The organism is Waddliaceae bacterium, from assembly GCA_018694295.1.
Taxonomy (GTDB): domain Bacteria; phylum Chlamydiota; class Chlamydiia; order Chlamydiales; family JABHNK01; genus JABHNK01.
Window position 1 is genome coordinate 1 of the sequence record JABHNK010000010.1, and the last position, 57671, is coordinate 57671.

General features: G+C 44.3%; 53 protein-coding genes and 1 tRNA gene. 28 read left to right on the forward strand and 26 right to left on the reverse strand.

Annotated elements, in window-relative coordinates:
* Positions 1–312, forward strand: a 312-nt coding sequence (locus HN980_01095) for a hypothetical protein (GenBank protein MBT6928081.1), incomplete at its 5' end; no start/stop codon positions are given.
* A gap of 73 nt (positions 313–385) precedes the next feature.
* On the opposite strand, the gene HN980_01100 is transcribed toward HN980_01095, so the two are convergent.
* The 5 genes from HN980_01100 to HN980_01120 form a co-directional block, all read right to left on the reverse strand.
* Positions 386–2110, reverse strand: a complete 1725-nt coding sequence (locus HN980_01100; protein ID MBT6928082.1) for a hypothetical protein — start codon at positions 2108–2110, stop codon at positions 386–388.
* A gap of 173 nt (positions 2111–2283) precedes the next feature.
* The gene (locus HN980_01105; protein MBT6928083.1) at positions 2284–3003 is read right to left on the reverse strand and encodes a YebC/PmpR family DNA-binding transcriptional regulator; all 720 of its coding nucleotides are present in this window, start codon (positions 3001–3003) and stop codon (positions 2284–2286) included.
* Positions 3004–3012: 9 nt separating this feature from the next.
* Positions 3013–3531: a GNAT family N-acetyltransferase gene (locus tag HN980_01110; protein MBT6928084.1), complete on the reverse strand. Its 519-nt coding sequence runs from the start codon at positions 3529–3531 to the stop codon at positions 3013–3015.
* Positions 3532–3533: 2 nt separating this feature from the next.
* Positions 3534–4592, reverse strand: coding sequence for a peptide chain release factor 2 (locus HN980_01115; protein MBT6928085.1), 1059 nt, complete (start codon positions 4590–4592; stop codon positions 3534–3536).
* A gap of 147 nt (positions 4593–4739) precedes the next feature.
* Positions 4740–5990, reverse strand: a complete 1251-nt coding sequence (locus tag HN980_01120) for a hypothetical protein (protein MBT6928086.1) — start codon at positions 5988–5990, stop codon at positions 4740–4742.
* Positions 5991–6142: 152 nt separating this feature from the next.
* On the opposite strand from HN980_01120, the gene HN980_01125 reads away from it, so the two are divergent.
* Positions 6143–7534: a DUF2851 family protein gene (locus tag HN980_01125; protein ID MBT6928087.1), complete on the forward strand. Its 1392-nt coding sequence runs from the start codon at positions 6143–6145 to the stop codon at positions 7532–7534.
* A gap of 123 nt (positions 7535–7657) precedes the next feature.
* Positions 7658–8095: a hypothetical protein gene (locus HN980_01130; GenBank protein ID MBT6928088.1), complete on the forward strand. Its 438-nt coding sequence runs from the start codon at positions 7658–7660 to the stop codon at positions 8093–8095.
* 36 nt (positions 8096–8131) lie between these two features.
* Here the strand turns inward: HN980_01130 and HN980_01135 are convergent, their stop codons facing one another.
* On the reverse strand, positions 8132–10276 hold the full coding sequence (locus HN980_01135; protein ID MBT6928089.1) for a hypothetical protein: 2145 nt from the start codon (positions 10274–10276) through the stop codon (positions 8132–8134).
* Positions 10277–10585: 309 nt separating this feature from the next.
* Between HN980_01135 and HN980_01140 the strand changes: the two genes are divergently transcribed.
* From HN980_01140 to truA, 4 genes are all read left to right on the forward strand, one after another.
* Positions 10586–10843 (forward strand): hypothetical protein, encoded by a 258-nt coding sequence (locus HN980_01140; protein ID MBT6928090.1) that lies wholly within the window; start codon positions 10586–10588, stop codon positions 10841–10843.
* 484 nt (positions 10844–11327) lie between these two features.
* Complete coding sequence (gene lpxG, locus HN980_01145) at positions 11328–12326, forward strand: UDP-2,3-diacylglucosamine diphosphatase LpxG (protein MBT6928091.1); 999 nt, start codon at positions 11328–11330, stop codon at positions 12324–12326.
* Positions 12319–12996, forward strand: coding sequence for a 2-C-methyl-D-erythritol 4-phosphate cytidylyltransferase (ispD, locus tag HN980_01150; protein MBT6928092.1), 678 nt, complete (start codon positions 12319–12321; stop codon positions 12994–12996). The genes lpxG and ispD overlap by 8 nt, the downstream gene beginning before the upstream one ends.
* A 3-nt stretch (positions 12997–12999) precedes the next feature.
* A complete protein-coding gene (gene truA, locus HN980_01155) occupies positions 13000–13746 on the forward strand; it encodes a tRNA pseudouridine(38-40) synthase TruA (GenBank protein MBT6928093.1) in 747 nt (248 codons plus the stop codon).
* A gap of 43 nt (positions 13747–13789) precedes the next feature.
* On the opposite strand, the gene HN980_01160 is transcribed toward truA, so the two are convergent.
* Positions 13790–14458 carry an HAD family phosphatase gene (locus HN980_01160; GenBank protein MBT6928094.1) on the reverse strand — a complete coding sequence of 223 codons (669 nt, stop codon included), beginning with the start codon at positions 14456–14458 and terminating at the stop codon, positions 13790–13792.
* A gap of 55 nt (positions 14459–14513) precedes the next feature.
* Here HN980_01160 and HN980_01165 point away from each other — a divergent pair, with 55 nt between their 5' ends.
* The 3 genes from HN980_01165 (at position 14514) to HN980_01175 (ending at position 16094) form a co-directional block, all read left to right on the forward strand.
* Positions 14514–15368, forward strand: a complete 855-nt coding sequence (locus tag HN980_01165) for a hypothetical protein (GenBank protein MBT6928095.1) — start codon at positions 14514–14516, stop codon at positions 15366–15368.
* A 206-nt stretch (positions 15369–15574) separates the two neighbouring features.
* Positions 15575–15659, forward strand: a tRNA-Leu gene (locus tag HN980_01170).
* 15 nt (positions 15660–15674) lie between these two features.
* Positions 15675–16094: a hypothetical protein gene (locus HN980_01175; GenBank protein MBT6928096.1), complete on the forward strand. Its 420-nt coding sequence runs from the start codon at positions 15675–15677 to the stop codon at positions 16092–16094.
* A 12-nt stretch (positions 16095–16106) separates the two neighbouring features.
* On the opposite strand, the gene HN980_01180 is transcribed toward HN980_01175, so the two are convergent.
* The 4 genes from HN980_01180 to HN980_01195 form a co-directional block, all read right to left on the reverse strand.
* Entirely contained in the window at positions 16107–16730 is a 624-nt protein-coding gene (locus HN980_01180; protein ID MBT6928097.1) for a hypothetical protein, read from the reverse strand.
* On the reverse strand, positions 16718–17623 hold the full coding sequence (locus tag HN980_01185; protein MBT6928098.1) for a hypothetical protein: 906 nt from the start codon (positions 17621–17623) through the stop codon (positions 16718–16720). Before HN980_01185 ends, HN980_01180 begins: the two co-directional genes overlap by 13 nt.
* Positions 17624–17784: 161 nt before the next feature.
* Positions 17785–18270, reverse strand: a complete 486-nt coding sequence (locus HN980_01190; GenBank protein ID MBT6928099.1) for an NUDIX domain-containing protein — start codon at positions 18268–18270, stop codon at positions 17785–17787.
* 210 nt (positions 18271–18480) lie between these two features.
* Positions 18481–19098: an AAA family ATPase gene (locus tag HN980_01195; protein MBT6928100.1), complete on the reverse strand. Its 618-nt coding sequence runs from the start codon at positions 19096–19098 to the stop codon at positions 18481–18483.
* Between the two features lie 141 nt (positions 19099–19239).
* Here HN980_01195 and HN980_01200 point away from each other — a divergent pair, with 141 nt between their 5' ends.
* On the forward strand, positions 19240–20043 hold the full coding sequence (locus HN980_01200) for an SDR family NAD(P)-dependent oxidoreductase (protein MBT6928101.1): 804 nt from the start codon (positions 19240–19242) through the stop codon (positions 20041–20043).
* 24 nt (positions 20044–20067) lie between these two features.
* Here the strand turns inward: HN980_01200 and HN980_01205 are convergent, their stop codons facing one another.
* Positions 20068–20424, reverse strand: coding sequence for a hypothetical protein (locus HN980_01205; protein ID MBT6928102.1), 357 nt, complete (start codon positions 20422–20424; stop codon positions 20068–20070).
* 234 nt (positions 20425–20658) lie between these two features.
* On the opposite strand from HN980_01205, the gene HN980_01210 reads away from it, so the two are divergent.
* The 4 genes from HN980_01210 to rpsJ all read left to right on the forward strand — a co-directional run bounded on the left by HN980_01210 (position 20659) and on the right by rpsJ (position 24123).
* Complete coding sequence (locus tag HN980_01210; protein ID MBT6928103.1) at positions 20659–21030, forward strand: 30S ribosomal protein S12; 372 nt, start codon at positions 20659–20661, stop codon at positions 21028–21030.
* A gap of 164 nt (positions 21031–21194) precedes the next feature.
* A complete protein-coding gene (rpsG, locus tag HN980_01215; protein ID MBT6928104.1) occupies positions 21195–21668 on the forward strand; it encodes a 30S ribosomal protein S7 in 474 nt (157 codons plus the stop codon).
* 17 nt (positions 21669–21685) lie between these two features.
* Positions 21686–23773 (forward strand): elongation factor G, encoded by a 2088-nt coding sequence (fusA, locus tag HN980_01220; GenBank protein ID MBT6928105.1) that lies wholly within the window; start codon positions 21686–21688, stop codon positions 23771–23773.
* Positions 23774–23790: 17 nt separating this feature from the next.
* A complete protein-coding gene (gene rpsJ / locus HN980_01225; GenBank protein MBT6928106.1) occupies positions 23791–24123 on the forward strand; it encodes a 30S ribosomal protein S10 in 333 nt (110 codons plus the stop codon).
* 94 nt (positions 24124–24217) lie between these two features.
* Here the strand turns inward: rpsJ and HN980_01230 are convergent, their stop codons facing one another.
* The 3 genes from HN980_01230 to HN980_01240 are packed head-to-tail and all read right to left on the reverse strand — an operon-like array spanning position 24218 to position 26123.
* Complete coding sequence (locus tag HN980_01230; protein MBT6928107.1) at positions 24218–24541, reverse strand: hypothetical protein; 324 nt, start codon at positions 24539–24541, stop codon at positions 24218–24220.
* A 2-nt stretch (positions 24542–24543) separates the two neighbouring features.
* Positions 24544–24996 carry a hypothetical protein gene (locus HN980_01235; protein MBT6928108.1) on the reverse strand — a complete coding sequence of 151 codons (453 nt, stop codon included), beginning with the start codon at positions 24994–24996 and terminating at the stop codon, positions 24544–24546.
* On the reverse strand, positions 24993–26123 hold the full coding sequence (locus HN980_01240; protein MBT6928109.1) for an FtsW/RodA/SpoVE family cell cycle protein: 1131 nt from the start codon (positions 26121–26123) through the stop codon (positions 24993–24995). Before HN980_01240 ends, HN980_01235 begins: the two co-directional genes overlap by 4 nt.
* Before the next feature lie 488 nt (positions 26124–26611).
* Between HN980_01240 and pgeF the strand changes: the two genes are divergently transcribed.
* On the forward strand, positions 26612–27358 hold the full coding sequence (gene pgeF / locus HN980_01245; GenBank protein MBT6928110.1) for a peptidoglycan editing factor PgeF: 747 nt from the start codon (positions 26612–26614) through the stop codon (positions 27356–27358).
* Here the strand turns inward: pgeF and HN980_01250 are convergent.
* Positions 27355–29511 (reverse strand): UvrD-helicase domain-containing protein, encoded by a 2157-nt coding sequence (locus HN980_01250; protein ID MBT6928111.1) that lies wholly within the window; start codon positions 29509–29511, stop codon positions 27355–27357. The genes pgeF and HN980_01250 overlap by 4 nt on opposite strands.
* A gap of 237 nt (positions 29512–29748) precedes the next feature.
* Between HN980_01250 and HN980_01255 the strand changes: the two genes are divergently transcribed.
* A complete protein-coding gene (locus tag HN980_01255) occupies positions 29749–30990 on the forward strand; it encodes a DUF1343 domain-containing protein (protein ID MBT6928112.1) in 1242 nt (413 codons plus the stop codon).
* Here the strand turns inward: HN980_01255 and nagZ are convergent.
* Positions 30987–32108 (reverse strand): beta-N-acetylhexosaminidase, encoded by a 1122-nt coding sequence (nagZ, locus tag HN980_01260; GenBank protein ID MBT6928113.1) that lies wholly within the window; start codon positions 32106–32108, stop codon positions 30987–30989. The genes HN980_01255 and nagZ overlap by 4 nt on opposite strands.
* Before the next feature lie 150 nt (positions 32109–32258).
* Here nagZ and trkA point away from each other — a divergent pair, with 150 nt between their 5' ends.
* A complete protein-coding gene (trkA, locus tag HN980_01265; GenBank protein ID MBT6928114.1) occupies positions 32259–33632 on the forward strand; it encodes a Trk system potassium transporter TrkA in 1374 nt (457 codons plus the stop codon).
* A 3-nt stretch (positions 33633–33635) separates the two neighbouring features.
* Positions 33636–35276, forward strand: coding sequence for a TrkH family potassium uptake protein (locus tag HN980_01270; GenBank protein ID MBT6928115.1), 1641 nt, complete (start codon positions 33636–33638; stop codon positions 35274–35276).
* On the opposite strand, the gene HN980_01275 is transcribed toward HN980_01270, so the two are convergent.
* Positions 35253–36341 (reverse strand): hypothetical protein, encoded by a 1089-nt coding sequence (locus HN980_01275; protein MBT6928116.1) that lies wholly within the window; start codon positions 36339–36341, stop codon positions 35253–35255. The genes HN980_01270 and HN980_01275 overlap by 24 nt on opposite strands.
* 102 nt (positions 36342–36443) lie before the next feature.
* Between HN980_01275 and secA the strand changes: the two genes are divergently transcribed.
* A complete protein-coding gene (gene secA, locus HN980_01280; protein MBT6928117.1) occupies positions 36444–39482 on the forward strand; it encodes a preprotein translocase subunit SecA in 3039 nt (1012 codons plus the stop codon).
* Here the strand turns inward: secA and HN980_01285 are convergent.
* Entirely contained in the window at positions 39473–39964 is a 492-nt protein-coding gene (locus tag HN980_01285) for a hypothetical protein (GenBank protein ID MBT6928118.1), read from the reverse strand. The genes secA and HN980_01285 overlap by 10 nt on opposite strands.
* Before the next feature lie 163 nt (positions 39965–40127).
* On the opposite strand from HN980_01285, the gene lipA reads away from it, so the two are divergent.
* Both lipA and HN980_01295 read left to right on the forward strand, forming a co-directional pair.
* A complete protein-coding gene (gene lipA, locus HN980_01290; GenBank protein ID MBT6928119.1) occupies positions 40128–41012 on the forward strand; it encodes a lipoyl synthase in 885 nt (294 codons plus the stop codon).
* Positions 41013–41022: 10 nt separating this feature from the next.
* Positions 41023–42006, forward strand: a complete 984-nt coding sequence (locus HN980_01295) for a HEAT repeat domain-containing protein (GenBank protein ID MBT6928120.1) — start codon at positions 41023–41025, stop codon at positions 42004–42006.
* 49 nt (positions 42007–42055) lie between these two features.
* Here HN980_01295 and HN980_01300 read toward each other — a convergent pair whose 3' ends face one another.
* The 3 genes from HN980_01300 to HN980_01310 are packed head-to-tail and all read right to left on the reverse strand — an operon-like array spanning position 42056 to position 45416.
* Complete coding sequence (locus HN980_01300) at positions 42056–43456, reverse strand: UDP-glucose/GDP-mannose dehydrogenase family protein (protein ID MBT6928121.1); 1401 nt, start codon at positions 43454–43456, stop codon at positions 42056–42058.
* Between the two features lie 14 nt (positions 43457–43470).
* Positions 43471–44514: a mannose-1-phosphate guanylyltransferase/mannose-6-phosphate isomerase gene (locus HN980_01305; GenBank protein ID MBT6928122.1), complete on the reverse strand. Its 1044-nt coding sequence runs from the start codon at positions 44512–44514 to the stop codon at positions 43471–43473.
* Between the two features lie 59 nt (positions 44515–44573).
* Positions 44574–45416: a ParB/RepB/Spo0J family partition protein gene (locus HN980_01310; protein MBT6928123.1), complete on the reverse strand. Its 843-nt coding sequence runs from the start codon at positions 45414–45416 to the stop codon at positions 44574–44576.
* A 92-nt stretch (positions 45417–45508) separates the two neighbouring features.
* On the opposite strand from HN980_01310, the gene HN980_01315 reads away from it, so the two are divergent.
* From HN980_01315 to topA, 3 genes are all read left to right on the forward strand, one after another.
* A complete protein-coding gene (locus tag HN980_01315; protein MBT6928124.1) occupies positions 45509–46300 on the forward strand; it encodes a hypothetical protein in 792 nt (263 codons plus the stop codon).
* Positions 46301–47047: 747 nt separating this feature from the next.
* Positions 47048–47887, forward strand: a complete 840-nt coding sequence (dprA, locus tag HN980_01320; GenBank protein MBT6928125.1) for a DNA-protecting protein DprA — start codon at positions 47048–47050, stop codon at positions 47885–47887.
* 50 nt (positions 47888–47937) lie between these two features.
* Entirely contained in the window at positions 47938–50523 is a 2586-nt protein-coding gene (topA, locus tag HN980_01325; protein MBT6928126.1) for a type I DNA topoisomerase, read from the forward strand.
* Positions 50524–50527: 4 nt separating this feature from the next.
* Here the strand turns inward: topA and HN980_01330 are convergent, their stop codons facing one another.
* Both HN980_01330 and HN980_01335 read right to left on the reverse strand, forming a co-directional pair.
* Entirely contained in the window at positions 50528–51142 is a 615-nt protein-coding gene (locus tag HN980_01330) for an XTP/dITP diphosphatase (protein ID MBT6928127.1), read from the reverse strand.
* Positions 51143–51147: 5 nt separating this feature from the next.
* On the reverse strand, positions 51148–53304 hold the full coding sequence (locus HN980_01335) for a transcript cleavage factor (GenBank protein ID MBT6928128.1): 2157 nt from the start codon (positions 53302–53304) through the stop codon (positions 51148–51150).
* Between the two features lie 168 nt (positions 53305–53472).
* Here HN980_01335 and HN980_01340 point away from each other — a divergent pair, with 168 nt between their 5' ends.
* The 3 genes from HN980_01340 (at position 53473) to HN980_01350 (ending at position 55458) form a co-directional block, all read left to right on the forward strand.
* Positions 53473–53919 (forward strand): hypothetical protein, encoded by a 447-nt coding sequence (locus HN980_01340; protein ID MBT6928129.1) that lies wholly within the window; start codon positions 53473–53475, stop codon positions 53917–53919.
* A gap of 61 nt (positions 53920–53980) precedes the next feature.
* On the forward strand, positions 53981–54721 hold the full coding sequence (locus tag HN980_01345) for a glycosyltransferase family 2 protein (protein MBT6928130.1): 741 nt from the start codon (positions 53981–53983) through the stop codon (positions 54719–54721).
* 2 nt (positions 54722–54723) lie between these two features.
* Complete coding sequence (locus HN980_01350) at positions 54724–55458, forward strand: polysaccharide deacetylase family protein (GenBank protein MBT6928131.1); 735 nt, start codon at positions 54724–54726, stop codon at positions 55456–55458.
* 4 nt (positions 55459–55462) lie between these two features.
* Here the strand turns inward: HN980_01350 and HN980_01355 are convergent, their stop codons facing one another.
* A complete protein-coding gene (locus HN980_01355) occupies positions 55463–56548 on the reverse strand; it encodes a glycosyltransferase family 4 protein (GenBank protein MBT6928132.1) in 1086 nt (361 codons plus the stop codon).
* 621 nt (positions 56549–57169) lie between these two features.
* A complete protein-coding gene (locus HN980_01360) occupies positions 57170–57607 on the reverse strand; it encodes a hypothetical protein (GenBank protein ID MBT6928133.1) in 438 nt (145 codons plus the stop codon).
* Positions 57608–57671: the final 64 nt, after the last annotated feature.

Genomic DNA, 57671 nt, shown 5'->3' on the forward strand with positions numbered 1-57671 from the left:
AAGATGTTATACAATAAAACTTTGGAGCAAAAGATACAGAGCAACGACCGCACATTGAAAAGGCTGTCTCTAGAACTCGAGAGGATGCAGAAAGAGTCTGACGCATGTCTTGATACCATAGGCCTTACCGCCGAAGAGATCAACAAACTCCTCGACAACAAGGACTCCTTCTCTGAAGAGCAACGCGCCGAATGCAAAAAGCTTCTTGACGGTTTTGAAGAACGTCTCGAGCGTGACAAGGGCAGCGACCCCCGCGCCAAAGCCAAAACATACGCGCTCCTGCGCAGGTCGCGCAACTGGATACAAGTTTAGCGTATAGCGGATAAGTAAATGCAGAACATAGAATGTAGCCATGCAATCAGATGATAGATGTTTTCACACGTCATTAATATTGCAAACGAGTAACTCCACCACCTCTATCCCGGGTAAAAGAAAAAAGCTCGTTACCTTTTACTAATTCTTGGACAATGACGTCAAAAATTTGCTGAGCAACAATATAATCATCACAAGAAATACCTTTGTCGGCAAATTTCACCCTTTTATCTTTATTTATAATCGCCTTAACTTCCTCATGTTGAGAGAGTGTGAGATCTGTAAAAAACGATCTATATATTACTTGTTCAAGTTCAGAAAGATCTGCCTTTTCTTTTTTAATTTTATCTAAGCTGCGCCCCATACAATGTTTTATGTTATCAATTATAACAGGAGTAATGCTTTCAGAAAGCTCTTTGGCTGTTTTTTGAGGGTCGTCTACAAAAAAATCCTTGGGTTCCTCGAACCCAAGTTCAAATGCCGCCAGGTCAATTTTCCTTCTCTTAAAAAAGTCACTTTTTCTTTGATTGAGTTTTAGCAGCTCTTCTTCAACAACTTTTTTTAATTTTTTTATTCTTTTTTCCCCAATTTCGAACGGTCGTGAAGTAGAAACGCCATGTTTTTTAACCCAATCAAAATGATCAGCGAATTTAAGTTGAAAATATCTCTTCCCGTCCTCTGAGCGTTCTTCCAATGCCTTGTCATCCACAAACATATGGCATTTTCTAGCCTCATCTTTAATGCTATCTACATGAAGAGGAAATATTCTTGCTAAAACTTCTAGGCCCCCAGAACCCTTGGAAGCGTGCTCCAGATCAATCAGCCCTATCTTTCCTGTTTTTTTACCGTCTTCTTCTGTAATAAAAAGAGGAAGATTATCATATCGCACATAACCACAAGACTTTTCAGGATTATCACTATTTTCCAAAGAATCAGTCACACATCCTATTAAATCACTAATATGCACCTTTGAAAATAATCTTGTCATTTCACGCACAGCTTCATCAAATAATTGTGGTTGCAAAATGTACGTAAACATATTGTGATAATTATTTATATTTATTTGAAGCCGCTCTTCTACAAGAAATTTTCCACAAAGGCGTGCTTTGGGAATTACCAGATGAGAACTTTTTTGTGCGGTTAAGACAGACCTTACCTCTTGCATTTGATGAAAACGTTTAATAGCGAAGCGTCTTCCTGATTGCTTTAGAACTACTTCCGGCATTTCTTCAGACAAAAAAACAGCTGTGTTTCCACCAGGAGCTTGTCGCATAGACTTGGTTTTTTCGCATTGGGCTGTATATTCAGAAAACATACCACTAGGTAAAAAAGATTTTCGTGCTAGATAACCTCTAATATGCTTTTGAATAATGGTAGCCGCTTCATCATACTTCGCCTGACTTTTGTCAGCAACTTCTGCTGAAGACTTTTTCATGCCTTCATCTGTTTCTGGACTACACGGTTTTTCTTGAAATTTTGGGCCCAGAATTTCTTTTGCTAATTCTCTTGTTTTATCATCTCGCTCTGCGATTACATTTAACATCCAAAGCTTTGAGGCTTCAGAAATTTCCACTTTTTCTTGAGCGGTTTTGTACATTTCGAACATTCTTTCAATATTATATGTACGCTTTATTATGTTTAAAGGGGACAATAAACGTGCTTTTATCCATGTCCATGTCCCTCTCAATCCTTTCCTGGTTTCAAAATTGACTGCATAATGTCCCCTTTTTTCAACCATACTTACCATATAGTCTTCTTTTGCATAAGGTGTTTTAGGATATTTAATATCGAAGGACATAACAAACTCGTTTTGTTTAATTAATAACTCTATCAATTAAAATGCATATTCTAAAATATTTGTCAAATAGATATTATGTACGTAAGGCAACTGGATAACATTAGTAGCTCTCTATTGCTCAATGCTCAATGCTCAATGTTCAATGCTAATTGAAAACGTAGCGCCGCTACGTTTTAATCTGTCATGTTATGGAAGACAGCGTCGACATCTTCAATGTCTTCGATCCATTCGATTAGTGCTTCGTTAGATTTTGCTGTATCTTCGTCACAGTCTACTGTAGTCTTTGGTATCATCTCGAGAGATGCTTCTGAGCACGTCATCCCCTGCTCTTCTATAGCGTCTTTCACTGCGTATAATTCTGCAGCGTCGGTGGTGACGACGTACATATCATCTAATGCCTCGAAATCTTCGGCACCGGCATCGGTCACTGCCATGAAGACGGTGTCTTCGTCGCCTTCTTGGTCTTTTGGCATCTGTATCACGCCTTTTCTGTCGAAATTGAAGACGACGGCACCTGAGCTTGCTATCGTACCCCCACGTTTATTTGTGGAGATGCGCATCTCTGATGCCATACGGTTTTTGTTGTCGGTCATGCCTTCTACGACGATGCCAACACCGCCGTGTCCATATATCTCATATACCACTTCGACATAATCGCTCTGGTCTGCGCTAGAGGCTTTTTTGATGTTACGATCTATATTGTCACTAGGCATGTTTGCGGCACGTGCTTTCTGCAGAGCAAGGCGAAGGCGAGTATTACCTTTAGGGTCGTTGCCCCCTTCTTTGACGGCGACTATTATCTCTTTAGCAATACGAGAAAAGACTTTGCCTTTCTTGGCGTCGACGCGTGCTTTTTTATGTTTTATGTTTGCCCATTTACTATGTCCTGCCATGATATTATCCTATATAAATTTTTCCATGAAGATCCTTCCGCGATAAACGTCTTTCCCTTCTTTTATCCAATGTGTCTGTCTGCCGAACTCTTTATATCCCATCTTCGTGAAAAATGCCCTGCCTTTAGTATTGCCTTCGTAAACCTGCAGGTGCAACAGTTCTATCTTAAACTTCTCTTTCGCCAGCTTCTCAAGGGCTTTAGTTAGTGCAGTGCCTATCCCTTTACTTTGATATTCTGTGCTAAGTATAAGCCCCCACTCACATTGATGTGCGATCTTTTTATACGGCATGAGATATAGAGCTCCCAGCCCACAAGGTTTGCCGTCAAGGACGACGGTAAGAGCACACTTCCAGTTGCTGAAAGATACCCATCGATGTACGGAGTCGTCGACTTCACGTTCTAAAACCATAGGAAACCACCTAAGCATCCCTGGCTCACAAAGCCATTCTTTGAGATATTCTGCATCTTCCATGACGGTATATCGTATCTCTAGGCCTTCGATATCCTTTGTTTCTTCTTCATACATCATTATCCAAACTCCTTAAGATATCCATTGACAAAAGTGTCGATATCTCCATCCATTACAGCCTGTACGTTACCGTTTTCTATCTTCGTCCGTGTATCTTTTACGAGAGTATACGGCTGAAAAACGTAGTTACGTATCTGACTTCCCCATTCTATTTTCTTTTTTTCTCCGCTCATAGCTTTTACAGAATCTTCGCGTTCCGTAACTTCTTTTTCGTAGAGCTTCGACTTCAAAAGCTTCATGCACATCTCTTTGTTCTGTGCCTGGCTTCTTTCCTGTTGACAACTTACGACGATACCTGAGGGAAGGTGTGTTACACGAACGGCGGAGTCTGTGGTGTTAACGTGCTGTCCTCCTGCTCCGGAGGCGCGGAAGGTGTCGATGCGGAGTTCTTCGCTTCTGACTTCTATGGTAATATCATCGGTTATCTCTGGCGTTACCTCCACGGAGGCAAAGCTCGTATGTCGTCGATTTCCGCTGTCGAACGGAGAAATCCTTACGAGTCTATGTACGCCGTTCTCTGCCTTTGCATATCCGTATGCGCAGTCGCCGGAGATTTTTATCGTTATGCTTTTTATCCCTGCTACATCACCGGCTTCAGCGTCGACGACGGTAGCTTCCCAGTTGCGCCTTGATGCCCACCGCTGGTACATACGCGTAAGCATCTGTGTCCAGTCGCATGCTTCTGTTCCGCCGGCGCCGGCATTGATACTCAAAAAACAGTTTTTCTTGTCGAGCTCACCGGACAGCATACGCCGAAGTTCTTGAACTTCGAGGCCTTCCTCGACAGAGCTTATTTCTTCAAGGAGTTCTTCGAGAAATTCTGTGTCATCGTCGTCATAAGCTTCTACTATTAGGGCTTTAACACTCTCTGCACGCTCTTTGAGGTCGTGGTACGGAACAAGCCACCCGCGTAGATCGTTACTTTCGGCGATGACTTTCTGTGCCGCATCGTTATCGTTCCAAAAAGTCTGCTGTGCTATGGTATCTTCTAAAACTTCGAAGCGTTTTTTTTTGGCTTCTAAGTCAAAGATACCTCCACATATGAAGCAGACGGGAATCTATACTGTCGAGGCGATTTTTTGTTTCTTCGTTCATCAGTGGTGTCCTTGTTTTATACCGTTACGATATAAGATTTTACATAAATACATATAAAAAAACAAGGCGACAAGAAGAGTTTTCTTAGCCGCCTTGATATTCATTTATTGTCACGCGTTTTTCTTTACCTGTATAACGATATCGCCACCTTTTAGACGCTTCCTTAGCGCTCGACTTTTTACCGTTATCTCCCAGCCATGGTTTGGATCACGTAGGCATACGTTTTTCAAATCTGAGGAGATCTCGTCTACGACGATAGTATGATCCCCTACGATGGAATCGTGTATTGTCACCAATGCCGAGCCATTTTTTTCAATAAGTTCTTTTAGGTCTTTTATTCCCTCTTTGCTCGTAGCAATCCTTGTCTCCATGGGCATCAAGCTGGCATCTTGGAGTGGGCTGAATTCTTCGTCTTCGGCGCATGTTTTCTTAAGGGTTGCATAATCGGGGGTTTTACCGTTGTCGATGATAAGCATCGCTGCTGCGGCAGCGAAGCTACCTCGTATCGACTGTTGCTGAATAAGGGCCGTGCCATTAGCAGAATATGCTACACACCCTTCTTCTTTGGTGCATTCTTCTCGTACTGGGCTGTGTACCCTTAAAATTTCTTCGTCGTAAAAGATGTCCATATCGACGGCAGCCTCTGCATATGGATATATCATATCTTCGTTACAATGCATTCCTGGATATGTTCTTTCATATTTCGACTGTATTATTAGCCCTCCAACAAAACGCTTCGTCAATGCTGAAAGCGCAACTGTTATTTCTCTGCCTTTGTTAGGGTCGCGTAGGCGTACTTCTTCATTTTTATTCGAGATGTCATCAACGACAATATGATATTCCTGCGATGCTGCACCCTGTATCGTGATAAGAGCAGGGCCATGATTTTTTATCATCTTGTTGATTTCTTGAACACCGCCAAGACCACCACCGAACATCCTTATCGCAAGCGGTGTGAGCCCTGCAGATTCTATTGTCTTTGCCGGTGAGGCTTCTGTCTTCTTCTTTTTCTTCTTTTTACTTGTCCGCAGTCCGCTTACGTTAAGGTCTTTTCCCCTATCGATGATAAGCATGGCAGCGGAAGCGTCGATACCGACGGTGTTGATATCAACAATAGCTTTATCATTTTCTGTATATTTCACGACGAAGGTATCTCTTCCTGCCGCTTTTTCTTCTTTACGAAGAGTTTCGTAGTTTTTCAGTATCTCCTCTTCGTAGAAGATATCATCTTCTGTGCCGTATTGCGCCGCTGCTACGGTTTCATCATCACAAAGCCGTTGCGGCGCCTCTGAAAAACAGAGAGCCGGAGACTCTGCTACTTCCTGGTCTTTGGTATTAGTACTTCCTGTATTATTATTCATAATTCCTCCTGTACGTTCATTTTTTTGAGACTCTTATTCTGTATTACACCATTCACATATTAATTAACAAAAAAAAACTTCGCATTAAAAGCCGCAACTTTGATATCTAAGGATATAACTAAAAAATAAAAAATATTTGTTGCCATAATTTTATGTCTATTGTTGTTTCCAGCCCCCAAATTTCTTTCACAGAGCGTCATCTTCAGGCATTGTGGTTAGAACAGAAATATTTTCGTGGTCTTTCCTCTCCTGGCGACGACATCATCGACATCCTATCGCCGGGAAGCTGGAACGTCGAGGCCGGCCCCGACTTCCTCCGCGCCCATCTTCGTATCAATGGCGTCCTTATCCGTGGTGACATCGAGGTGCACCTCCATGAAGAGATGTGGTATCATCACGGCCATAACAACGACAGCCGTTATGATGATGTCATCTTGCATCTATGTCTATGGAACCCCAATAAACACCGCGACCTATATACCCATAAAGGCTCTAAGATCTTCACTGTATATCTCGAAGATTTTATGACGATACCCCTCGCCCGTATCGTCAAACTCATCGACCTTGACCTTTACCCTTATAAGAAATTCCTTGGCAGCGGAAAGTGCGCCTCGAAGATTTTTAATAGACTCCCTAATGAAGAGCTATCGTCGCTTATGACGTCAGAGGCATATCGTCGGCTTAAAAAGAAACGTGAACACCTACGTGCTTATGTCGATGATAAGCTCTTCGTCGCCGCTGGTATCGTTATGGCGCTAGGATATAAGAACAACACCACAGCCTTCCTAGACCTTTTCCTATGGCTTAGAGGCCTTTCTGGGCACAACGAAAAAGAGCTTTTAGCTCTTGCTATAGGGGCTACTGGTTTTTTTGAAAAAGCATACGTCGACATGTGGGAAGCCTCGCCATATTATAGGAGCTTACAAACGCTATGGGAAGACCTAAAAGATAAAGACTTCCCTGTTTTTTCTATGACGACGGCACAGATACGCCCTCTTAACCATCCGATACGCCGCTTCGTCACCCTAGTAAAAATTATCAACGACAAAACCCTCCCAGATCGTTACAACGCCATTGAAGAGCTATGGGATAACCACTGGCAATGCTGCTTCAAAAAAAAGACAAGAGCACATCTCCGCGACACTCTCGTATCGATACTTCCTAATTACAATGACCCATACTGGAATACCCACTATATCTTCGAAGAAAAGAAAAGCAGTAAACACATACCACTTACAGGGAACGTGCTGTGTAAAACAATATTCATCAATACCATCCTACCACTCCTTGAAGAACATATACAAAAAAAACACGGCAGTGACGAGCTTAGAGCGCTTACGCTTCTATACCGTTCTTTTTCATCCTCTTCAAGTCGTAAGACGCTATATATACGACACCGCTTTTTTGGCGACAAAGACAAAACCATCATAAAAAATGCATGTATAGAGCAGGGAGCTTACCAGATATACAACGACAACTGCATACACTACGAAGCGAGCTGTGAAGGGTGCCCTTTCATAGAAAAAGCCCTCTCAACGCATTAAAAATATGATTATATAGTTTTTATTTTTTCGAAATCTTTTGCTTTTTTATCCTATTTTTTTTACTCTGATTTTATCAACAACTATTATTAACATTATTAACAAAAAAAATATCGAGGTATTATTATGGATGGTGTAACTTCAAGTACTCAACCAGCTGCCAACCTTGGCATTCTAGGCGAAGAAATCAACAGAATCGGCGACAATGTGGAACTCGCTGTTTCGTGGCTTGGCCGACAGGTTTGTCGTCTTTACGAAGATGTTATTTCACCAATATGTAGTAAGTTGTGTGCGCTTATCATTAGCGCTTATAAATTCGCAAGCCCTGTTATCAAAGAAATCGGCGAAGCAATTATTAAATTCATATCTTCCCGTAAAGGACTTGGTTTGATATTAGGAGCAATGTCTTTCTCATGTCTTGTCGGTATTCATAAAACAGATGCCAGCAACCAAGCAAAAATTCTTTGCACTCTTGGTGCCATGTGTGCTTTAGGAGCAGGCATCATGATATCTCCTTATGCTACCAGATTTATGCCAAGATTATTTCTTCCCGCTAGCCTGTAAGCAATAAAAAAGCATCTTATGAAAAAGCGGCGGGAATCACTTTTCCGTCGCTTTTTTTGTGAGAATGATATTATTTCTGTCATCGCAAGAATATTTCCACGACCATGTTGGCGCTGAAATATCTTCTTGTTCATAGGCGATAGTGCCATTGTCATAGTATGCGCGGATTCGCTTCCCTGCAGCGACGTCTATCGTCTCATCACCGACGAATGTCACGCCTTCGGCGATAAATTCTGCGTTGCCATGAAGATTGATCTTTAAACACTCCTTACGTGTTATATCATTTTCCCAATAAGCATTGTCTGCTGTGGTGTCTATGCCTTTATTTTTTACTACGACGTCTTTAAGGATGCATTTTCCGCAAACGTTTTCTTCGCCGACAATGTTATCAGCGCGGACTATCATGCTACCCTCGACGACGATATTTTCAACGTCGACCTCTGCTATCTCGAGGACCATCTCGGCGCCTTTATCTAGGCGACCTTTACGTATCTTATATTTTATTACGTCATAAAGCGGCCCCATAGCAGGATGTAGGCGGCATATAAATGATGGCCCACCTTTTACGAAAGTTTTTTCGTCGGGCATCGCAGGAATTTCCATCCCACAGTATGATGTAAGCAGGTCGTACATATTTTTCATGGTATCACAGAAACATCCCGCCGGCGTTTCGATTATAGCATTCCCTGGGGTGTAGCTATTTTTCGTCACCGATATCGTTTTATGTCTGGTGTTATATGTCACGAAAGTTTTAAGCCCTCCCCACAGCTCCCTGGGAAGGCTTTCTTCTTTTTCTTCGTCCAAGACATCGGCGATATTCTGCATGGAAGATTCTAGCCGTCCTGCATGAACTTCGGAATAGCTTCCTTTGGAGTCATAGTAAGGGCCTTTTTTCTTCATATTTATCACCATCCCTGGGAATGGCGACTTTTTAATAGCCTCTTCAATGCTGTCGCAGCCCACAAATAATATGTTCGTATTGGTAGGAAATTTCGAATATATACTCCCCTCTTCATATGGAGCATCGGCGATGTCACGCTTTATAAAGTCGGTATATTCTACATTAGAAATGCCGTAACTCCGCTTATCTCCCTTTTCTCTTTCTGCCATCACAGCCATGCCTTCGGCAGTGCCAACAACACGCCGGCACGATGCTACGCCGTATGCTTTGTCGCCACCAACACCTGCACCTATAAGCCCAATAATTCCATTATCAACACCAGCAACGGGGTTGTTTACCTGTCTGACAAGAAGATAACGCCTTCCCTGCGAACGCATCCAGTCGAAGACCTTATTGTCCTTGGCGAGCTTCCACAAAACACCATGACCTCCAGGTTTAAGGTTCAAAGTAAAGACATCTTTCATCGACCAGCTACCTTCTTCTGTGATGACAGGAGCCATCGGCTGCTTAAAGAAAACGAAAGAATCCTTGGGCCTTCCGAACCACCCTCGCCCTTCACATATCGCACGTATATGAGCATCGTTGTCCTTCTCGGAAGACGTCATCATCGCTATAGGCGTGATGACGCGTTCACCAAAAAGCTTATAATACAAATATTCCCTGCCCTCGACATCACGGATCATCGCCTCCAAAAGTGTATGCCCACCGAAACACAGCTTCGCCGCTGGAAGCGACTCTCCGGTGTCTTTATCTACAAGACCAAGGCGATCACCGGCACCACCTATAGGATATAATTCTCCCATCGTCGACGTAGCGGCAATGCCGTCAATAATTGCTTTGCGAACATCGGCTGTATCGACGGCTAGGTCTAAACCTTCAGGAGCATGATATACAACATCGCTACTATCGTTATCGCCCGATAGCAATGACATAACGGTATAATGATACCCTATTATCCCTCCTATGGTATTGTAGAAGGCCTCGATATCACAAAGCTGTCGAACGAGAGATTTTAATGCTGGAATATTAGCGCCGTCGCCGCGGAATACTACCGGTCCTTGTCCAATAGCCATGACGCTTTTAACGGCATACCCCTCTTCAGCGCTTAGATTGGCAAAAAGATCCTGGCCCTTCTCTACCTTAGATATAAATTTTTTGACGGCTTCGACACTGTCAAGTACAGCGCTTTTTTCTTCTATAGAAGAGCATTCTTTAATCTCTTTTATGATATCGCGAATCTTATCGAGCTCTTTTTCTTGCGTCTCTATTGTTTTTGTCATGCTATATCCTCGGCCCCTGCTGTTATAACTACATAGAAACCAATAGTGTAGGTGTTTTTGCCCTAGTTTCTTACAGAGAGTGCCACAGGTTATGAGTTTTGAACAAGATCATCCTTGTACAGAAAGCCATTTTCCTCTATGATACATGGTATTGACAAAATAAAATTTTATATCGATCTTTTAATGTAAAATTTGTTTTGACTTGAAAATCATAGCACATATACAAGTAATGCAAGAGTTTTTCTATACGATTGCTCAATATTGCAAAGAATGTCATTTTTAACTTTTTAAAGGAGAGTGTAAAAGATTATGACCAAAAAACAAAATTCAAAATTTATGCAGCCTGTTAAATTAAGCACTGAACTCGAAGCTGTTGTCGGCAAAGGCCCAATGCCTCGTACTGAAGTTACTAAGAAGCTCTGGGTATATATCAAAGCTAACGGCCTTCAGGACAAAGTTCAGAAGCGTAACATCAACCCTGACGAAAAATTAGCAGTGCTATTCGGCTCTAAGAAGTCTATTGATATGTTTAAGATGACAAGCCTCGTCTCAAAACATATTGGCTAAAACGTCTCGCTTATAAAATATTATTATAGTATCTCCCTATATAACATGTTATATAGGGAGTTTTGCGTCTTAAACCCGTGATTGCGACATATCCTTTGCCATAGGTTTTTTGCAGTGGTACAGGTGCGAAGATGAAAGACGAGCGAATGTTAAAACATTCGCGAGGATAGAATCAAAGCAGATGTGTTGCTGCAAAAAGAAATATGGCGAAGCCAAGTAATAGCAAACGGGCAAAGAAAAATAATAAGAAATAGCAAGGGCTTAAAATATTTATTTTCATATTCTTGTATTTTCTGCCAGCGCTTTTTAGAAAGAAAAAAAGGTCATGTCTCCTATAGCATCCATAGTGTCAGGCAATCTGGCTCATTTTACTCCTCGCGAATAGTTACAACTATCCGCTTGTCGTGCACTGAGCCATCTTACCTAACTCTATGTCGCTAAAGGAAAGATATGTCGCAATCACGGGTTATAAAACCAGGGTATTATGCTAGAATTCATAAAGAAAAAACTTTATCTCCTTTATAATAAAGTCGTAAGGCTTCTCTGGGACACGTGGTGTGTCGCCTCTGTCGTAGGGATATGGCCACGATTCATCGAGCCTAGGATGCTGCTAACGTCGCGGCTATCGCTACCTATCGACGGCTTATCACCATCTCTTGAAGACCTGAAAGTAGTTTTTTTCAGCGACCTTCATTTCAGCAAAGAGGCTTCTTCAAAATTTCTAAAAAAAATCTCTTCGCGCATAAACAAGTTGCACCCAGACATTATAATTTTCGGCGGCGATATCCTCAGAACGCCAATTATTGACGATCCTGAAAGGCTTCTTTCTTTTCTGAACTCTTTAAAAGCGCGCTATGGCTGTTTTTTTGTCTTCGGCAACCACGACTATAGCGAATGGGTATCCCTCAACGATAAAGGCGAATACGACATCGAGACTGGTGGAACTCCTGCTATCATCGAAGGTTTCAAGCGTTTTTTCGGAAACAAAAAACCTCTTGGGATTATCACAGACCGTGCCCGTGCCGTTCCTTCCCATGAAGAACTCAGTGCTTTATTAAAAAAAACACGTTTCACCGTCCTTGAGAATGACACATCTCTTGTTCCTATACGCAACACCTTCCTAAACATCTGTGGTCTTGAAGAATATTGGCTTGGCCGTTGCAATCCAAAGAAAGCCTTTAAAAACTATGACAAAAAATATCCTGGCATTGTCGTCACCCACAACCCCGACAGCTTTCCTCTGCTTTATGACTATCCTGGCGATCTTGTCTTATCAGGACATACTCACGGCGGGCAGATAAATCTTCCATGGATGTGGAAAAAATTCTCTCTACTTGAAAACAGCGAGTTTAAGCGTGGCATGGTAGGGCGCGATGGTAAAGCTATATACATAACTCGTGGGGTAGGAAGCTCTGAGCCGTTCCGCTGGTTCTCTCCTCCTGAAATCGTCCTAATAACATTAAACGGCACTTCTCATGACTAAAAAAACCAGTCTTATCTTCCTTGCCGGTGGTGTTGGCAATAGGATGAAAGCTTCTTTGCCGAAACAATTTCTTGAACTTTCAGGAAGGCCACTTTTTTCATATAGCCTCGACGTCTTCGCTGCTATCGACAATATCGATGATATCATCGTCGTCTGTGCCGAAGAACATCGCCACAACTTCGATAGCTATAAAACATTATCTATGAGTTTCGCCCTTCCAGGCCCACGACGCCAAGATTCCGTCTACAATGGCCTGTGCGAGGTCTCTAGCGACAGCGAACTCGTTATCATCCATGATTCCGCACGTCCTTTCATCACAGAGAAAATGGCCTCAGAGGCACTTGTCGACGGAGAAGAACACGGCGCTGCCGTCGTCGGCGTTCCCGTAACATATACAGTAAAACGCTCCAACGACGAAGGTTTTGTCGCCGAGACGCTACCACGAGAGGATATCTGGGAGATACAGACGCCGCAAGTTGTGAAGCACGACCTTCTTAAAAAAGGCTTCGAGAAAGCTCTCGCCGAAGATATCACTGTCACCGACGACGTCGCCCTCGTAGAGATTCTCAACCTTCCAGTAAAGCTCGTTATGGGCTCTCGCGACAACATAAAAGTCACAACGCCAGAAGATATCGCTTTGGCAGAAAACATCCTAAAACAGAAAACATAGCCTATGCATACTTATAAGCTCACCGTCGCATATGACGGCACAGAATACAGCGGATGGCAGATACAGCCTAACGGCCCCTCGATACAAGAAGCTATAGAAAAAATTCTTAAGACGATAACACGAAAAGACCTCAAAGTCACAGGATCCGGCCGTACCGATGCCGGCGTTCATGCCCTCGGACAGGTTGCACATATCAGCAGCGAAGATGTTCTCAACGTTACGAAAACCCTGCGCTCCTTAAACGGCCTCCTCCCCGCCGACATACGGATAAAAACCTTCGAAGAAGTCCACGAGACCTTCCACGCCCGATACAGTGCCACCAAAAAAACATACCACTACAACCTCTGGACCGACGACGTCGCCGACCCTTTCATCTGCCGATACCGCCACCACGTCAGAAGCACTACCTTCGATATCGCGAAACTTAAAGCCGCCGCAGTATTGCTCGTAGGAACACACGACTTCACGTCTTTCGCATGCGAAGCGTCGAAAGGCAGCGCAGCAAAAGATCCCATCCGTACCATCTACCGCGTCGCTGTCGTCCCACAAGACGGCGGACTACGCGTAGAATTCCAGGGCAACGGCTTCCTATATAAAATGGTACGTAACATCATGGGAACACTGCTAGAAATAGCACAAGGCAAACGCCCCGTCGATGACATCACAACAATCATAAACGCCAAAGACCGCCGGAAAGCCGGACACGCCGCACCAGCACAAGGACTTTTCCTCGTAGACGTCTCATATTAATCTAATGGCGGAATTCCGCACTCCGCCCCGCGACAAAGCCTTACTATTCAGTAAGGATTTCCTCGAAGGTCTGATAGCGTTTTGCTCCGCGGGCAATGAAGTCGGGAATTTCGGGGTATTCAGCTTTACATATTAAGACGGGAAGCGCTGGCGTTCCCATCAGCGCCGTAAGTCCTCGTGGCGAGTCCTCGAATCCTATAATATTTTTGGCGTCGGGAGCCAGCCTTTCAATAGCAGTAAGGTAACATTCGGAGCTAGGTTTTGGCTCACTATAATCTTCGCGTGTTATCCACGTAGAAATTGTTTCAAGGACAGGAAGTGTTTTTCGTATTCTCGATATATGGTCGTCGGGAGAGTGCGTCACGACACATCGCGGTATGTCTTTCTCGGCAATGATATTCAGGAAAGTCTCAACGCCAGGCATAAGCGCTACAGTCTTTTGTTCCAAAAGGTCGACATATGCCTGTCTCTTCTCGGCATATATAATATCCCAATCTTCATTGGCGATTTCGGGGAACGTCTCATATATTTTATCGCGGAGCAATGTTGAATCATAGTGTGCCGCCTGGCAATATTCGTCGAAACTCCACGGCAAAGTGAAGCCACGACGCTCGAGCATGAGGCGATAAGCATTATAATGTATATCTTCGGTATTGACGAGAAGACCGTCAAAATCGAAAAGAATAAGTTGACTCCTAAAAATCCAATCCATAAAACTCTCTTTTGTATATTAATAAGTAAATATGATAAATAATATGATACATACGATGAAAACAAAAAGCAACAAAGCAAAATACCTAATTATTCTTGCCATGGCATTATTCGCTATGGGGTGCTCTTCACAAGATGATGGCGATACCTCCCTTCGCGATGCCGAAGCTTCGAAAGAACGAATTTTCCGCAACGACGAAGATGCCCTCTTTGCTGCCGACAATCCCGTCATACAAAAACGCGACTCTTATCCGTGGGAAGAAAATTTCATAGGAGAAAACCCAAAGATAACAAAAAACTTCTTCTGCTGCAAAGGCAGCACAACAAACCCTATAAAAACTATACAAGCCAACAATGGCGACGTCGAATATCTCTACGACTGCGGCGGAGCACAGAAACACAGCCTCCCCTTCCACGACGGCAAAGAATTCATATACCCTATACTTCTTGACATCCTAAACTATATCCAAGAACAGACGGGACAGCGCGTCGTCGTCACCTGCGGACATCGATGCCCACAGCACAACGCCTACGCTGATGACGACGATTTCAACATAACATCAAAGCATATGGTCGGCGCTGAAGTCGACTTCTATGTCAAGGATATGGAAGAGCAGCCCGAAGAAATTTTAGCGCTTATCTTTAAATTCTACGAAGAAAACCCTCGCTATGGTGGAAACAAACACTACCTTAATTTCGAGCGTTATTCCCCAGAAAAGACCAATGTAATAACGTCACCGTGGTATAACAAAGAGGTCTTCGTTAAGCTTTTCCTCGCCGACGAAGGCCGCGACCTCGACAACAGACACCCATACCCATATATAGGTATACAGGTGAAATACGACAGAGACACCAGCGAACGCGTATCATATTCGTGGAAACAGGCGTTCTATAGTTATTTAAGGAAATAACCTTTATAAAAAATCTGCTTTTTTCTATACTCACTGACGTTATGTACTAATCTTGCTTTAGTGGTGTAGCGAAAGGAGCAAGATGCAAGTACTTCCGACGAACCAAGCTCTGAAGAGCTGGGTGAGGAGGAATACGAAGCAGATTGTTCCTTGCAGCACACCAATAAAGCGAGAAAAGTTCATAACGTCAGTTAAATATAAAATATGCCGATGTGGCGAAATGGTAGACGCGGTAGATTCAAAATCTACTTCTGCTTGCGCAGAGTGCTGGTTCGAGTCCGGTCATCGGCAAAACATATGCTTGATATGAACATTACTAACGATACAAAATGCCCTTGCAGCAGTGGAGAAAACTACAGCAACTGCTGCGAGTCTTTCCATAAGGGCGCTCTACCTTCTAGTGCTGTACAGCTTATGCGCTCAAGGTATAGCGCGTATGCCTATGATCTCCCCGAATATATCATCGAAACAACACACCCTCTAAATCCAGGGTATCGCCACGAACAGGTCGCGTGGAAAAAAGAAATATCGTTATTCTCACGAGCCTCTTCTTTCAAAAAGCTCGAGATTCTCGACTCACAAGAGAAAGACGACACAGCAACGGTAACGTTTGTCGCCCATATATCACAAAACGGCGGCGATGCCTCCTTCACAGAAAAAAGCCTTTTCAAGAAAATCGATGGGAAATGGCTATATCACAGTGGGCAAGCGGTGGGAATTGCCTGAGTGTTTTCATTGTTATAACATTCTTTTTTTTATTTCATTAATAGCATTAATCCGCTTTTGATAAATAAGGACTCCACTATTTATCTTGAGAAGGTATAAAGCAACCGAAGGAAATAAGATGATCATTTCTAAACGTTTTACAATGTTTTTTCCAGATGTTTTATTAGTTTCAAAAGCATTTAATGACGCTTGAGAAAACTCAAATACCTGTGCAAATTCACGCGTTGTTAGATTAAGAGAATTCCTAAAATCTATCAAATTTTGCGAAGAAATTCCTCTCTCGAAAAGAGGAGCAAACACGAAAGAAGAAGGTCCCTTCCTTCCTATTGTACACAGAAGTATGATAGGATCGCTTTCACTCGTATCAATGCCCATGCTAAGACAGTATTCTGGATATGCCGGATTTTGACGCGAAGGAATTCTATCATTAAATGAAGGAAAAAGTGTTGTAGAGATAAACTCTCTTTTGGTTAAAGGAAATTCTGGTCCTAAAGAAAGAGCGTTGCGAGATGTGAAATATTGATCGTCGTATATGAAAACAAAACTTCCTTGTTCTTTTTTCAATACGCCTACGTGGGTATGTGTTTTCGTTTTTCTTAAAAAAACATTAACACCAATAATTTTTAAGTTATACATATTTCCGAACTCCTTTTATCAATGAGTGCAATTAAAGCTTGTTTTCTTTTATCGCTCAAATAGCTTAAATGAATTATGTCACAAAGCTGAGGGAGAGATAGGTTTTTTTGAAAATTCTCAATAACATTTTGATACCCAAGACGCTCCCATTCAAGGACATAGTCCTTCATAAGCGGCTCTTTAGAGTCTTTCGTGTAAATGCAACCTCGAGGTTGAAGATCCGCTCCTAACATTGCTACATCTTCTATTCCCAAAGCTGACGGATTATCATAGAAAGGCGCTATCGTTGATTTATTTGCAGATTGAATAAATCCTAAATTTCGACCATGGCGATCGTTATTCCCAATTAAACTGTCTGCTAAAGTAAGATACACAAAGCTTTCTTGGTCAATTCTTCTGCCTGTTTGCTCTCCGATTACATTCACGAGTGTTTCACAATCGAAAATCATGTCGTTTTCTATATAATGATAAATATGCACCAACGTTGAAGGTGGTGAATTAGGCATAAAGTTTTTCGTTATAAAGCAAAATTCAGATTCAGGAAAGCGAACGAGATAGTAAGGCGGAATATTTATTTTTAGAGCCTCGTATAATTGATTACACACAAATTCTGTAAGAGGTAGCTCGGGAAATTCTTTTTGCCGTGTTTTCAGAATATAGCTAACGCCTCCAAGGCGGGAAGAATACTTACGAAATTTACCATGAAAAAAACTTGAATTGATGTTTCGTTTTTCTCCCTGTGCGGGGGCCTCTGATTGGTATCGAATAGCAACATCAGAAAAAAACTCCAGCTTATTCAAGCTGAATATGCGAATAAAACATTCTTCATGCATTCCATAATGTGCTTTATCACCATTAATTGGCTTTGAACATGCTAGACAGGTATAGTCCATCTATTTTCCTTTTTCTTTTATTATAACATTGACATGAATTTGTGTCAACTTAGATATGACATGAATTTGTGTCACTTTAAAAGTGACATGAATTTGTGTCAATCAGCCCTTGTTTGTTCAAAAAAGTCAGTGGGCGGTCTAGGCAGTGTGGCAATCATGGGTTATAGTGGACAAGTCACCGGAATGACGTGATCAAAGATATGATCTAGGACCATTTTGACGTTGAAGAGCAAGTTTTCGCCGACGGTGAGGGCTTCGATATCGTCGCGAGAAAACCAGCGCATCTCTCTGACTTCGTCATAGTTAGGTTTTTCTATTCCAGTGCGGATGTTTTTGGCGAGATACACCATATCGATATGTTGGTGTGCGGGAGTGTCTCGATATTCCGGAATATCTTCTATGAGACAAAGATATGGTCTTTGGAAGCTGCGGGCTTCGTCGCTCTGCACCCACGCATTTTCCTGCATCATGATCTCAATTTCAAGGCCCGTCTCTTCGAAAACCTCACGGCGCGCAGAATCGACAGGCGTCTCATTAGCATCGATATGCCCTCCAGGAGGAAGCCATGTACTCAGCTTTTTATGGTATATAAGGAGAACCTTATCATCATCTACGATAAAAACATTAGAGGTGAAATGTCTTTCCATTATATCTTTTTCCTATACCCATGATTGCGACCTATATTTCCTTTGGCGCCATAGAGTTGGGCAAGATAGCTCAGTGAACGACAAGCGAATAGTTGTAACTATTCGCGAGGAATAAAATGAGTCAGATTGCCTGACACTATGGATGCTATAGGAAACAGGACATTTTTTCTTTATAAAAAGCTTAGGCAAAGTATAGGTCGCAATCATGGGTTATACTTCAGAGAGCTCTTCTTTTTTAGCATCTTTATTCAGGAATTTCTTAAGGTGTAGCTCTATCTTAGCAACAAGGGCTTCTTTTCGCTCTTCGTCGAAGATATCGTCTGAAGTAGCATATATTACACGCTCGGCAACATCTCCAGCATAACGGTATAATATATCGTCAAAACCACTTTTAATAAGATTCTGATATTCTATGTCGGTGTCGCGCACGCCATCGTCAAAAAGCTCTACGCTAGTAGAAGGTTCGGTACATATAAGGACATCATAAGTCTTAAGCCACTGCACCCCTTGGTGTACCGCTGCCATGGTGACGTTGGTTTCCTTGTTTACAGCATGATAATATACGAAAGTATCGACGACAGTCCTATCACATATTGCAAGCTCATAGCCTTGAGCTTCGGCGTCGAGTTCATTACGAAATTGCGTATGGAAATTCCACAGACACGTCCCCTGATTTGCGTCAGCGTTGATAGGAAATGGACAGTTTTCCCTAACACTTTCATGAATAAGCTTGACGTTGATGCCTTTCATCTTAAAATGTGCCGAAAGAAGATATCCCAACGATGTTTTTCCTGCGCCGTGGACGCCCATTATACCTATTTTATACATAATAACGCTCCTCTATGTGATGCTTTTTCTGTTGCAATACTAAAGCTTTATTTTCTTTTTGAAAAGGACTTTCATATTTTTAATGACATTTCAGAAATAATGTGTATTCTCTATAATTTATTGTAAAAACGGAATGTCATCATGAAAAAAAATCGTCCTCTTGCCGTAATAACTGGCGCGTCTAGTGGCATCGGTGCAGAATACGCACGGCGTTACGCCGATATGGGCTATGACGTATTTCTGGTCGCCCGCAGGGAAGAGCTTCTTAAAAAGCTCTGCTCCGGTCTCGAAGAGAAGCATGGCATCACTGCAACTTATGCCATCGTAGATCTGTCAGACCGCAGCGCCGTCGAGAAACTAACAGAAACAATCTCTACGATGAGAAACCTTGAAGTCATTATTAATAATGCTGGATTTGCCACCGGTGTCCCAGAATTCGAAGAAGGCGATATAGAAGGATGGGTCCAGATGCTCAACATTCACGACGAGATCCCTATGCGTCTCATCGCCGCCGCCATACCGATGATGAAAAAAAGAAAGAAAGGCACCATCATCAACGTGTCTTCTATCGCAGGGTTCTTCGTAGGCTCCGTAATGTATTATTCCACAAAAGCTTTTCTTACGAACTTCTCCGAATCCCTGGCGCTGGAGCTGGCACGCCATAACATAAAAGTGCAGGCGTTGTGTCCTGGCTTGACACGTACCGACTTCCACAAAAAACTAGGGTGGCACGACAACGATCCAAGATATAAAGAGTTTATGTCAGTAAAAGATGTCGTTGCAACGTCTCTTCGAGACATAAAAAAGCCCTGGAAGACAATATGTATTCCGGGCTTTAAAAATAAGCTTCTCGTAGGTATGGCATACCTCCTGCCAAGAAGACTGCTATACACGCTGATACGCTACAACAAAAAGAAAAGGTTCATTCATACCATCAGCAAATAGTTTTTGTCGCCGACGAAGATCTTTTTACAAAGAACTATCAACTTTCACACCTAAATGCTTGGCAATCTTGATAATACCCAACACTGCTTCTTCGTCTTTTTCTGCATCTATCCTACGCTCTTCTTCTATTTCGCGCATCCTGCATGACTGAGCCAATCTCATTATTTCCACTTCCTTTGTCTCGATTACAGGTACTTTTGCTTTGGCACATACGATAACCACTGTGCCGGAAAAATCAATTGGCGAGCAAACGCGTTCGCTAGGAATCACCATCGAAACGCTTTGACTTGGACTTGCAGCTCTTTTTCTTCCCACGTCATTATTAGCTCCGCCTGTCAATCCTTTAAAAGGCGATGGCGTTCTATGTACGAATATTCTCATAGCACTCTCCTATTTCGTTTAAATTAAAGTAGTTATACTACGTGGGAGCAGCTTTTTTTGCAAGGATTTCTTTGATATGTCTACGGTGTCGTCATATTTTTTGTGATTGCTAATTATCTATCGATAAATCTTTTGCTATTAAATGCCGGTATAGAGTATATTGTTCATACATTATTGTAGTAATGTATTGTATTGAACACTAATTAACACCTGAGAAGGAGGCACATACTTTATATGCCGACAACAAACCAACTGATTCGTTTTGGCCGTAAGAAGAAGGTCAAAAAAACGAAATCTCCTGCTCTTCAGCGTTGCCCACAGCGTCGTGGCGTCTGTTTGCAGGTTAAGACAAAGACTCCTAAGAAGCCTAACTCTGCATTGAGAAAGGTTGCCTGGGTTCGTCTTTCTAATGGCCAAGAGATTATCGCCTATATTCCTGGCGAAGGTCACAACCTCCAAGAGCACAGCATTGTTCTCGTCCGTGGAGGCCGTGTTAAGGATTTGCCTGGTGTCCGTTACCACCTAGTTCGTGGAGCGTTAGACTGTGCACCTGTGCAAGACCGTAAGCAAAGAAGATCGAAGTATGGGGCAAAGCGTCCTAAGTAACACTAAGATGCCTATGATATAGGCATCTTGGCCCGCGATATGTGCTTCTTTCGTCGCAGCACGCATCACGGTCAGACATCGGGATTCTTCCGGTGTCAGGTGAATACAATTCGATATTCTAATTTTTATAGCGACTTAACTTTTTTTTGTGAGGAGACATACCAATGTCACGAAGACACAGCGCTGAAAAGCGTCAAATAAAGCCTGACCCTCTATATAACAGTGTGGTTTTGGCAAAATTTATCAACAACATCATGCTCAAGGGCAAGAAGTCGTTGGCACGTTCTATAGTATACAACGCCATGGAGAGCTTCTCCAAACGCGTTAAAGCTGAAAACCCTCTCGCTGCTTTCGAGACAGCGCTAGAGAATGCCAAGCCTTCTCTAGAGGTGAAATCGCGCCGTATCGGTGGTGCCACCTATCAGGTGCCTATTGAGATAGCAACAGACCGTCGTACTGCTCTTGCTATGCGATGGATAATAAAGCATTCACGTAGCAAAGCTGGACGTTCTATGACAGAAGGTCTTGCTGCTGAACTAAGCGACTGCTTCAACAACCAAGGAACTACTATCAAGAAAAAAGACGACACGCACCGTATGGCCGAAGCCAACAAAGCGTTCGCTCATTACAAGTGGTAGAGGGAATATAAAAAAATATGGCAAGACCTAAAAACGAAAATCTCGGAAACGTACGTAATATTGGTATCATGGCACACATCGATGCTGGAAAGACTACCATCACCGAGCGTATATTATATTACACCGGGCGCACACACCGCATCGGTGAAGTCCATGACGGCGCAGCTACAATGGACTGGATGGAGCAGGAACAAGAGCGTGGCATCACGATAACGTCTGCCGCTACGACAGTTTTCTGGAAAGACAATAAGATTAACATCATCGACACTCCGGGACACGTAGACTTCACCGTAGAAGTGGAGCGTTCATTGCGCGTCCTTGACGGTTCTGTAGCGATATTCTGTAGCGTCTCTGGCGTAGAGCCACAATCTGAGACGGTATGGCGTCAGGCCGACAAATACGAAGTGCCGCGTATTGCTTTCGTCAACAAGATGGACCGTATGGGTGCAGATTTCTTCACCGCCGTAACGACGATGCGTGAGAAGCTTGGCGCCAACGCCATCCCTGTCCAGGTGCCTATCGGTGCCGAGGCGGAATTCCGTGGCATCGTCGATCTTCTTACCATGAAGGCATACATCTTCAAAGACGAGACTCTCGGCGCCGAATGGGACGAAGCTCCAATCCCTGAAGACCTTCTAGAGAAATGTACCGAGCTACGTACGCAGCTTCTTGATGAGCTTGCCACTGTCGACGATGATGATGATGATTTTATCATGAAAGTCTTAGAAGCCCCTGATAGTATCACAATCGAAGAGCTCAACGAAGTCATCAGAAAAGGTGTTCTTGCCAATAAGATCAACCCAGTGTTGTGTGGTTCTGCATTCAAAAACAAAGGTATCCAGCAGCTTCTTGATGCCGTAATAAGTTGGATGCCGTCACCGTTAGACCGTGGCGCTGTCAATGGTATAGACATCAAAAATGACGAAGACGTCCTTGTCGCTCCTGACGACGACGCTCCTCTCGCTGCTTTAGCCTTCAAGGTTATGACCGATCCGTATGTCGGACGTCTTACCTTCGTTCGCATATATTCCGGAACTCTGCTCAAAGGGCAGACGCTTCTTAATTCTACTAAGAACAAGAAAGAGCGTATAACTCGTCTTATCGAGATGCATTCTAACAACAGGAAAGAGCGTGAAGAGTTCTACACTGGCGACATTGCTGCTTGTATAGGCCTAAAGAACACTACTACTGGCGACTCCTTATGTTCTGTCGACCAGCCTATCCTTCTTGAAAGGATGGAGTTCCCTGAGCCTGTAATTTCTATGGCTATAGAGCCAAAGTCTAAGCCTGACAGGGAGAAGCTCTCAAAAGCTCTTTCTACTCTAGCTGAAGAAGACCCTACTTTCCGTGTTAGCACCGATGAAGACACTGGACAAACGATAATCGCTGGGATGGGTGAGCTACACCTCGACATCCTTCGCGACCGCATGGTCCGAGAGTTCTCCGTCGACGCCAATGTTGGAAAACCACAGGTGTCGTATAAAGAGACTATAACAATCCCAGGGAAAGCCAACACAAAGTTCTCCAAGCAGACCGGTGGTCGCGGACAATATGCTCATGTAGTTCTTGAAGTCGAGCCCAGCGAAGTTGGAAAAGGCAACGAGGTCGTCAGCAAGATTGTTGGTGGTGTCATTCCAAAAGAATATATCCCTGCTGTCATCAAAGGTGTCGAGGAAGGGCTATCTTCTGGTGTCGTCGCAGGATATACTACCATCGATGTCAACGTCGCCATCGTCTTCGGGTCATACCATGAAGTCGACTCTAGCGAGATGGCCTTCAAGATCTGCGGATCTATGGCGATAAAAGAAGCTTTGAAGAAATGCAAGCCTATCCTAAAAGAGCCTATCATGAAGGTCGACGTCAACAGCCCCGAAGCAAGCATGGGCGACGTCATCGGCGATTTAAACCGTCGAAGAGGGAAGATTATGGGACAAGAGATGATGCGTGGTGGCGTAGCCATCCACGCCGAAGTTCCTCTATCGGAGATGTTCGGGTATGCTACAACGCTTCGATCGTTGAGCTCAGGACGTGCCAACTATAGCATGGAGCCTAGCCATTTCGAGCGTGTCCCTGCAAAGATTCAAGAAGAAATAACAAAAAAATAATTTAAGGTAATAATACCATGTCAGCAAAGAAACAACAGAAAAGCCAAAAGCAAAAGATACGGATCAGGATGAAAGGCTACGACCAACGTATCCTAGATCTTTCCGTTGAAGATATCATCGAAGCAGGAAAGCGCACTGGCGCCCGCGTCGTTGGTCCTATCCCAATGCCAACGCGCCGTGAGATTTTCACCGTTCTGCGTTCGCCACACGTAAACAGGAAGTCTCGTGAGCAGTTCGAGATGCGTACACACAAGCGCCTCATCGACATCATGGAACCTACAGCACAGACGATAGATTCTTTGAAGAATTTAACTCTTCCTGCTGGCGTAGACATAAAAATCCAAGCGTAGGCTAGCACAAAACAATAAGAACTTGCGAAGGATCAACAAAACGAATGTTTTTGTTGATCCTTCGTTTTTATAATAATTGGTATAAGGTCAGTAATCAATCGGAATATATATTCAATGGGCTGTCGAACTCTTTGTAGCTCTTACTTTCGACGGCTCCATCTTTTACTATTAAGATATAATGCCTTTGCCCTTTACCACCACGAGGTCCGTGTTCTATACGTTCGATATAACGGTATTCTAAGGTGTCTGGTGCTGTCCTTGTGACGTCGTACTCCTCGCCGATACGCGTCTGAACTTCTTCAAACGGCATCCCTACCATTATGTCGCCGAACTCTTTTTGCGTTATCACCGACGCCTTTGTACATGACGTTGCCATCATTATCATCGCCACTGCCAGAAAATATACACTCTTCTTCATCGTTATTCCTCGTTACTTTTCTTCCATATCTTCCCTGTTATCGTCGTTGTGACGTCGTCGGGAGAACGATATTCCGCTTTCATGATATAGCTTCCATCGTCTTGTAGTTTATATGCTTCATACCCTTCGACTTTCGAAGTTTTTTTTCTAAACTCCCATGCCACAGTCTTTTCGTCGACGATTCCAGTGCCTTCTAGCTCTCCAAGGTCATCGTTTTTTAGTACTACGGCAAAGCGGTCGCCTTTTCGTGAAAAAACCATAACATTTTTAACGGCATCACCGCCACCGGCGACCTCCACCTCTTGCATCGACGTTACTTTATCGCCATCTTCGGTGAAGCTCCACCGCATATAACATTTAACGCTCTCTCCGGGCATCATGTTAAAGGCAATGTCACCTTCGCCGAGCCATACTCCCGTGTCAAAAATAAAAGGGTGTGTATCATTTTTCTTCAAAACATAAACCTTCTGCTATATATACTTTGTAATATTCCCAATGCTATCATCGTCGATAATATCGAAGAACCACCATATGTTACAAGAAGCAATGGCACCCCCGTTATCGGAAGGAAGCCCGTCATCATACCGATGTTTATTATTATATGTATCGCGAGATATACCGAAACACCTACGGCGAGGAGTCTTCCGAAAGGATCTTTCGCCACTGCCGAGACTCTGAAGCTAAAATATATCAGAGAATAGAACAATACCAACAATAAGAGTAGCCCTAAGAACCCAAACTCTTCTCCGAAGGCCGAGAACACAGAATCGGTATGTGCTGCTGGCAGCCATCCCCCTCCGGTGAACTCGCTTTTTTTCCATCCCTCTCCTGTCATTCCCCCTACTGCTATAGCCGTTACGGAAGCCCACTGGTGGTGGGTCTCGGGGTTGAGCCTCTCATATTGGTATTCTTTTATAACCTTAGTAGCATACGGCCTGAACTCTTCGTGGGATATTATCTCCAGGAAAAACATCGATACTATCGCCACCCCTGTTATCATCACCGCCGCCATACATCTCGTAACAAAAGGGTGTATGTCTCCGAAATAAAACATAACAAGGACTATCGGCAACAAAACCAGCGCAGTGCCAAGGTCTGGCTGTTTGAGGATAAGAAGAAAAGGTATCCCCACGATAACTCCTGCCAACAAGGCGGTGTTCCACTCTCGAGCTCGTGAGCTTCTTCTTTCAAGAAACCAGCTAAGGGCTATAACAACTGAAAGTTTGCTGTACTCCGAAGGCTGAAAAGCTACGTTTATAATAGGGATACGATACCATCGATGTACGCTCTGTATCGAGCCCGTAAAGAAAACTCCTATGAGGACGATTATCATGATAAAATAAAGAATCCATGTCCACTCGCGCAGCTTGTTATAGTCGAATCCTGCGAAAAAGATAAACCCTAAAATCCCTACACCGAAGCCACGAAGCTGACTCTTAACAAGAGGAGAGAAAAAACCGTCGTGTTCCACAGACATATGCGCATCCATCGAAGACATCACCGCGAGGCTTATCATGATAAACATCGCTATTATAGGAAGTATACGGAAGTCGATACGCCCAAGATAACGATAGCTCCAGATTTCTTTTAGCATGATGAATGCCCCAGATTTTTACCACAAAGACACAAAAAGTAGCGTAGAGCGTAAAGCAGATAGAAGAAGAACAGGAATTTTACCACAGAGACACAGAGAACACAGAGAGAAAGGGGGCTGGCTAGGGGTTTCACCCCTAGAACCCCGAGGATTTTTTTTTGTCTTTGGGGGTCTGGGGGGGAATCCCCCAGCCAGATTGTTTTCTTTCTCTGTGTACTCTGTGCCTCTGTGGTGAAAAATCCTACTCCGAATTCCGAACTCCGAACTCCGAACTTTTTAGGAAGCGTCATTCTCTCAAGTACCATCATCTGTTACCCACTTTTTAGCCATGCCTATTTTTGCAACTGATATTACGGGACACCTCATAACAAGGGTTGTCGCGTAAGGTCAATGCTTTTATTTACTCACGATTTTACAAACGCTTCCATATTATGTATAGATATTTTAACCTTAGGATTTCATCCTCGGAGGAAACTATGATACGAAAGAAATATAATGACGTCGAATGGCTAGAATTTGAGCTTTTTCAGCAGTTTCCAAACATCGTCCATGGCGTCTTCACCCGCCGAGGCGGTACAAGCTCCGGCGCCTATGAAAGCCTCAATATCGGCTATGACCTCGGTGACGACAACAATAATGTCGATGCGAACATCGCTCTTGTCAAAGAGGCCCTCAGCGTTCCAGCTTTCGTCTATGCGGAACAAGTCCATGGCATCGACATTGCTGTCGTCGAAGACGCAAAGAATATTCCTGTAGCCGATGCTATTATGACGAAAACCCACGGCCTTGCCCTTATGATAAAACACGCCGACTGTCAAGCCGCGCTTTTTTATGACCCTATAAACAATGCTATCGCCGCGGTACACTCAGGATGGAAAGGCAGCGTGCAGAACATCTACAAAAGCGTCATCACCAGCATGAAAAAATGCTATGGCAGCAATCCTGCCGATATCTTCGTAGGCATATCTCCTAGTTTAGGACCAAATAATGCAGAGTTCGACAACTATAAAGAAGAGCTTCCAGAAAAATTCTGGGAGTATTCTTCTGGCAAGAACCTTTTCGACTTCTGGGAGATCTCAAAACAACAGCTTCTTGACGAAGGCGTCCTCGCCGACCATATCGAAATAGCAAAGATATGTACATATGATGGCATCGAAGACTTTTTCTCCTTCCGTCGCGACAACATAACAGGAAGAAATGGCACCGTTATGGCAATCAACTAAATTCTAGCTAGCTTCCCATATTTCGCTGCGATCTTTCTGGTGCGCTTTTCTTCGTCGAAAAATACTTCATACATACGCCCTATCGAACAATAATACGAGGCGGTAATGATTCCACTTCCAAAAGTTTTATGCTCTACGGCATCGCCTATAGAGAAAGATTTGCTGACGCGTTCGTGTTCACGATAATCATCATCTTCTTCGTATGTAGCATCGTCAAAACTTTTTTTATTCATCGTTGCCGCATTTACTAAGGTCGTTGGAGGAAGCTCTTGAAGGAAGCGGCTCTGCCTCATATTTCTAAAAGAGCCCCAAAGGTTGCGGTTCTGCGCCGCCGTAAGGTACAGAAATCTGCGAGCACGCGTTATTCCTACATAACAAAGGCGCCTTTCTTCTTCGACGGCAGAAATATCACCCAATGCATTGGCATGAGGAAAAAGCCCCTCTTCAAGGCCTACAACAAAAACAACAGGAAACTCTAGACCTTTGCCATTATGTATCGTCATAAGATTTAGTCTGTCAGTGTCGGCATTGGTTTCGTCGATACTTGCCTTAAGAGATAGTTCCTCGAGGAACAATCCTAGTGTTCCATCTTCAGAATACTCTTCCCACTCTTGAGCTTTGGTGATAAGCTCTTCGAGGTTCTGCTTTCTGTCGTCGAAAGTCTCTCTGTCTGCTTTTATTACAGAGATATATCCTGTATTTTTTATCGCCGCAGCGACGAGGTCCGATAGCGGCTGTGTATTTTTTATTTTTCTAAGGCCTTCGATTATAGCGATATAATCGGCAAGGCCAGTCTTCTGCTTAGCGGTGATCCTTGTCTTTGGTACGGAAGCATCGCCACTAACAACGGCTTTACAATATTCGTAGACAGGCTTCTTTGCCTCGTCGGCAGCGAGGTGTATTTTTGCAATGGTGACATCGCCGAATCCCCTCTTTGGAAGGTTTATTGTGCGCGCCAACGAGACGAAATCGGCACTAGAATATACGATGCGCAGAAATGCCAGGATGTCTTTTATCTCGCGACGCTGATAGAACGAAATTCCACCAACTATAACATATGGTATCTTTTCTCTTAGAAGTGCGTCTTCAAAAATCCGCGACTGGAAGTTCGTTCTGTAGAAGATCGTCATATCTTTAAAAGAAACACCCTCACTTCGGTGCTGTAAAGCGTGCTTTACAACGAACTTCACCTCTTCGCGGTCGTTATAAGCATTGTAAAAGCGTATTTTTTCGCCATCACCGAGTCCGCTCCACAGTTTTTTTTCACGTCTAGTGTCGTTGTTTTTTATGAGAGCATTTGCAGCTTCGAGGATAGTATTTGTGCTACGGTAGTTCTGTTCGAGGCTTATAATTGCCGCTCCTGGGTAGTCTTTTTCGAAATTCATTATATTGTCGATGGTAGCTCCGCGCCACGAATATATCGACTGATCGGGGTCACCTACAACGAAGAGGTTATTAGTCTTCGATACCAACATTTTTATCATGTGGTATTGTGCGACGTTAGTATCTTGGTATTCATCAACGAGAAAATACTGCCACCTTCGCTGAAAATCTTCTAGCGCTTCTGGATGCTCCCTAAAAAGCCTTACAACGAGGTATAGAAGGTCATCGAAATCAAGGGCATTGTATTCTTTAAGCTTTTTCTGATACGACTCATATACTGCGGGAAAAAGACGCTCACAAGGCGTCGAAAGGTCTGTTGTATCGATATCTTCGGGGGCAATAAGGGCGTTTTTTGCCTGTGAGATAAGGCCTTTAAAGACTTTTGGCTTGGCATAGCTTTCCCTGACGGCAAGGCCATAGAGGCTCTCTTTTATAACTTTTCGTGCATCTTCTTCGTCGTATATTGTGAAGTCTTCTTTATAGCCTAGGTGTCCTATCGCCTCGCGCAAGATTTTCACTCCGAGGCTGTGAAAGGTGCTGATAGGAACATACCGTGCCGTTGCTGTAGCGACACGTTCGCGCATCTCCCCTGCTGCTTTGTTTGTGAAGGTAACGCCGAGGATATTCGATGCGTCGACGCCTTTTTCTATAAGTCTGACTATGCGCTGTGTTACAACACGCGTCTTCCCCGATCCCGCACCTGCGATTACTAGCGCCGGCCCATCTGTATGTTCTACTGCTTGTTTCTGTACGTCATTAAGCTCTATCACTAACTTTCACCTTTATAATTTTTGCACTTTGTGGCATCTATATATTATAACTAACATTGCGCGCCACTCTCACTTTATTGGCGTACTGCAAGGAGCAATCTGCTACGTATTCCTTCTCACCCAGCTCTTTATGAGCTTGGCTCGTCGGAAATACTTGCATCTTACCCCTTTCGCTACGCCACTAAAGCAAGATTAACGCGTAACGTCAGTTGTAAAAACAACAAACGGTAAGAAACCATGCGCGCTTTATTTTTTTCGCTTCTTTTTAGTATGACACTATCCATCGCGGCATATGCTGCGGACTTTTCTCCTGCCGTAACTCTCGGCATCGACGTCCTTGTCGAAGAAAGCCCCGAGATTCTCCGTGGAAAGAAGATAGGTATTATCATCAACCACACAAGCATCAACAGTTCCATGGTGCCGACCTTCGAGCTTTTAAACCGTTATTCCGAAGATCTCGACTTCAACATCGCCGCCTTGTTCTCTCCAGAACATGGCATAACAGGCGCCGTTTATGCCGAAGTCGTCAACGACGACACAACGCTATCGAACATTCCAGTTTACAGCCTCTACGGCAAAACCCGCCGTCCAACGAAGGAGATGCTCCAAGACCTCGACGTCCTTATCTATGACATCCAAGACATCGGATCACGATCATATACATATATCTCTACACTCTTCTATTGTATGGAAGAAGCTGCGAAATACGGCGTTAAAATCATCGTCGCTGACAGGCCAAACCCTATCAATGGCATCACCATCGACGGGCCTATGCTCGACGATCAATGGCGTTCTTTTGTAGGATATGTCGATGTGCCTTATTGTCACGGAATGACTATAGGAGAACTAGCCCTTTTCTTCAACAAAGAATACGATGTTGGTTGTGACCTTACTGTCATTTCCATGAAAGACTGGGAGCGCTCTATGTCTTTTAAAGACACCGGGTTAACGTGGATACCTACGAGCCCGCACATCCCCGAAAGCGACACCCCTTTCTTATACCCGACAACGGGAATCCTTGGAGAGCTTGGTATTGTAAATATCGGCGTGGGTTATACCCTTCCTTTCAAGCTTATCGGTGCTCCGTGGATCGATGCGAAACAATTTTCCCAGACTCTTAATGAGCAGAAATTTCCAGGCGTACATTTTCAGCCTTTCTATTACACACCTTTCTATGCGAAATACAAAGATGCCGAATGTGAAGGGGTGTATATTGTTATCACCGACCCTCTTACATACAAACCGGTGTCAACGCAATACCTTCTCATCGGCATGCTCAAAAATCTATACCCACAACAGTTTAAGAATGCAATAAAAGCCGCCACCGAACGTAAAGAAATGTTCTGTAAAGTCAACGGCACCGAAGAGATCTATACCATTATGACAACAGAAAAATATATCGCTTGGGAGCTACAAGAAGTCCATAAAGAACGCCGCGAAGCCTTCAAAGAACACAGAAAACAGTATCTTCTCTATTAATATCGTTCTTTCAGTGCTTGTATTCTCTTAAGAGAGGCATCTATCTCGTTTTCGCTGATACGCCCTTCTTCGACAGCGGCAATAATCTTGGACTGTATCGCTATGACATCATCGACGGTTAGCTCATTAGCCCTGTCTTCTCCTTGTATCGACACTCTACCACCGAGACACAGCATGTCACACCCTGCCGCTATTGCCTGTATCGACACCTCGGCGATATCACCATCACACTCGTCTATGACGCTTTGCATTACAAGGGAATCGCTAACGACAACACCTTCAAAGCCCATCTCTTCGCGCAACAATCCACGAAGAATCTTCCTCGAAAGCGTCGCACAATTATCTTTGTCGAGTGCTGGCATGAGGATATGCGCCGACATTATAGCATCTGTATCGTTAATAAGGCTTTTAAAAGGGAAAAGTTCCATAGCATCGAGTTCTTCTTTTGGCTTTACAACGATGGGGATAGCTCTGTGGGAGTCGACGCTGACGTCACCATGGCCGGGGAAATGTTTCAGCGTCACTGCCATTCCCGCTTTGTGGTGTCCGGCGATGGACCTTTCTCCAAAAGCAGTTACGATATCGGGATCGTCACCAAAAGCCCTGTCGTTAATGACAGGGTTGAGAGGGTTATTATTAACGTCGACGACGGGAGCGAAATTCATTGTAAAGCCGACAGAATGCATCTCTTTCGCTAAAGAATATGCCACCTCTTCGCCATATTCGAGGTCGCCGGTGTCCCCTACTTCTTTATTGCTCGGAAATCTCCTAAATTCTCCGCGTAGCCGTGCGACACGTCCACCTTCCTGATCGGCACATATCACCAGCGGCGGAAGCCCTTGCTCTTTGGCGTAACGCCGCAAGTCTTCACTAAGAAGCCTTACCTTTTCTTTGTTCTCAAGGACGTTGGCCCAAGTGAAATATATTATACCGCCGAGGTGGACTTCATCGATAAGTCGTCGTGCGTCATCGTTGATTTCTTCGCCATTGAAGTGCATGATCAGCATTTGTCCTACTTTTTCATTAAGAGGTAGTGCTGTTGAATCATAAGAACAAAAAAGGTTGTTGCTTGCCAAAACAAACATTATAGCGCTCAATAAAAATATAAAACTTTTCATGTCATTTACTCCTTGTGTCGATGATTTCAAAAACCATACTGCTTTCTCATTTTTTTTCAAAGAGTTGCTTGTAAAAAATTACCTTGACATCTCCTCTACCTTCTAAGGTATTGTAGCATATAATACAGAAAACCATACCTGGGGAATACCGTGAATATTGTCATCGTAGGCGCTGGAGATGTTGGCAGCCATGTCGCCACCTTTCTTTCGCGCAAAGAAAACAACATCACTGTCGTCGATATCAACGCTCATTGTCTTGAAGACATCGTCCAGAATGTCGATGTCGCTGTACGCGTTGGTTCTGGCACCGACTGGCAGATATTGGAAGACCTTAAGGAGATGTCTCCCGACATACTTTTTGCTCTTACTGACAGCGACGAGACCAACCTTATAACATGTTCTATAGCGAAGAACCTGGGATATCCAAAGACGGTGGCGCGCATAAGGAAGAGCAGCTACCTCAACAAGGCGCGCCTTGACTTCGGAAGGCTTTTCTGTGTAGACCATTTCATCTGCCCAGAGCTTCTCGTCGCCCATGATATCTTCAACTATGCTTTAGAGTCCGGAACCGTCGCCGTCGAGAACTTCGCACACGGCGCTGTGCAGATGCGCACAGTAAAAGTTCCTATGACATGGCGTAAGGGTGATACTTCGCTATGCGAGCTTGACCTTCCTAAGAAACTCGTCATCAGTCTTATCATGAGGACAACGACTTCTGTAACGAAAGGTAAGGAACGCGTTCATAAAGAACTTATCTTCCCTCATGGCAACGATCACATCCTTCCTGGCGACGAAGTTACCATCATCGGCGAAGTCGACGCTGTCGCTGCCGTCCATACATATTTCGGCATAATAAATAAAATCGCGACGTCAGCAATCATTGTCGGCGGTTCTCTTGTCTCTTTTCACCTTGCTAAGGTTCTCACCAAGAACGGTATCGCGGTAAAGATCATCGAGAAAGACTTCGAACGTTGTCGTTCTCTCGCCGAACAGCTTCCGCGTTGTACAATACTCCACCATGATGCCACAGACTACAGCTTCTTCCGTGCCGAGCATGTCGAAGATGCCGACCTTTTCGTTGCTTGTACCAATAAAGACGAAGTAAACATCCTCGCCGGTGGTCTCGCCAAAGAAGTTGGGTGTAAAAATGTCATAGTCCCGATTTCCAATGCCGAGCATATGCCCGTCGTCGAGCGTATGGGCCTCATCCATACTGTATCGCCGAGGATAAGCGCTGCCAACAAGATCTTCACGATAATACAGACGGAGTCTGTAGCGTCGATGGTATCTCTTTACGACGACGCTGCTGAAGTCCTAGAGATAAAAGTTACTATGGACTCACAGATCGTCGGCATCCCAATATCGGAGCTTGCTAGCAGCCTCCCAAAAGATTTCCTCTTCGCCGTCATACAAAATCGCGGGCGCATAATAATCGCAAGTGGCGACAAAATACTATCTCCTGGTGATACTGTCATCGTAATAAGCTCCCCAAACCATGTCGAAGGACTACAACAGATTTTCTAGGTCATGCTGTATAAAGAAATAAGCCGTGTTCTAAGTTTCTATCTTCTATATCTCGCCCTTGCTCTCGGCGTAGCGCTTGGCGTTTCGGCGTACTACGAATTCTTCGTCGCCCCCGAGGCGCATCCACAGCCGCATACCACGATGGCTTTCGTATATTCTATCCTAATAGACCTCGGCCTAGCAGGAATCTTCAGGCTCATAGGCCACAGCGCTGTAGGACGCCTACATCGCCGTGAAGGCCTCGCCATCGTTGTGTTGATATGGTTCATTACTGCTATCGTCGGAGGGCTACCGTTTTACATCTCTAAAACCTTCGAGAGTCCCGTCGACTCATACTTCGAGGCGATGTCAGGCCTTACAACAACGGGAGCAAGCCTTATGCTTCCCAAGAAATACCACGAAGATTCTGGCAATGAACTACCATACCATAAAAACATCTCTGGACCCTATGAGAACGAATATATCTACTATGGCACAATAACCCCTGTACGCGATTCTGAGGGTGATGTCACCATAGAAGGTATAGAAGCCGTCAGCAAAGGCATACTTTTCTGGAGAAGTTTTATGCAGTGGCTTGGAGGCATGGGTGTCGTCGTCCTTTTCGTTGCGATACTTCCGGCTTTAGGCGTCGGTGGCAAGGTGCTTTTCCATGCAGAAGCTACAGGGCCTTTTGCTGAGAGCGTAACTCCGCGTATAAAAGAGACAGCGAGTCTTCTGTGGAAGATATATCTCGGTCTTACTGTTATGGAGACGTCGCTTCTCATGATAACAAACAAGGCAATAACGTTCTTCGAAGCAATAACGATAACGTTCTCCACACTATCCACAGGAGGATTCTGCGTCAGAAACGACAGTATAGGGTCGTTCGCTTCTCCTTCAATGGAATGGATAATTTTATTCTTTATGATCGCCGGCGCCACAAATTTCGCCTTATATTTCTACTGTCTTAAAGGTAAATTTTACCGTCTAAAAGACCCAGAGTTCTACCTTTTCATCGCCATTATATGTGGCGGCGCAATATTTATGATGGCGAACCTCATGGGCACGGAGAAAGAGCTTCTCACTGGCGAGACGATGGCATTCGGGCGGTGGGAATCGCTACGATATGGCATGTTTCAACTGCTGTCGGCACAGACGTCGACGGGCTTCGCAACGGCGAACTTCAACACATGGCCTCTCGACTGCCAAGCTCTTATGATCATCGTTATGTTCATCGGTGGGATGTCGGGGTCGACTAGCGGCGGCATGAAGATAATACGCTTCTATATGGTCAATAACATCATATACCGCAAGGTGGAATCTATCTTCAAGCCCGAGATCGTCCATACCTTCAAAGTCCGTAATACCACCGTCGACGACAGCATGGCGATGACGGTGTTAAGTTTTTTAATAATACTGCTGTTCCTCGCAGCGATTGGAACTTTTCTCTTCATCATCGACGGCGTAGGCCCCGAAACGGCGCTTTCTATAGTGGCTTGTATGCTCAATAACGTCGGTATAGCATTCCGCGTCGCTGGTCCTACGGAATCGTTCGCCTTCCTGTCTGTTTTCGGCAAGATCCTCGGCTCGATATGGATGGTGCTAGGACGCCTTGAGCTCTTCGCCGTGCTGATACTGTTCCTACCGAGCTTCTGGAGGAAGTAGATTAATTAATTTTGCTGCAGCCTCACGAATTCTTTCGTGGGGAATTTCTTCGTATTCTGTCGCTTCGCATAGTTCTCGATATTGGCACCTGCTGCATGATCGTCTGTCGTTGGTATATGGGAAATCCATGACATCGGCGATATTCTTCTTAAGGTTTTTTTCGCGACCTTCGCCGGTATCGTGAAGTTTTTTCTCCATCATCGCGCTGCTCATTGTGATGAATTTTTCTACGCTATCAATCTTTTCCTGCGACAGCTCTTTATCTTGCCCAGCGCCAGTTTTATCGTAGTTATCGCTGTCGAGATAGTAAGGCACGAGGACAACTCTATCAGCTTCTATCCCCCAGGATTTTTCTGCGAAGAGCGCATAAGAATACAGCTGGTTTATATCTTTTTCATTGTGCCTGCCGGTCTTCCAGTCGAAGAGGACGATAGTATCGTTTTTTCCTTCGCGCTGCCATCGTAGCGCACAGTCGATGACGACCCACACTTTATAGACGTCGTCGATGATGAAACTGTCAAGGTCTTCGATGCCCAAGAATGTACTTCGTGGGCTCATTATCATTTTCTGTGTTATCGGCGAGTTATACCAATGCGTTATGCAACGCTTCATCTTATCAATAGCCGTTTTCATTGTGTCTTCTGTTATCTCGACGACGTCATCTCTATCAGCATAATATACTTCTAACAGGCTGTTATATTTTTTTGGCGATTCTCTCCACTTCTCATTCTTCGCCTCTTCGATTCCACGGACGAGTTCTTCCTCACCTTTTTCTATCATAGCTTCTAGTGTTACGAGTGTATTGTTCGCGCGGTATTCTTTTAAGGCATATTCTATGGTGCCATGGACGACGGTTCCGACGAACATCGGCATATTTTTCATGTTCTTCATGGCATATAGGTATCCCGCCAGTGAGTCGGCCTTCATAGCACCATTTTTTTGGTACATAACCCATCCTTCCCAGGAACCGTAGTATGTATACCAATATTTTTTTTCGCACTCTTCGAAGGCGTTATTCCGCGAAAATGACCAGCTGAATTCGTTTTTTAGTTTTCCACGTCCCATAATTATTTCCTCTTCTTGAAAAATATCTGCCGATATTGTATGCTACTATACATTACAAAGTCTTTTTTTAACATAAAATTTTTATCCTAACAGGTTTAGTCTATGCTCGGAATAATAAAGAAAATCTTCGGAAGCGCCCAAGAGCGTACTATCAAACGATATCGTAAGACGGTACAGCAGATAAACATCATCGAAGAGGGCTACCAAAAGCTCTCCGATGAAGAACTTAAGAACAAGACAGAAGAGTTCCGTCAGCGTTTCCGCGAAGGAGCTACTGTCGACGACCTCCTTCCCGAGGCTTTTGCTGTAGTAAAAAACGCATGTCGTCGTCTTATCGGCACCGACATCCACATCTCCGGCTACGACCAGAAGTGGGACATGATACCCTATGATGTCCAGCTTGTCGGAGCCATCGCCATGCACAACCAGTCTATCGCAGAGATGCAGACCGGCGAAGGTAAAACTCTTACTGCAACGCTACCGCTGTACCTTCATAGTCTTACTGGTAAATCTGTTCATATTGTCACTGTCAACGACTACCTTGCCACACGCGACTGCGAGTGGATGGGCACTGTTTTCCGCTGGCTTGGGCTTTCTGTCGCTGCCATCACCAACAGCATGGACCACAGCAAGAGAAAAGATATATACAACAGTGATATCGTCTATGGTACGGCATCGGAGTTTGGCTTCGACTACCTCCGCGACAATGCTATGGCGTCGAGCAGCGAACAACAAGTTCAGGGCGAGCATTATTTCGTGATAATCGATGAGATCGACTCTATCCTCATCGACGAAGCACGTACGCCTCTTATCATCTCAGGACCCGTCCCCGTAAGCAGGCAGATGTACGACGACCTCAAAGGCGACGTCTCCGGCCTTGTAAAGCTACAAAGAAATCTTTGTAATAGGATCGCCAGTGAAGCTAGCAAGACAATACAAAGCATGGAAACGCTTCGCAGAAACGGCTCTTTCACCAAAGATAATGAGTCAGAAGAGCGCGCGGCATACCATAAGCTGTGGCTTGTCAGCAAAGGCACTCCACGAAATAGGATCTTAAAGCGTCTTTTAGAAGACCCCGACAAGCGCGCATTAATCGACGAATGGGAGCTTTTCTACCACACCGACCAGAACAAAAAAGACAAACAAAAAGCCCTCTCCGAGCTGTATATCCTCATCGACGAGAGAAGCAGTGAATACGAGCTCACCGACAAAGGCATCGCCACCTGGGAACAGATGAGTTCCGACGACAATGGCGGCGACCCTTTTACTATGCTCGACGTCAGCAGCGCATACATCGATATCGATAATGATACAACACTTTCTGACGAAGAGAAGATACAGAAGAAAGCAGAAGTCCATGAGTCCGACAGCTTCGGTAAAGAACGCTCGCACAACATCCGCCAGCTTCTCCGTGCTCATCTTCTTATGGAAAACGATATCGACTATATCATCCAAGATAACAAGATCGTCATCATCGACGAAAACACTGGGCGTCCACAGCCTGGGCGTCGCTTCTCCGACGGCCTCCACCAAGCCATCGAAGCAAAGGAAAGCGTCGTCGTCCAGAAAGAGACACAGACCTATGCCACCGTTACGCTACAGAACTTCTTCCGTATGTACGAAAGAATATCGGGAATGTCTGGTACTGCTATCACCGAAGCCAATGAATTCCGTGAGACTTACAACCTCGACGTTATGCAGATCCCCACGCACAAAAAGTGTATACGCAAAGACGTCAACGACGAAGTATATATGTCCGAGAGGGAAAAATATAACGCCATCCTCAAGTCTGTCCGTGAGATCCATGGTGAAGGGCGTCCTATCCTTATCGGTACGGAGTCCGTCGACATCTCCGAGAAGCTTTCGCGCATCTTCAAGCAAAACGGCTTACCCCATACTATCCTCAACGCCAAGCACAATGACGGCGAAGCTATTATCATCGCCAATGCCGGTGCTCCTGGCGCTATAACGATCTCTACCAACATGGCAGGACGAGGTACCGACATAAAACTACAAGGCAACGTCGTCGACATCGGAGGTCTTCATGTTTTAGGGACGACACGTCACCAATCGCGTCGTATCGATAGACAGCTCCGCGGCCGCTGTGCTCGCATGGGCGACCCTGGGACTTCGAAGTTCTTCGTATCTTTCGAAGACACCCTTATGCGTCTGTTTGCTTCGCCGAAGATAACGGGGCTACTCCAGCGTTTCCGTCCTCCTGAAGGAGAGCCTATCTCTGCCGGCATCCTCGACAGGGCGATAGAGACGGCGCAGAAACGCGTCGAGCAAAGAAACTATATGATAAGGAAGCATACCCTCCAATATGACGATGTCATGAACAAACAGCGTCATGAGATATATGCTTTCAGGAATAAAGTCCTCCGTAGCGACGACATATGTTCTATAGCAAAAGACCTTATTGCTTCGCTATGTTCCGTAAAAGCCGACGAATATTTCGTTAGCCGCCGACAAGATGGTGGCTGGAACGCCGAAGGATATCGACAGTGGCTTACATCTTCGTTCCCTGTTACGTGCGAAGAGGGATTTTTCGATGGTGACAATCTAACCATCGAAGACCTCGAAGACAAAGCCACCAACGTCCTCATTGAAGCCCTCGACAAAAAGCGTTCCTACGAAAACCAGAAAGTCGCCTTCATCTTCGGCCACGACGCCAATACCGACACTCAGGATTACGCCTCCGATGCTATGCGGCAGCTTATGATCAGGAAGATCGACGAGCGCTGGCAAGAGCATCTGCTTACTATGGACTACCTACGCTCCGAGGTACATCTTCACGCTATAGCACAGAAAGACCCTCTCATCGAGTTCAAACACGAAGCTTTCAGCTTGTTCCATAGACTGAGTAACGACCTACAGACAGACATTGCCGCCGACATCTTCAAATTCAAGATCGCCCCACAATACGAAGGACTCTTCGAGCAACAGGCAGCAAAGATGAACCTCGAAACATCGCGCTCTCTCTTCGACGAGATAAGCGACAACGGACAACAACAGCGAAAGCCTGAAAAAGCTGCTCCCATCCACCATGAAGACCCTAAAGTTCATCGTAACGACACATGTCCATGTGGCAGCGGAAAAAAATATAAACGATGCTGCGGAATAACAAAAGGTCAGGAGTGATCGAGAGTTTTTAGCTTACGCCATCCGAATATAAGGCTTGGAATCCCCAAGATAATGTATACCGGCCATCGCGATGCATTCCACTGTAAAGTGAAAAAACCGTTGTCGGAGAAGAATAGCAGCGCCATTCCAAAGATAAAAAGCGTGCTTCCCAATGAAAGCGCTAACAGCGGTACGATACTATCTTTTTTGGCACCTTCGACGTCTTGTTTCTCGTGGGCTTCTTCAATAGCATTGTCCCACTCGACATCGGTGACTTTTTCTTCGATGTCGCTATTTTCCTTCGCCGCCATATAAGGAGGGTCAGGGATTTTGGTATATTCTTCATCATGACCAGATATATCATATGGAGGGCTCGGCTGCTGACCTTCTTCGTCAGAAGTCGCAGAAAGCTCAGCGCCACAATATGCACAACGCGTTGCATGTTCATGAACTTCACCTTCACAATTCCAACACAGTTTTTTCTTTACCATCGTCTCCATAATATCGCCTCTGATTTAGTATACTTTCTATTCCTACACTATCTTTATAAAGGTTTTTCTTGCAAGGAATTTTTTGTTTGTCAAAAGAGCTGCTAGCAATTAATTATTGCTCTATTCTATACTTCTCATTAAAACAATAACATTCTAACTGCTAAAGCGTTATATGAAAAATAAAACAGACACAGCGCCTCGCCATCACACTCTTCCTCCATGGCTACGGCGCCCTCTTCCTTCGTGCGGTGCTATTTCGTCAACGCGTTCCGTCTTAGAAAAGCATCGTCTTAATACTGTTTGCGAAGAAGCACAGTGTCCAAATCGCCTTGAGTGTTTCTCTCTAAAGACAGCGACTTTTATCGCTATGGGCAAGGAATGTACGCGCTGCTGCTCTTTCTGTGACGTCGGTTTTTCTACAAAGCCTCTGCCTTTAGACCCTTGCGAGCCGAAAAGTCTTGCTTCTGCTATTTATGACCTTTCTCTTCGCCATGTCGTCATCACCATGGTAACGCGCGACGACCTCGATGACGGCGGTGCCAGACACCTCGCCGATATCATCAGTGCCATTCGTCTCCGCAACCCAAAAACCACCATTGAAGTATTAACGTCAGACTTTTGTTACAACACCGACGCTCTCGATATCGTCATCGCTGCTGATCCTGACGTCTTCAACCACAACATCGAGACTGTCGAGGCACTTACTTCTAAAATCCGCCATAATGCTTCATACTCGCGGTCTCTAGATGTCTTGCGTTATGTAAAGAAAATGTCGCCAACAACGACGTTAAAATCCGGTATGATGGTAGGCTTTGGCGAGAGTGCCGACGACATAGAAAAAACTATCCGCGACCTTCACGATGTCGGCTGCGATATAGTCACTATCGGCCAATATCTACAGCCTAGCGATAAGGCAGTACCCGTCGTTGAATTTGTTACGCCAGAACAGTTCAGTTTATATGAATGTTATGGTAAAGATCTTGGCGTGAAACATATGTTCTGCGGCCCTTTTGTAAGGTCGAGTTATCACGCGAAAAATTTTATAAAAAAACAATAAGGTTATCACTATGAAAAACGAAAAAACACCCTTCAAAGACATCCTCGACGATGTTTCTCGTGAGATGTCAAAAAACCATGACGCCGCCATCGACTCCGACGATGCTATATCTGAAGACCTTCCTGTTATCGATATCCTCGACCATGAAATTCTTATGCACCGCGACGCACATTTCGGTGGGAAATTTGACTTCATGCTCGACTATTATCGTCGTGGTGGTAAAGGGGTGTATAATGAATTCGAGGTGTCACGCATCGAAGAGCTCGCCATCATAGAGAAAGACATCGACAAAGACCTTGCAGCCCTCGTCCTTCTTGGCGTCGAAGCCGAAGAAATCTCCCGCGCCAAAAGCGTCTACTCCAAACTTCGTGAACTCTATGAAGGTAAAAACCATTCGACACCATGCCCTAGGCTTATCGCCGATATGATCCTTTCCGAGGAAGAAGACGCGATAAAAGAAACCGAGGCTGTCATTGCAGAAGGTTCTGGTATAGTATCCCCTCTAATCGATCTATTATGCGCCGATGAATTTTACAGCCCTCTTTTTCCAGGATATGGCTTAGCGCCAGCATTAGCAGCACAATGTCTTGGGAAGATCGGTGACGAAAAAGCTATAATCCCTCTGTTCGAAGCTTTGAGCAAAGTGAATTTCTTTATAGAAGACGCTGTTCTCACAGCGCTAGAAAATATCGGCGTTCCAGCGAAAGAGTTTCTCCTCAACGCTGTAAAGGCTATGCCAATATCTAGCGACAATGAACGCGCTGCCATGGCTTTGACCTATTTTAAAGATGATTCTGAGGTGTCAAAGGTATGTTTTGAGATGCTAAAAAATATCGACATAGAAAAACATCCTATGCTTGCGATGTACCTCGTCCTGACATGTGAATCTCTCGACGACAAAAAATGTCGCCAAGAGTTCATCGATATGTCCACGAAAGTTTTAGAGCCTCTACGCCATGACATGTCTATGATATGCCGACGTTGGCAAAAGTAAAGCCGCTATACATAAAAATTGCTGCGTATAGGACGCCTACAACAATTTTTTATACGCTAGCTCCGGGATATTCTGCAGTTTCTTCTTTGGAATATGCAGCGTCTGTCTTCTCAGAAAATACCGGTGCTCTTCCTATGCTGAAGCAGTCGAAGCCTTTATCCGCAAGGTCTTCAGGGCTGTGCTGATTGCGTCCGTCGAAGAAGGCGTTGCCCTTCATAACATCTCGGACCTCTTTGAAGTCTAAAAATCTGAACTGCTTCCACTCTGTCACTAGAGCAATAGCATCGGCACCTGTAGCGGCTTCCAGCTCATTTTCGCACCATGTTATGTTAGTATGGTCGTCGAGGTGCTTCTTAACATTCTCCATAGCAACGGGGTCGAAAAGGCGCACGTGTGCGCCGGCATCGCGTAGCTGCCTGATAATCGTCAATGCTGGAGCTTCTCTGATATCATCGGTGTCTGGCTTAAATGCCAAGCCCCAGATTGCTATCGTCTTGCCTTCGAGTCCATTTTTATCAGAAAAATAGTTTTTCATCTTTTTAACAAGGACGCTTTTTTGTTTCTCATTGACATTATCAACGGCATCGAGGATATGCGTGTCGTGACCATGTTCTTTTGATGTGGCACGTAGCGCCCTGATGTCTTTAGGAAAGCATGATCCACCATATCCTATCCCCGGGTATAGAAAATACGGCCCTATGCGTTGATCTCCGCCCATGCCACGACGTACGTTGTTAACGTCAGCGCCAACGAGCTCACACAGCCCTGAAATCTCATTCATAAACGAAACCCTTGTCGCCAGCATGGAATTAGAGGCGTATTTCGTCATCTCTGCAGAAACTATATCCATTATAACCAATCTGTCATGGCTTAGCATAAACGGTGAATACAGCTCTTTCATAAGAGCAGCAACACGAACATTGTCGACGCCAATAACGACCCTGTCGGGCTTCATAAAGTCCGCGACGGCATTCCCTTCTTTTAGGAACTCTGGGTTTGATACGATGTCGAATTCAATGTCGACACCGCGGCGGCTCAGCTCTTCGGCAACGACGTTTTTCACTGCGGCGCCAGTGCCTACAGGAACAGTAGACTTATTGACGATGACAGTATAGTCAGCAATGTTTTCGGCGACCTGCTTTGATGCCTGTTTGACGTACTTAAGGTCTGCCGAGCCGTCTTCGTCTTGTGGTGTTGGCACTGCGAGGAAACACACCAAAGACTGTGGCACGGCCTCTTCATAGCTCGTTGTAAAGCTTAGCCTTCCGCTCTCTACATTGCGCTTGACGCGCTCTTCGAGTCCTGGCTCATATATCGGTATTATACCATTAAGGAGGTCTTCTATTTTCTTTTCATTATTGTCGAGGCATATAACATGGTGTCCCATCTCTGCAAAGCATGTCCCTGTTACGAGTCCGACATATCCTGTTCCAACTATCAATAATTTCATCATTCTTTCTCCTTTTACAATTTATTGCTATCTGCCTTTTGCAGCCGTTCTACAACATCTTTAACTTTTTGTGAATGCCCTCTTTGTGCTATGAGGAGGGCATCATCGGTCTCAACTATTATTATATTATCAAGTCCTATCGTCGCTATTGTCCTCTTACTTCCTATTATAAGGCTGTTTTTAGTGTCGCATGCGATAACATCTCCGATGGCGACGTTGCCATTATCATCTTTATCTTTAAACTCGTAATAGCTGTCATACGACCCTATATCCGACCATGTAATATCGAGTGGAAGAACTAATACATTCTGGGCTTTTTCCATAACAGCATAGTCTATAGAGATCTTTGGCATAGTAGGGAAGTCGCTATACATCTCATCATATGTCTTCTGGCTACGTTCATATATCTCATTACAATGTTTTTTCATCTCTGCAAGCATCGTCGCTGGCGTGAAGATAAACATCCCGGAATTCCAAAGATAGCATCCTTCGGAGAGGTATTTCTCTGCAGTGGCGCTGTCGGGTTTCTCTACGAAAGCATCGACGACATATACGCTGTCGTCGACAGCGTCGCCTTCTTTAATATATCCATATCCCGTCTCTGGATGCGTTGGCTGTATTCCGAAGATGACGATATGGCCTTTTTCTGCGAAGCTGCCCGCACGGATTACTGCTTCAGCAAACCTGTCTTCTGGTTCTATATGATGATCTGACGTTACAACAACAACAGGTTCGTCGTCGTTGCAGTTTCCGCGCTCAACGACATATTTCGTCGCTAGGGCTATAGCGGGGGCGGTGTTGCGCATAATAGGCTCGACGATAACGTTTTCATTAGGGATATCGGCGATGTCACGCATCTGCTCAACAATGATATCTCTATAATCGGAATTGGTAACAACAAAGATACTTTCGGCATCACAGACCTTAAGCTGCCGCTGTATCGTTTTCTGGAACAATGATGGCTGTCCATCTATATGTAAGAATTGTTTTGGGTGGCTTTTCCGTGATAACGGCCATAGTCTCGTGCCACAACCCCCTGCAAGTATTATAGTTTTCATTGTTACCCCTCAATTATTTATCGCGAACGCCTTCTAATATACACCATCAAAGATTTTCATCACACCTCAAATATATCCAGAAGCCTATCAAGATCGTCAAGGTTATAGTAATCTATTGTTATCGCGCCAACGCCACTTTTGTCTTTAATGGAAACCTTCGTTCCGAGAGCATGACAAAGCCTGTTTTCAAGGTCTTCGATATATTGGTCGCTTGATGGTTTTTTCTTCTGCTGTGTTGTCCCTTCTGCCATCTTCGCTGCTAGGACCTCCGTCTGCCGCACCGTAAGCCCTTGTTTTACAATGCTTTCATGGAGCTTCCGTCGCAATACGGCGCTTTCAAGGAATAGTATCGCCTTGGCATGACCCATTGTTATTTCTCGCCTTGCTAAGCTGTCCTGTATTTCCTTCGAAAGCTTTAAAAGACGAAGATAGTTCGATACCGTCGAGCGCTTCTTCCCTATGCGTCCGGCTATTTCTTCTTGGCTAAAATCAAACTCTTCAATGAGGTTTTGTAATGCGCTCGCAACTTCGATGGGGTTGAGGTCTACTCTCTGTATATTCTCAATAAGCGCCGCCTGTGCAGACTGTATGTCTTCCCATTTATGGACGATTACTGGTATCACCATATGTCCCGCCATCTTTGCAGCACGAAGTCGTCGCTCTCCAGCAACAAGTTCATAGGTGTCGGTACCAGCAATACGCCTCACCGCTGGCGGCTGTATCACCCCTATACTTTTTATCGACTCCACAAGTGATGTTATATCGTCATTGCTGTCATGGCGTGGCTGATATGGGTTTACAAGGATCTTTGCAATCTCAACATCGCAATATTCCGCTATCTTTTCATCAGAGCCTTCATCATAAACGCCCGTCTTGGCATCGTTATCGCAATATGTCGTCATTATATCTTGCTTTTGTTAATATTCTTTGATAATATACGCCTTCGCTAAAGGCAAAATAAAGTACTAACACTCTAAAACAAAATGCGGTTTTTATGAAGAAAAAACATCCAAAGACACCAATAACTACATTAGAAACGAAGTCTTCTCCCGAGGAAAAAGCCTCTCCACAAGAGCAATGCCATGATCTTGTCGTAAAACATGGAATGACGGTATTATATACAATACTGGGGATCTCTTTGCTGATCTTTGTAAGCTACCGCTTCTCTTCGGGGCGCAAAGCAAAGGCAACAAACGACTATTATCAAGCGTCTGTCCTCGCTGAAAGACTACAAAACGATGCTAACGATTCCGGTCTTCTCTATAGCCTACAAGATATCATTGCCAAGCATCCTGAGCTCAACGCCAAATACTCCCCCCTCATAACACAGATCCTCCTAGGGCATGATGATATTGATACCGCCCGCGACTTCGCCGCCGAAACCCTTAACACAACGAGCACTTCCTCTAGCAACTTCTACAAACGATACACGGCTACATCGATCCTAATCGCTGAAGAGCGTTTCCACGAAGCTTTGACTGCTGCTATAGACCTCAAAAATGACGCTCTTAACAATGAAGCGTTCTCTCCAGAAAATGACAATTTCTCTTTCGGAGATACACTCTTCGCCTATAACCTTCTGCGTATCGCCATCCTACATCAAACTTTAAATGAAGCCGAAAACGAAAACATCGCATGGGAAGAGTTTAAAAGATATGGCGACTGGGACAATGACGACACCCCAAACACTACATACCAACAGCTGATGAATGGCTTCAGTGAAGGAAATGTCTCCCTTATTGACTATATCGCTATGCGGCAAGAAAAACTAAACAAGCTACTCTAAAATTAGTTTGCTAATTTTCCCGAAAACATGGTACATAGAGAGTATATAGTCTTTCCTTGTGAAAGCTTATATTTCAAAAACCGTGGATCGCATGGGCAAAAAGGAGGTGACATAAGGCGTTATAGCTCGAACCCACATCTTTTGAAATTCTTTTTTGAGAAAATGAAGCTCGTCGTCAAAACAACGTCGAGAATAAAATATTATACAGAGCTCCGTGGTAGATCGCTTGTCGACATGTTTATTAATAATGATGAAAACGAAATATTAAAAAACATTGTCGAGCGGTTGATTTCACGAAGTCCTTTATGGAGGTATTGGATTACTGTTAGAAATCACTCCGCAGGTCTTCACGGATATCGTGACTACCATAAAACACGGTAAATGTTTTCCGGGGACGCTTGGAAAAAATATCACGTTCAGCAGCCCGCTACACAAAGCGGGCTGCTTTTTTTTAAACCCGATCATTATCAACCCAATGCGCTCCCTCTCCTTCACCATATGTCTTTTTGCAGCAGCACATCTGCTTTGATTCTATCCTCGCGAAGGTTTTAACATTCGCTCGTCTTTCATCTTCGCACCTGTACCGCTGCAAAAGCCCTATGGCAAAGGATAGAGAACACATTGGGTTGACAATAAAGATAAAGAAGAAGAAGGTGATACTTTTTAGACACCATAATATCATACACAATGACAGAAAACGAAGCACTAGTACTCCTTAATAATGTCCCTTCGCTTGGGAATGTGGCCATGCGCACCTTAATAAAAGCATTAGGCTCAGCAAGGGCAGTTGTCGATGCCGATACCGCTGAAATTGCTAACGTTAAAGGTATTAACAGCACCCTCGCGGAAAAAATCACGGCAACAAAAGGCGAAGATCGGTGGAAATGTGATTTATCTCTTGTCGATAAACATGGAATACATTTAATCTCTTACCTCGATTCTTGTTATCCACGTCGCTTGCGTGAAATTTCTAATTTCCCTCTTTTGTTATATATAAGGGGAAGCGTCGATGTAATAGGGAAGCAGGGCATTGCTCTTGTTGGCACGCGGAATCCTTCGTCTTATGGTTATCGTGAGGCGTTGCGTTTTTCTCGAGAGCTTTCGTCGTTAAGCTTTTCTATTATCAGTGGTTTGGCATTAGGAATCGACACTGCCGCACACCAAGGAGCTTTAGACAAGGGTTCTACTTGTGCTGTTATAGGTTCTGGGATTTCTTCTCTATATCCACGGGAGAATGAAGGTCTTGCCGATATGATAGTCGATTGTGGCGGTGCTATTATCAGCGAGTTCCCTATGATGGCGACTCCTGAGAGGCATCATTTTCCGTTAAGAAACCGTATTGTCAGCGGTCTTTCTTCGGCGGTGTTGTTGATAGAGGCTCCGTGTAAAAGCGGCGCTATGCTTACTAGCGAAGCGGCTTGTTCACAGGGACGTCCGTTGTTTACAATTCCAGGACGTCTTGATGACGAGAGTTTTCGTGGAAACCATCGGCTTATAAAAAGCGGGCGTGCTCTTTTAGCAGAAGGCGGCGCCGACATTGCAGAATATTTTAGCGATTTATTTCGCGCTTCTGCTATTACAGTATAGGAAAGCGGATAGTTAGTGTTTAAGAATATTAATCAGGGATGTGATACATTATGGGAAAATCTTTAATCATAGTAGAATCTCCGGCGAAGATAAAGACGCTGAAGAAATTTCTAGGTCCGGAGTTTCTTTTTGAGTCTTCGATAGGGCATATCCGTGACCTTCCTGCGAGTGGTTTTGGCATCGACATCGAGAATGATTTCGAGCCACACTATGAAGCCATCCCCGGCAAAGAAGATGTCATCGCTAACTTGTGTAAAGCCGCCAAGCAGTGTGACACAGTATATTTATGTCCTGACCCCGACCGCGAGGGGGAAGCTATAGCCTGGCATATCGCTTCTATCTTACCTAAAGACTGTAATATCAAGCGTATCACTTTCAACGCCATAACACGCAAAGCTGTTGTTGAAGCCTTAGAACACCCTCGTGATATCGACTATCCTCTAGTCAATGCCCAGCAGGCACGTCGTCTTCTTGACAGGATTGTCGGCTATAAAATTTCTCCTATCCTCGCCCGCCGCATCCAGCGCGGGAAAGGGCGTTCTGTTTCGGCAGGACGGGTACAATCTGTAGCATTAAAGCTCGTCGTCGACCGTGAATACGAGATCGAGGCATTCAATCCTATAGAATACTGGAATCTTGGCGCTATCCTCGGCACCGAAGGGACAAACTCTTCCTTCTCTTCGCAGTTATATTCCGTCGACGGAAAGCGCATCGAAAAAGAAGCTTCCGACGAAGAGAAGTTTATCACTATCAGCGATAAAAACGCCGCCGATAAGATCCTCCTTTCCCTTAAAAATTCTCCGTTTAGCGTCGTTTCTATCGCCGAGAAAGAAAAACTACGCAACCCCGTCCCTCCTTTTATAACGTCAACGCTGCAGCAAGAGGCTAGCCGTCACCACGGATTCTCCTCCGCCAAGACCATGGACATTGCCCAGACTTTATACGAAGGAGTAGACCTCGACGAAGAGGGCGTAGAGGGCTTAATAACATATATGAGAACAGATTCCGTACGGATCTCTCCAGAAGCCCTCGATGAAGCACGAGCTTTTATTAAAGAAGAGTTTGGCGATGAATATCTTCCTGAAAAGCCTCGAGAGTTTCCTACAAAGAAGAGTGCACAAGACGCTCACGAAGCAATACGCCCTTCGAATTTATCGCGCCCTCCTGAAAAAGTCAGAGACTTCCTCTCTAAAGACGAATATCACTTATATTCTCTTGTCTGGGAGCGTTTCATAGCATCGCAGATGAACCCCGCCCGTTATAATACTATGGCTGTAACCATATCAGCTGGCGACGACATTATCCTTCGTGCCAATGGTTCGAAGAGGATCTTCCCGGGCTTTCTTATCGTCTATGAAGAGAAGAACGACGGAGACGCTTCTAATAACAAAGACAACGAGCTTCCAAACCTTGTCGAAGGACAGACTCTTTCTCTCGAAGACGTAACCTCTCATCAGGCTTTCACCAAGCCGCCAGCGCGTTTTTCCGAAGCTTCGCTTGTCAAAGAGCTTGAGAAGTCTGGGATAGGAAGACCTTCGACATACGCTGCTATAATGAACAAAATACAAAGCCGCGACTATACTGTTAAGCAAAACAGAAGACTTCTTCCTACCGAGCTTGGGTGTGTCATCGCCGATCTGCTAAATGCAAGCTTCCCTAAGATTATGGACACAGAATTCACTGCCCATATGGAAGACGACCTCGAGCTTGTCGCCGAAGATAAAAAAGAGTGGAAAGCGCTGATAAAAGAGTTCTGGGAAGATTTCATCCCTACCGTCGAGCTCGCAGAAAAAGAAGCCTTTGTCCCCAAGAAAATGACTGAAATCGACTGTCCTAAATGCGGAGACCACAAACTTCAGAAGATCTGGTCTAAGTCGAAATATTTCTTCGGATGTTCGGGATATCCCGACTGCGACTTCACCGCCGGAAGCCTTGAAGAGCTGGAATTCAACAGAGACGACTATGCCGAAGGTTTCGACTGGGAGCAGAAATGTCCTCTTTGTAAAGATCCTATGATCGTAAGGCATGGAAGATTCGGCGCCTTTCTCGGATGCTCGAAATATCCCGACTGCCGCGGTATCATCAACATCCCTAAAGAAGGAGAGGAAGTCATCGACCAAAAAAACATGCCTTCATGTCCTGCTATAGGATGCGATGGCGTTATCGTAGTCAGAAAATCCCGTTTTGGTAAGACGTTCTTCTCATGTTCTAGCTTCCCTGACTGTAATGTAATCGTCAATGACCTCGACGACCTCGAAAGCAAATACGTTGACTATCCCAAGACCCCTTACGAGAAAAAGAGCCGTAAAAAGAAGGGCGCTGCCAAGAAGAAGAAAAAAGGCGCTAAAGGTAAAAAAAGCGCCACTACAAAGAAAAAGCGCCGCGCGCCTTCTGTCACACCTTCTGCGTTGTCTCCAGAGCTTGCCGCCGTCGTTGGCGCCGACGAGATGCCAAGACCTATGGTTATCAAGAAGATTTGGGAGCATATCAAGAGCCACGACCTACAAGACTCCAAGGACAAAAGATCGATAAACCCCGACGACCTTCTTGCTGCCGTCTTCGGAAGCTCAGAGCCGATAAATATGTTCACGATGATAAAAGCTTTAGGTCCTCATATTAAGAAAAAAGGATCGTGAGAGATCACTTATCATTATTTTCTTTATGAATCAAAGACTCGATGAAAGGTGTTATCTTGTCGAAAGCTTTAAATCGGTGTGATACACGGTTTTTTGTGCTCTCGTCGAGTTCCGCAAAAGTTTTGTCATAGTCGTTCTTAAGGAACAAGGGGTCGTAGCCAAAACCACTACCTCCGCGTCCTTCTTCAAGGACAACACCTTCGCAGCGCGCCGTAACAATATGTTTTTTTCCTCCAGGGCCTATCATGGAAATACAACATTCGAAGAACGCTGCGCGTTGTAAGTCGGCATATCCTTCCATCTCTTCGAGCAGCTTATTTCTATTGTCGGCATCAGTAGCGCCTTCACCGGCATACCTTGCAGAGTAAACCCCTGGAGCCCCGTCTAAGGCAGGGACGACGAGTCCAGAGTCGTCAGCGATAACAAACTCCCCTAAATTTTTAGCGGCGTGTTCTGCTTTAATATTAGCGTTCTCTTCGAAGGTTTTTCCTGTCTCTTCAGGAGCGACATATTCCGGGAAATCACGAAGCGATAAAAGTTCAATATCGGGAACGCTTTTGAACATTTCACGATATTCTCTGATCTTATGAAGGTTGTTGCTTGCTATGATACATCTCATGGGTATTACTCCTCAAAAATATTCTTTACTGATACTATATTATATATCTCATCTTTGAAACGAAAAGTTTCTCCCTCTTTATTCCCAATCATTTCTTCTGCGAACCTAGAACGATATGAAAGAACTCCTTTGTCAGGATCTGCTTCCCACGGCCCCAAGATAGTATACGTTATTTTTTTTCCTTGAGAGTCCTCAAGGTCTACCTTAGTGCCTATATCAATACGATCACTAGCAACATCATCGGCAGTAAGGACCCTTGCCTTGTTGAGCTGCTGCGTCAATGTCTTGAGTTCCCCCTGCAGACGCCTTCTTTTTTCAAGGGCAAACTTATATTCTGCGTTTTCTCTAAGGTCGCCAAGAGCCCGTGCTGCTTCTATTTCTCGAGCATTAGACACTGTCTCGACAGTAGCGATGTGTTCTATGCGTTTCTGCATGGCATTGAATCCTTCCTGTGTCGCCCACATGACATCATCGACTTCATCATTACCAGAACCCTCTTTTTTAATGTCGGGGTTTGCAACTTCCGCTAAAGAGCGTAGAATTTTGATGTCGTGCTCACTGAAAGAACGACACTTTGTCACAAGAAGTAAGATCTCGTGAAGATATTCGATATCAGCGCCTGCGAGAGCCTCACGGACGACGATATAACGTTTTGCTGTAATAATAGAATACATCTTTTTTACAAGATCTTTGTATTCCTGACCTTTTTCAGCTTCGTTGAGTACCATCAAAAACCTTTCAAAGAATTTTTTCTGCAAATCTTCATCGTCGAAAAGACGGTCTTCTTTATTTATAACCTTCTGAAAATACCATACGAATGCCCGTGGGTTTTCGATAGAATGGTCCAAAAGAGTCATTATCTTTTCTCGCAACGCCGTAATGTCTTCTTCAGCAGCGAGCTCACCAAAGGCATAGTCCTTAAGAGCGCTCTGCTTAAAAGAAAAAAGAATGTCGAGGAATCTTTCTTTCCAGTCATCACAATTTTTTCTGATGATGACAAGGATGCGTTTCTTCAAAGCAGAAACTTCTATGTCTTGTATAACAGAAGCTACGTCTTTGATGCCGACGACAGAATCGACAAGTTCGTTGTCGCGTTTTTCATCACGGAAAAATTCCTTGAGAAGAAGTCTTGCTTGGAGCTCTGCAACAATGTCTGCTTTGTCATCACTGACAATCTCTTCGAGGGCTTTCTCAATAACTTGTGACGTTTTTTCGTCTTTAAGAACCTCGGGGAAATCTCTCATGAAATTATAGCAAATAGCAATGAGTTCCTTGTTATTTTTTGCCTTGGCGACACTCTCTTTACAACGCTCTTCATGTAGAAGTTCTGTGCTTCGGATTTTAAAACAACCGCGGACACTCTTTGGCGTCTCGATCATCGTATCTTTTTTTATCTTAGAGCGAGCTACCTGCCACCACTTCGTCCAGTCGCCCGCGGGGATGACAAGCTCGTAAAGCTCTTCTTTGATATCGACAGCAGTCTTAGGCCCTAAATCACTAAGAAGCATGCGTATAACCTTCGAAGGGTCTTTGCGTGCCTCCTCTTCTAGGTCGTCAGGAAAGCCAAAGCGCTGTGAAAGGAAGTGTTCCTTCGGTATTGGGATAAGACTCTTAAACGCCGTCTTAAAAGCAACGTCTTTGCGGCCGACAACATTCTCAAACTCAATAGTGAACTGCTCGCGCATCAATGAAAGCTCTATAACTTCCCCTACTCCCCACCCTCCAGTATGATAAACGAACTTGTTCTCGTCCATATGAGTGAGAAGCTCGTAGTTAGAAAGGGAGCTCTGAAAGTCTTTCTTATGCCTGAGGCCTATAAGTCGTATCTTCTCGTTAAAATATTTGTGGTCACCATAGCGCTTTTTCAAGATATTATAAGCTAGAGCAGCAAGTGCCGCGGTGTTCGTCGTTTCAATATCAAAGATAAGTTTAGCGATATCATAAGAAATCGCCTCGTCGCTTATCGTCTCCCATAAAGGCACTATAAGCTCAACATCGCTACCAAAGGGCTTTGCAAGAGATGACTCTTTTATTGCTTGTAAAATGCTTTTAAGTTCTTCGCCCTCAATAATATCACATATGCAATACTCTTCCCACAAACCCCTCAATTCCTTGATATCGTTATCTTCGATATGACGAAGGAATTCTTTCAAATAGCTCATATTCAACATCCTATTTTTTAATCTTTTACTTTCTCGCCTATTTCATGGCAATGATAATATCACCTACAACAATTGTTCTCAATGAGAAAAAGTACTTCTATTCTTGAGAAATTATATTTTTTTTTGTACTATCACAGACAACATATAATATCACGGAGTATTCCTTCTATGGCCGAAGAAAAACATAAAGCAAAAATAAAGAAAACCGTTGCTGCTGCTTCATCAACTACGAAAGAAAAAAGCCCTCGCAAAAAAAAAGCTAATGCCGAGCCTCCCATCTCCAACGAAGAGCTTAAAACTATGTTCCTCAACATGAAAAAACAGAGCGCGGATCTCAAGAAACAAACCGACGAGCTATATGACACTTTCACCAAAGTAACAGGGAAAACCCCGAAAGAACTTGAGCGCCTTATCTCCGACGAAAATAATTTCTCTGAAAAAGACTGGGGGAAAATTCAAAAACTTAAGATCGAGCAAGAAAAAGAATTTGAGAAGCTATACAAAAAGATAGGCCTCGACTACAAAAAAATCAAAGAGAAAAAAGAACACAAAAAGACCGCAAAACGCCGCTCCCGACTAAGGAAAAAGAATAAAAACTGGATACCAGTAAAATAGACCCTCGATAAAAAAAATATCTACCTCATACCAAAAAATAGCATATACGGATCTTTGCACCATGATAAGCGTCACCATACTGACAAAAAATAACGAGCAAACTATCGCCGAAGTCCTTACGTCAGTACAAGTCTTCGATGATGTCGTCGTGCTCGACACAGGATCTTCCGACGACACCATGACAATAGCGCGAAGCTTTCAGAATGTCACCGTCTACGAAACCCCCTTCTCTGGCTTTGGGGCTTTACACAACAAAGCTTCACAAAAAGCACAAAACGACTGGATTTTGTCCCTCGACAGCGATGAGGTCCTCTCCAAAGAGCTGCATGATGAGATAATGACAACAAACCTCGATGCCACAGCAGTATATTCCTTTCCTATGTACAACTATTTCAATGGAAAGGTAATAAAAGGGTGCGGTTGGTATCCCGATAGACATGTCAGAATATACAACAAAACAACAACGAGCTTCTCCGACGACGACATCCACGAAAAAATCATCGATAACGGCATGGAAAAGGTGCTCCTGAAAAATCACGTCAAACACTATTCCTATAGATCATTATCGGATTTTCTCGATAAACTTCAACGATACAGCGACCTCTTCGCACAGCAAAACAAAGGTAAAAAAAGATCTTCTTTCTGTAAAGCCGCTGGACATGGCTCTTTTGCTTTTGTCAAATGCTATTTTTTAAAACGTGGCGTTTTTTACGGATACGAAGGTTTTATGATATCATTCTACTACGGCCTCCTGGCCTTCTACAAATACCTCAAGCTTAAAGAGATAAATAAGGATTCATAGCGATGTTTTCCATCTTACTATATCATCGCGTCGGAACTAGCAGGATTTCCAATAACTACAACCTTCTTCGTGACCATTTTTCCTACATTGCCGACAACTATGCTATCATTCTTCCTGGCGAGCCAATCCCCCGTAAAACTCCTGCTTTATGTATAAGCTTCGATGACGCCTCTTTCGACTTCTACCAATATATCTTCCCCCTTCTTCAGAAGCTTAACCTCCGCGCGCTGCTTGCTGTTCCTGTGAAATATATCGTCGAAAAATCTTATGTCGACACGGCAACGAGACTATCCATCCCTCACTACGAAGCTATGAACGACGGTATATACGACAGCAAGGCCCCTTATTGCTCATGGGAAGAGATCGAAGAGATGGTCGCTTCGCAGCACGTCGCCATAGCATCACATTCGTATTCTCATGCAAACATAACACTGCCAGGAGTAGACCTTGATAAAGAAGTTATCTTCTCAAAAGAGCTCCTGGAACAGCGTCTAAAATGCCCTGTAACATCTTTCGTATATCCTTTTGGGAAAACGTCTCGCGACATTCACGCTTTCGTTTCAAAACATTACGCTTATGGCATGAAGATCAGCGGTGCAGCAAATAGAAGCTGGGAAAATAACAATGGACTTCTTTATCGCAGATGCTGCGATAGCCTTACACACCATCTACAGCCGTTTTCAAAGGCAAACCGCTTTGGCGCTACAGCAAAATATTTCATTAATACCATGAGATAAAAGACTATCTCGGAGCGTACACCTTTTCCATATCGTCGAGCATCTTATTAAAAGAAAATTGCTCTACAACAAGGTCCTGGGCACTTTTTCCCATCGCATTGCGAAGTTTCTCGTCGCCATAAAGCTTCATAATAGCCTCTGCGACGTTTTCCGGCGAATGTGTCGGAACGATAAAACCCGTTTTCCCGTCGATACATACCTCTCCGAGGCCTCCGACATTCGTCGTTATCATGGGTTTCTTAAGAAATCCTGCCTGCAATGACGCCTGGCTTACGCCCTCGTTGCCCGTGCTCAGCAGGGTGAAAATGTCCATGGCTGCTATTGCCGTCTGTGGCTTCTCGATATATCCCGTGAAGATTACAGTATCCTTAAGACCAAGGTCGTCTCTCATCTTCAAAAAAACCTTTTCACTAACGCCATTACCAACGATTGCCCACTTAATGTCGGGGACTTCCTGTAATATCTTCGCGGCTTTTAGCATATCAAAGACACCCTTCCAACCACGTAAAATACATGCCGTACCGACAAGGATATCGTCTCTGCCAACACCAAGGTCTTCGCGGAATTTCTTCACCTCGGAGATATCGACATCAAGCCTGCGAGGGTCTACACCAGTAGGGACAGAACGACAACGCTCAATAGAAATCTTTGCTTGTTTTCTGATAAGATCTGCAGCGTATTCGCAGGTAGTGACGACGTCGTCAGCAAGAACACGATACAACAAAAAGCTGTTAAGCCCTTTTTTTATCGCCGTAGAAAGATGGCGCGTCCTCACAACCTTACAGCCTACGATTTTTCCCGCTATGCCAGCAAGCCACGCATCTCGTGAAGAATGGGTGCTAACAACATCGATGGCATGACGTTTAATCACCGACATCAAAGTCTTCAAACAGGTATACCACCGCCCCCAGCGCAATGGAAGCTCATAGACAGTGAATCCCGCTCGACGAGCAGGCTCAACAAGACCACCGTTTTCTTGTATGATAAAAATAACGTCGTGACCGCGTTCGCGTAAGCCCTCAGATTCGCGAAGAATGCGAATCTCTTGGCCTCCCCATCCCGGCGACGCTTCAGTATGAAGAATATGCATAATTAAGCCTCCAAATAATTAAACCCATGATTGAGCCCTATATTTCCTTTAGCGCCATAGGGTTAGGCAAGATAGCTCAGTGAACGACAAGCGAATAGTTGTAACTATTCGCGAGGAGTAAAATGAGCCAGATTGCCCAACCATATGGATGCTATAGGAAACAGGACCTTTTTCTTCTAAAAAGCGATAGTAAAAAATATAAGCTTATGAAGATAAATATCTTAAGCCCTTACTATTTCTTGTTGTTTTTATTTACCCTTTTGCTATTATTTGGCTTCACCATATATCTTTTTGCAGCAGCACATCTGCTTTGAATCTATCCTCACGAATGTTTTAACATTCGCTCGTCTTTCATCTTCGCATCTGTACCGCTGCAAAAACCATATGGCAAAGTATAGGTCACAATCAGGGGTTAAAGACCTAAGAATGCATGTTCTCCATTAAAAATTCAATACTGATGTTACGCGCTAATCTTGCTTTAGTGGTGTAGCGAAAGGGACAAGATGCAAGTACTTCCGACGAACCAAGCTCCGAAGAGCTGGGTGAGAAGGAATACGTAGCAGATTGTTCCTTGCAGCACGCCAATAAAGTGAGAGTTGCGCGTAAGGTCAGTTCAACAATCTAAAGTTCGGACTTCTTACGGAACATCCTTATTACACTCTTGACGCCAACAGCAGCAGCGATACCTACTACAAAAGTCCATGTCGTCATAAGAAGACTAAGCAGCGCACCACCAATCAATACTATCTTAAACCATCCGTGTGTCTGGTAATATTCCTTAAGCTTATAAAGTATCGTTGGGATATCGTCAGTGAAATACATCCCCAACAAAAGGCCTATAAGACCAAGGCCCGCTGGAGCATTAAACCACGTCAAGACAACGCCAAAAACAACAAGCACAATGAGTATCGACTCAAACCTGTTCGTTAATGTGTATTTGTATATCTCTGTTACTGTCTCGCTATCTTTAAGCTCGTAAAGCTTTTCTTGTAATTTTTCTTTTACGCTACCTTCATGTTCTTCTGGCGGCTGTTCTGTTTTATTAACATCTTTTGACATTGCTTTTACTCCTTGTTTTCTACATAAAAAATATTTGCCTCATCCTTTCTAATAGTATGAAACC

Bases quoted from the DNA above. Each gene is read 5' to 3' on its own strand.
- HN980_01100 (MBT6928082.1), bottom strand. From the start codon at position 2,110: ATGTCCTTCGATATTAAATATCCTAAAACACCTTATGCAAAAGAAGAC.
- HN980_01105 (MBT6928083.1), bottom strand. From the start codon at position 3,003: ATGGCAGGACATAGTAAATGGGCAAACATAAAACATAAAAAAGCACGC.
- HN980_01110 (MBT6928084.1), bottom strand. From the start codon at position 3,531: ATGTATGAAGAAGAAACAAAGGATATCGAAGGCCTAGAGATACGATAT.
- HN980_01120 (MBT6928086.1), bottom strand. From the start codon at position 5,990: ATGAATAATAATACAGGAAGTACTAATACCAAAGACCAGGAAGTAGCA.
- HN980_01125 (MBT6928087.1), top strand. From the start codon at position 6,143: ATGTCTATTGTTGTTTCCAGCCCCCAAATTTCTTTCACAGAGCGTCAT.
- HN980_01130 (MBT6928088.1), top strand. From the start codon at position 7,658: ATGGATGGTGTAACTTCAAGTACTCAACCAGCTGCCAACCTTGGCATT.
- HN980_01135 (MBT6928089.1), bottom strand. From the start codon at position 10,276: ATGACAAAAACAATAGAGACGCAAGAAAAAGAGCTCGATAAGATTCGC.
- HN980_01140 (MBT6928090.1), top strand. From the start codon at position 10,586: ATGACCAAAAAACAAAATTCAAAATTTATGCAGCCTGTTAAATTAAGC.
- lpxG (MBT6928091.1), top strand. From the start codon at position 11,328: ATGCTAGAATTCATAAAGAAAAAACTTTATCTCCTTTATAATAAAGTC.
- ispD (MBT6928092.1), top strand. From the start codon at position 12,319: ATGACTAAAAAAACCAGTCTTATCTTCCTTGCCGGTGGTGTTGGCAAT.
- truA (MBT6928093.1), top strand. From the start codon at position 13,000: ATGCATACTTATAAGCTCACCGTCGCATATGACGGCACAGAATACAGC.
- HN980_01160 (MBT6928094.1), bottom strand. From the start codon at position 14,458: ATGGATTGGATTTTTAGGAGTCAACTTATTCTTTTCGATTTTGACGGT.
- HN980_01165 (MBT6928095.1), top strand. From the start codon at position 14,514: ATGAAAACAAAAAGCAACAAAGCAAAATACCTAATTATTCTTGCCATG.
- HN980_01175 (MBT6928096.1), top strand. From the start codon at position 15,675: ATGAACATTACTAACGATACAAAATGCCCTTGCAGCAGTGGAGAAAAC.
- HN980_01180 (MBT6928097.1), bottom strand. From the start codon at position 16,730: ATGTATAACTTAAAAATTATTGGTGTTAATGTTTTTTTAAGAAAAACG.
- HN980_01185 (MBT6928098.1), bottom strand. From the start codon at position 17,623: ATGGACTATACCTGTCTAGCATGTTCAAAGCCAATTAATGGTGATAAA.
- HN980_01190 (MBT6928099.1), bottom strand. From the start codon at position 18,270: ATGGAAAGACATTTCACCTCTAATGTTTTTATCGTAGATGATGATAAG.
- HN980_01195 (MBT6928100.1), bottom strand. From the start codon at position 19,098: ATGTATAAAATAGGTATAATGGGCGTCCACGGCGCAGGAAAAACATCG.
- HN980_01200 (MBT6928101.1), top strand. From the start codon at position 19,240: ATGAAAAAAAATCGTCCTCTTGCCGTAATAACTGGCGCGTCTAGTGGC.
- HN980_01205 (MBT6928102.1), bottom strand. From the start codon at position 20,424: ATGAGAATATTCGTACATAGAACGCCATCGCCTTTTAAAGGATTGACA.
- HN980_01210 (MBT6928103.1), top strand. From the start codon at position 20,659: ATGCCGACAACAAACCAACTGATTCGTTTTGGCCGTAAGAAGAAGGTC.
- rpsG (MBT6928104.1), top strand. From the start codon at position 21,195: ATGTCACGAAGACACAGCGCTGAAAAGCGTCAAATAAAGCCTGACCCT.
- fusA (MBT6928105.1), top strand. From the start codon at position 21,686: ATGGCAAGACCTAAAAACGAAAATCTCGGAAACGTACGTAATATTGGT.
- rpsJ (MBT6928106.1), top strand. From the start codon at position 23,791: ATGTCAGCAAAGAAACAACAGAAAAGCCAAAAGCAAAAGATACGGATC.
- HN980_01230 (MBT6928107.1), bottom strand. From the start codon at position 24,541: ATGAAGAAGAGTGTATATTTTCTGGCAGTGGCGATGATAATGATGGCA.
- pgeF (MBT6928110.1), top strand. From the start codon at position 26,612: ATGATACGAAAGAAATATAATGACGTCGAATGGCTAGAATTTGAGCTT.
- HN980_01255 (MBT6928112.1), top strand. From the start codon at position 29,749: ATGCGCGCTTTATTTTTTTCGCTTCTTTTTAGTATGACACTATCCATC.
- nagZ (MBT6928113.1), bottom strand. From the start codon at position 32,108: ATGAAAAGTTTTATATTTTTATTGAGCGCTATAATGTTTGTTTTGGCA.
- HN980_01270 (MBT6928115.1), top strand. From the start codon at position 33,636: ATGCTGTATAAAGAAATAAGCCGTGTTCTAAGTTTCTATCTTCTATAT.
- HN980_01275 (MBT6928116.1), bottom strand. From the start codon at position 36,341: ATGGGACGTGGAAAACTAAAAAACGAATTCAGCTGGTCATTTTCGCGG.
- secA (MBT6928117.1), top strand. From the start codon at position 36,444: ATGCTCGGAATAATAAAGAAAATCTTCGGAAGCGCCCAAGAGCGTACT.
- HN980_01285 (MBT6928118.1), bottom strand. From the start codon at position 39,964: ATGGAGACGATGGTAAAGAAAAAACTGTGTTGGAATTGTGAAGGTGAA.
- lipA (MBT6928119.1), top strand. From the start codon at position 40,128: ATGAAAAATAAAACAGACACAGCGCCTCGCCATCACACTCTTCCTCCA.
- HN980_01295 (MBT6928120.1), top strand. From the start codon at position 41,023: ATGAAAAACGAAAAAACACCCTTCAAAGACATCCTCGACGATGTTTCT.
- HN980_01300 (MBT6928121.1), bottom strand. From the start codon at position 43,456: ATGAAATTATTGATAGTTGGAACAGGATATGTCGGACTCGTAACAGGG.
- HN980_01305 (MBT6928122.1), bottom strand. From the start codon at position 44,514: ATGAAAACTATAATACTTGCAGGGGGTTGTGGCACGAGACTATGGCCG.
- HN980_01310 (MBT6928123.1), bottom strand. From the start codon at position 45,416: ATGACGACATATTGCGATAACGATGCCAAGACGGGCGTTTATGATGAA.
- HN980_01315 (MBT6928124.1), top strand. From the start codon at position 45,509: ATGAAGAAAAAACATCCAAAGACACCAATAACTACATTAGAAACGAAG.
- dprA (MBT6928125.1), top strand. From the start codon at position 47,048: ATGCGCACCTTAATAAAAGCATTAGGCTCAGCAAGGGCAGTTGTCGAT.
- topA (MBT6928126.1), top strand. From the start codon at position 47,938: ATGGGAAAATCTTTAATCATAGTAGAATCTCCGGCGAAGATAAAGACG.
- HN980_01330 (MBT6928127.1), bottom strand. From the start codon at position 51,142: ATGAGATGTATCATAGCAAGCAACAACCTTCATAAGATCAGAGAATAT.
- HN980_01335 (MBT6928128.1), bottom strand. From the start codon at position 53,304: ATGAGCTATTTGAAAGAATTCCTTCGTCATATCGAAGATAACGATATC.
- HN980_01340 (MBT6928129.1), top strand. From the start codon at position 53,473: ATGGCCGAAGAAAAACATAAAGCAAAAATAAAGAAAACCGTTGCTGCT.
- HN980_01345 (MBT6928130.1), top strand. From the start codon at position 53,981: ATGATAAGCGTCACCATACTGACAAAAAATAACGAGCAAACTATCGCC.
- HN980_01350 (MBT6928131.1), top strand. From the start codon at position 54,724: ATGTTTTCCATCTTACTATATCATCGCGTCGGAACTAGCAGGATTTCC.
- HN980_01355 (MBT6928132.1), bottom strand. From the start codon at position 56,548: ATGCATATTCTTCATACTGAAGCGTCGCCGGGATGGGGAGGCCAAGAG.
- HN980_01360 (MBT6928133.1), bottom strand. From the start codon at position 57,607: ATGTCAAAAGATGTTAATAAAACAGAACAGCCGCCAGAAGAACATGAA.